The sequence below is a fragment of the Cupriavidus pauculus genome (assembly GCF_003854935.1).
Classification (GTDB): Bacteria; Pseudomonadota; Gammaproteobacteria; order Burkholderiales; family Burkholderiaceae; genus Cupriavidus; species Cupriavidus pauculus_C.
Genome location: NZ_CP033969.1, coordinates 1133569 through 1189839, shown reverse-complemented (window position 1 = coordinate 1189839; position 56271 = coordinate 1133569). Strand labels below are relative to the sequence as shown.

Annotated in this window: 57 protein-coding genes and 1 tRNA gene (2 of these 58 cut by a window edge); 6 read left to right on the top strand and 52 right to left on the bottom strand. The window is 63.2% G+C overall.

The features are described from left to right. The 4 genes from EHF44_RS07215 to EHF44_RS07200 all read right to left on the bottom strand — a co-directional run. On the bottom strand, window positions 1–973 hold the 5' portion of the coding sequence (locus EHF44_RS07215) for a PD-(D/E)XK motif protein (protein ID WP_124683109.1). 119 nt of this gene lie to the left of the window's left edge; 973 of the gene's 1092 nt are visible here — the first part of the coding sequence; its start codon is at window positions 971–973; the stop codon falls past the left edge of the window. Continuing rightward, entirely contained in the window at window positions 970–3831 is a 2862-nt protein-coding gene (locus tag EHF44_RS07210; RefSeq protein ID WP_124683108.1) for a Z1 domain-containing protein, read from the bottom strand. The genes EHF44_RS07215 and EHF44_RS07210 overlap by 4 nt, the downstream gene beginning before the upstream one ends. A 5-nt stretch (window positions 3832–3836) precedes the next feature. Beyond that, a complete protein-coding gene (locus EHF44_RS07205) occupies window positions 3837–5666 on the bottom strand; it encodes a DUF262 domain-containing protein (protein ID WP_124683107.1) in 1830 nt (609 codons plus the stop codon). Window positions 5667–5755: 89 nt separating this feature from the next. Next, entirely contained in the window at window positions 5756–7123 is a 1368-nt protein-coding gene (locus EHF44_RS07200; protein ID WP_124683106.1) for a DNA cytosine methyltransferase, read from the bottom strand. A 390-nt stretch (window positions 7124–7513) separates the two neighbouring features. Between EHF44_RS07200 and EHF44_RS07195 the strand changes: the two genes are divergently transcribed. Beyond that, window positions 7514–8140, top strand: coding sequence for a recombinase family protein (locus tag EHF44_RS07195; RefSeq protein WP_124683105.1), 627 nt, complete (start codon window positions 7514–7516; stop codon window positions 8138–8140). Between the two features lie 18 nt (window positions 8141–8158). On the opposite strand, the gene EHF44_RS07190 is transcribed toward EHF44_RS07195, so the two are convergent. Further along, window positions 8159–8530, bottom strand: coding sequence for a hypothetical protein (locus tag EHF44_RS07190; RefSeq protein ID WP_124683104.1), 372 nt, complete (start codon window positions 8528–8530; stop codon window positions 8159–8161). Between the two features lie 147 nt (window positions 8531–8677). On the opposite strand from EHF44_RS07190, the gene EHF44_RS07185 reads away from it, so the two are divergent. Then, on the top strand, window positions 8678–8965 hold the full coding sequence (locus EHF44_RS07185; protein ID WP_124683103.1) for a hypothetical protein: 288 nt from the start codon (window positions 8678–8680) through the stop codon (window positions 8963–8965). 11 nt (window positions 8966–8976) lie between these two features. On the opposite strand, the gene EHF44_RS07180 is transcribed toward EHF44_RS07185, so the two are convergent. From EHF44_RS07180 to petA, 10 genes are all read right to left on the bottom strand, one after another. Beyond that, the gene (locus EHF44_RS07180) at window positions 8977–9381 is read right to left on the bottom strand and encodes a hypothetical protein (protein WP_124683102.1); all 405 of its coding nucleotides are present in this window, start codon (window positions 9379–9381) and stop codon (window positions 8977–8979) included. A gap of 117 nt (window positions 9382–9498) precedes the next feature. Beyond that, the gene (locus tag EHF44_RS07175) at window positions 9499–10743 is read right to left on the bottom strand and encodes a hypothetical protein (RefSeq protein ID WP_124683101.1); all 1245 of its coding nucleotides are present in this window, start codon (window positions 10741–10743) and stop codon (window positions 9499–9501) included. Further along, entirely contained in the window at window positions 10740–10967 is a 228-nt protein-coding gene (locus EHF44_RS07170) for a helix-turn-helix transcriptional regulator (RefSeq protein ID WP_124683100.1), read from the bottom strand. Before EHF44_RS07170 ends, EHF44_RS07175 begins: the two co-directional genes overlap by 4 nt. A 166-nt stretch (window positions 10968–11133) precedes the next feature. Continuing rightward, window positions 11134–12363, bottom strand: coding sequence for a tyrosine-type recombinase/integrase (locus tag EHF44_RS07165; protein WP_124683099.1), 1230 nt, complete (start codon window positions 12361–12363; stop codon window positions 11134–11136). A 159-nt stretch (window positions 12364–12522) separates the two neighbouring features. Beyond that, window positions 12523–12598, bottom strand: a tRNA-Thr gene (locus EHF44_RS07160). A 52-nt stretch (window positions 12599–12650) separates the two neighbouring features. Beyond that, window positions 12651–13151 (bottom strand): ClpXP protease specificity-enhancing factor, encoded by a 501-nt coding sequence (locus EHF44_RS07155; protein WP_124683098.1) that lies wholly within the window; start codon window positions 13149–13151, stop codon window positions 12651–12653. Window positions 13152–13178: 27 nt separating this feature from the next. Then, window positions 13179–13790, bottom strand: a complete 612-nt coding sequence (locus EHF44_RS07150) for a glutathione S-transferase N-terminal domain-containing protein (protein ID WP_008643086.1) — start codon at window positions 13788–13790, stop codon at window positions 13179–13181. Between the two features lie 299 nt (window positions 13791–14089). Next, on the bottom strand, window positions 14090–14833 hold the full coding sequence (locus EHF44_RS07145) for a cytochrome c1 (protein ID WP_124683097.1): 744 nt from the start codon (window positions 14831–14833) through the stop codon (window positions 14090–14092). 37 nt (window positions 14834–14870) lie between these two features. Further along, window positions 14871–16274 carry a cytochrome b gene (locus tag EHF44_RS07140; RefSeq protein ID WP_124683096.1) on the bottom strand — a complete coding sequence of 468 codons (1404 nt, stop codon included), beginning with the start codon at window positions 16272–16274 and terminating at the stop codon, window positions 14871–14873. Between the two features lie 2 nt (window positions 16275–16276). Further along, window positions 16277–16894 (bottom strand): ubiquinol-cytochrome c reductase iron-sulfur subunit, encoded by a 618-nt coding sequence (gene petA / locus EHF44_RS07135; protein WP_124683095.1) that lies wholly within the window; start codon window positions 16892–16894, stop codon window positions 16277–16279. A 243-nt stretch (window positions 16895–17137) separates the two neighbouring features. Between petA and mscL the strand changes: the two genes are divergently transcribed. Continuing rightward, entirely contained in the window at window positions 17138–17578 is a 441-nt protein-coding gene (gene mscL / locus EHF44_RS07130; RefSeq protein ID WP_124685023.1) for a large conductance mechanosensitive channel protein MscL, read from the top strand. 25 nt (window positions 17579–17603) lie between these two features. Here the strand turns inward: mscL and EHF44_RS07125 are convergent, their stop codons facing one another. After that, entirely contained in the window at window positions 17604–18350 is a 747-nt protein-coding gene (locus tag EHF44_RS07125; protein WP_124683094.1) for a Nif3-like dinuclear metal center hexameric protein, read from the bottom strand. 19 nt (window positions 18351–18369) lie between these two features. Between EHF44_RS07125 and EHF44_RS07120 the strand changes: the two genes are divergently transcribed. Continuing rightward, window positions 18370–19563: a Do family serine endopeptidase gene (locus EHF44_RS07120; protein WP_124683093.1), complete on the top strand. Its 1194-nt coding sequence runs from the start codon at window positions 18370–18372 to the stop codon at window positions 19561–19563. Between the two features lie 512 nt (window positions 19564–20075). Here EHF44_RS07120 and EHF44_RS07115 read toward each other — a convergent pair. From EHF44_RS07115 to EHF44_RS06985, 27 genes are all read right to left on the bottom strand, one after another. Further along, window positions 20076–21215: a porin gene (locus EHF44_RS07115; protein ID WP_124683092.1), complete on the bottom strand. Its 1140-nt coding sequence runs from the start codon at window positions 21213–21215 to the stop codon at window positions 20076–20078. Between the two features lie 254 nt (window positions 21216–21469). Then, the gene (tatC, locus tag EHF44_RS07110) at window positions 21470–22258 is read right to left on the bottom strand and encodes a twin-arginine translocase subunit TatC (RefSeq protein WP_124683091.1); all 789 of its coding nucleotides are present in this window, start codon (window positions 22256–22258) and stop codon (window positions 21470–21472) included. A 2-nt stretch (window positions 22259–22260) separates the two neighbouring features. Continuing rightward, window positions 22261–22782 carry a Sec-independent protein translocase protein TatB gene (gene tatB / locus EHF44_RS07105; RefSeq protein WP_124683090.1) on the bottom strand — a complete coding sequence of 174 codons (522 nt, stop codon included), beginning with the start codon at window positions 22780–22782 and terminating at the stop codon, window positions 22261–22263. Between the two features lie 90 nt (window positions 22783–22872). Continuing rightward, the gene (gene tatA, locus EHF44_RS07100) at window positions 22873–23109 is read right to left on the bottom strand and encodes a Sec-independent protein translocase subunit TatA (RefSeq protein WP_124683089.1); all 237 of its coding nucleotides are present in this window, start codon (window positions 23107–23109) and stop codon (window positions 22873–22875) included. A gap of 156 nt (window positions 23110–23265) precedes the next feature. Further along, a complete protein-coding gene (locus EHF44_RS07095) occupies window positions 23266–23622 on the bottom strand; it encodes a histidine triad nucleotide-binding protein (RefSeq protein ID WP_124683088.1) in 357 nt (118 codons plus the stop codon). Window positions 23623–23685: 63 nt separating this feature from the next. After that, on the bottom strand, window positions 23686–24078 hold the full coding sequence (locus EHF44_RS07090; protein ID WP_124683087.1) for a DUF4870 family protein: 393 nt from the start codon (window positions 24076–24078) through the stop codon (window positions 23686–23688). A 68-nt stretch (window positions 24079–24146) separates the two neighbouring features. Then, complete coding sequence (locus EHF44_RS07085; RefSeq protein WP_124683086.1) at window positions 24147–24515, bottom strand: phosphoribosyl-ATP diphosphatase; 369 nt, start codon at window positions 24513–24515, stop codon at window positions 24147–24149. Next, complete coding sequence (gene hisI, locus EHF44_RS07080) at window positions 24512–24919, bottom strand: phosphoribosyl-AMP cyclohydrolase (protein WP_124683085.1); 408 nt, start codon at window positions 24917–24919, stop codon at window positions 24512–24514. The genes EHF44_RS07085 and hisI overlap by 4 nt, the downstream gene beginning before the upstream one ends. A gap of 2 nt (window positions 24920–24921) precedes the next feature. Further along, window positions 24922–25692, bottom strand: coding sequence for an imidazole glycerol phosphate synthase subunit HisF (gene hisF, locus EHF44_RS07075; RefSeq protein WP_124683084.1), 771 nt, complete (start codon window positions 25690–25692; stop codon window positions 24922–24924). Between the two features lie 68 nt (window positions 25693–25760). Further along, complete coding sequence (hisA, locus tag EHF44_RS07070) at window positions 25761–26504, bottom strand: 1-(5-phosphoribosyl)-5-[(5-phosphoribosylamino)methylideneamino]imidazole-4-carboxamide isomerase (protein ID WP_124683083.1); 744 nt, start codon at window positions 26502–26504, stop codon at window positions 25761–25763. Window positions 26505–26683: 179 nt separating this feature from the next. Then, complete coding sequence (gene hisH / locus EHF44_RS07065) at window positions 26684–27337, bottom strand: imidazole glycerol phosphate synthase subunit HisH (RefSeq protein WP_172966023.1); 654 nt, start codon at window positions 27335–27337, stop codon at window positions 26684–26686. Next, window positions 27334–27957, bottom strand: a complete 624-nt coding sequence (locus EHF44_RS07060; RefSeq protein WP_124683081.1) for a YchE family NAAT transporter — start codon at window positions 27955–27957, stop codon at window positions 27334–27336. Before EHF44_RS07060 ends, hisH begins: the two co-directional genes overlap by 4 nt. A 111-nt stretch (window positions 27958–28068) precedes the next feature. Further along, window positions 28069–28656: an imidazoleglycerol-phosphate dehydratase HisB gene (gene hisB / locus EHF44_RS07055; protein ID WP_124683080.1), complete on the bottom strand. Its 588-nt coding sequence runs from the start codon at window positions 28654–28656 to the stop codon at window positions 28069–28071. Window positions 28657–28663: 7 nt separating this feature from the next. Further along, a complete protein-coding gene (hisC, locus tag EHF44_RS07050; protein ID WP_124683079.1) occupies window positions 28664–29764 on the bottom strand; it encodes a histidinol-phosphate transaminase in 1101 nt (366 codons plus the stop codon). A gap of 33 nt (window positions 29765–29797) precedes the next feature. Further along, window positions 29798–31132, bottom strand: coding sequence for a histidinol dehydrogenase (gene hisD / locus EHF44_RS07045; protein WP_124683078.1), 1335 nt, complete (start codon window positions 31130–31132; stop codon window positions 29798–29800). A gap of 60 nt (window positions 31133–31192) precedes the next feature. After that, on the bottom strand, window positions 31193–31867 hold the full coding sequence (gene hisG, locus EHF44_RS07040) for an ATP phosphoribosyltransferase (RefSeq protein ID WP_124683077.1): 675 nt from the start codon (window positions 31865–31867) through the stop codon (window positions 31193–31195). Between the two features lie 48 nt (window positions 31868–31915). After that, a complete protein-coding gene (murA, locus tag EHF44_RS07035; RefSeq protein WP_124683076.1) occupies window positions 31916–33166 on the bottom strand; it encodes a UDP-N-acetylglucosamine 1-carboxyvinyltransferase in 1251 nt (416 codons plus the stop codon). A 62-nt stretch (window positions 33167–33228) separates the two neighbouring features. After that, window positions 33229–33477 (bottom strand): BolA family protein, encoded by a 249-nt coding sequence (locus tag EHF44_RS07030; protein ID WP_124683075.1) that lies wholly within the window; start codon window positions 33475–33477, stop codon window positions 33229–33231. A 34-nt stretch (window positions 33478–33511) separates the two neighbouring features. Continuing rightward, complete coding sequence (locus tag EHF44_RS07025; protein ID WP_409559075.1) at window positions 33512–34342, bottom strand: ABC transporter permease; 831 nt, start codon at window positions 34340–34342, stop codon at window positions 33512–33514. Next, entirely contained in the window at window positions 34339–35289 is a 951-nt protein-coding gene (locus tag EHF44_RS07020; protein ID WP_124683074.1) for an ABC transporter ATP-binding protein, read from the bottom strand. Before EHF44_RS07020 ends, EHF44_RS07025 begins: the two co-directional genes overlap by 4 nt. 252 nt (window positions 35290–35541) lie before the next feature. Then, on the bottom strand, window positions 35542–35841 hold the full coding sequence (locus EHF44_RS07015; protein WP_124683073.1) for an STAS domain-containing protein: 300 nt from the start codon (window positions 35839–35841) through the stop codon (window positions 35542–35544). 129 nt (window positions 35842–35970) lie between these two features. Further along, on the bottom strand, window positions 35971–36597 hold the full coding sequence (locus EHF44_RS07010) for an MlaC/ttg2D family ABC transporter substrate-binding protein (protein WP_124683072.1): 627 nt from the start codon (window positions 36595–36597) through the stop codon (window positions 35971–35973). Window positions 36598–36782: 185 nt separating this feature from the next. After that, the gene (locus tag EHF44_RS07005) at window positions 36783–37553 is read right to left on the bottom strand and encodes an MlaA family lipoprotein (protein ID WP_124683071.1); all 771 of its coding nucleotides are present in this window, start codon (window positions 37551–37553) and stop codon (window positions 36783–36785) included. After that, a complete protein-coding gene (gene mlaD / locus EHF44_RS07000; protein ID WP_124683070.1) occupies window positions 37550–38131 on the bottom strand; it encodes an outer membrane lipid asymmetry maintenance protein MlaD in 582 nt (193 codons plus the stop codon). Before mlaD ends, EHF44_RS07005 begins: the two co-directional genes overlap by 4 nt. Window positions 38132–38154: 23 nt before the next feature. Continuing rightward, a complete protein-coding gene (gene mlaE, locus EHF44_RS06995; protein WP_124683069.1) occupies window positions 38155–38931 on the bottom strand; it encodes a lipid asymmetry maintenance ABC transporter permease subunit MlaE in 777 nt (258 codons plus the stop codon). Further along, window positions 38928–39779 carry an ABC transporter ATP-binding protein gene (locus tag EHF44_RS06990; RefSeq protein ID WP_124683068.1) on the bottom strand — a complete coding sequence of 284 codons (852 nt, stop codon included), beginning with the start codon at window positions 39777–39779 and terminating at the stop codon, window positions 38928–38930. Before EHF44_RS06990 ends, mlaE begins: the two co-directional genes overlap by 4 nt. A gap of 149 nt (window positions 39780–39928) precedes the next feature. Beyond that, a complete protein-coding gene (locus EHF44_RS06985; RefSeq protein ID WP_124683067.1) occupies window positions 39929–41017 on the bottom strand; it encodes a Bug family tripartite tricarboxylate transporter substrate binding protein in 1089 nt (362 codons plus the stop codon). Window positions 41018–41190: 173 nt separating this feature from the next. Between EHF44_RS06985 and EHF44_RS06980 the strand changes: the two genes are divergently transcribed. Both EHF44_RS06980 and EHF44_RS06975 read left to right on the top strand, forming a co-directional pair. Then, window positions 41191–41703, top strand: coding sequence for a GNAT family N-acetyltransferase (locus EHF44_RS06980; protein ID WP_124683066.1), 513 nt, complete (start codon window positions 41191–41193; stop codon window positions 41701–41703). 131 nt (window positions 41704–41834) lie between these two features. Further along, window positions 41835–42371, top strand: coding sequence for a hypothetical protein (locus tag EHF44_RS06975; RefSeq protein WP_124683065.1), 537 nt, complete (start codon window positions 41835–41837; stop codon window positions 42369–42371). Window positions 42372–42639: 268 nt separating this feature from the next. On the opposite strand, the gene EHF44_RS06970 is transcribed toward EHF44_RS06975, so the two are convergent. The 9 genes from EHF44_RS06970 to EHF44_RS06930 all read right to left on the bottom strand — a co-directional run. Further along, a complete protein-coding gene (locus EHF44_RS06970; RefSeq protein ID WP_124683064.1) occupies window positions 42640–44106 on the bottom strand; it encodes a glutamate synthase subunit beta in 1467 nt (488 codons plus the stop codon). Between the two features lie 115 nt (window positions 44107–44221). Next, window positions 44222–48889, bottom strand: a complete 4668-nt coding sequence (locus EHF44_RS06965; RefSeq protein WP_253700057.1) for a glutamate synthase-related protein — start codon at window positions 48887–48889, stop codon at window positions 44222–44224. 289 nt (window positions 48890–49178) lie between these two features. After that, window positions 49179–50018, bottom strand: a complete 840-nt coding sequence (locus EHF44_RS06960) for a transposase (protein ID WP_253699993.1) — start codon at window positions 50016–50018, stop codon at window positions 49179–49181. A 58-nt stretch (window positions 50019–50076) separates the two neighbouring features. Beyond that, on the bottom strand, window positions 50077–51237 hold the full coding sequence (locus EHF44_RS06955) for a deoxyguanosinetriphosphate triphosphohydrolase (protein ID WP_124683062.1): 1161 nt from the start codon (window positions 51235–51237) through the stop codon (window positions 50077–50079). Between the two features lie 54 nt (window positions 51238–51291). Continuing rightward, window positions 51292–52398, bottom strand: coding sequence for a 3-dehydroquinate synthase (gene aroB, locus EHF44_RS06950; RefSeq protein ID WP_124683061.1), 1107 nt, complete (start codon window positions 52396–52398; stop codon window positions 51292–51294). Then, the gene (locus EHF44_RS06945; RefSeq protein ID WP_253700056.1) at window positions 52395–52955 is read right to left on the bottom strand and encodes a shikimate kinase; all 561 of its coding nucleotides are present in this window, start codon (window positions 52953–52955) and stop codon (window positions 52395–52397) included. Before EHF44_RS06945 ends, aroB begins: the two co-directional genes overlap by 4 nt. Window positions 52956–53256: 301 nt before the next feature. Then, window positions 53257–55389 (bottom strand): type IV pilus secretin PilQ, encoded by a 2133-nt coding sequence (gene pilQ, locus EHF44_RS06940; RefSeq protein WP_124683059.1) that lies wholly within the window; start codon window positions 55387–55389, stop codon window positions 53257–53259. Further along, on the bottom strand, window positions 55386–55859 hold the full coding sequence (locus EHF44_RS06935) for a pilus assembly protein PilP (protein WP_124685021.1): 474 nt from the start codon (window positions 55857–55859) through the stop codon (window positions 55386–55388). Before EHF44_RS06935 ends, pilQ begins: the two co-directional genes overlap by 4 nt. Before the next feature lie 62 nt (window positions 55860–55921). Beyond that, window positions 55922–56271 carry the 3' portion of a type 4a pilus biogenesis protein PilO gene (locus EHF44_RS06930; RefSeq protein ID WP_124683058.1) on the bottom strand. The gene runs 322 nt beyond the window's last position, so only the last 350 of its 672 coding nucleotides appear in the window; its start codon lies off the right edge, out of view — the gene reads right to left on this strand; it ends in the stop codon at window positions 55922–55924.

Sequence of the window (56271 nt, the reverse complement as noted above, 5' to 3'; positions counted from 1 at the left end):
CATGAGTTGACGTCAAGTCACGACGGCGAAGGATTCGGACGTCTTCGTCTAGAAGATCGTAGAGTCTAGGAGTGAACGTAGATCTGAAGCGCGCCGCATATACCTTCCATCCAGCCATGCTCTGGTGATCATATCCGGACGAATCGGTTGCTCCGTAGCTAGCCACGTCACGCACGAAACGTTGTTGAAGAGGTGTGAGAACGCATCCCGAACCTGGGGTTTCTCCAAGTCGCTCTAGCACGCGCCCCACTATCTCCGGCAATGTTTGACCTTCATGCTCATTCTCCGCCAGGCCCACGCTTAGGAGAAACAACTGCCTCACAGCCTCATCGGAAGCCGACCATAACTCGACTTGATGAAGTCCGGAAATCATGTGAGAGGAGTGTTCCTGATAGGTCGTTTTTATCTCGATTGCAGTATCGCCAATCACAAAATCCCTACCCCCGACACGATGCCCCTGCCACATATCGAGCACCGACATCCTTAACTCGGGACGGTCTACGATTGCGTCAAGCATTGTTTCGAGGCACAGCAACTCCCCAACCAAGCCGACTACGTGCTCCTCACTTAGCGCTCTCCTGCGCAAAGCGAGTTCAATGATTGGCTCAACATCATCCATCACTTGCTGTAACGGCCGATTCTCGTCAATACCTGCTCGGACGAGTTCAATGGCGATGAGCGCAGAGATCGATGCGAAATGAGTGCCCGGCGGTAACACGACACGATTTGCATCAAGTTGCTCTCCGCTCTCCGCGATTTCCCATCTGGCATGCTCAAGATGCCTTCGAACCGTGGAAGTCAGTGGGTGCAATCTTGGTCCCACAATGAATATCTCGAATGCCGAATCGGCCGTTTTGGCGATACCAAGCTTTCTCGGCAATACCCAATACGTGAAACGCTCCCCTCCTCGCAAAGGGGATTCGATGCGCTCCAATGTGTCTCGGAGTTGTTCGAAGGTGATATTAGCGCTCATGGACTATTACTGCGGATACGCAGCGCGGCTACGTGATCAGGCCCACCGTGTGGAAGCGCCAAGCCAAACGCAATCAACTCGCGACCAGATCCCGGCTCGGCTATTGGGTGGAGGAGCAATAGTCCAGGATGGCCCCGAGGTCGCCAAGCTCCCTCTTCTAGCAGGCGAGGAGAGCTTTGCGGATCATGAAAGTGATAGTCGAAAGCCTGATCCCCTTTCCAACGTTCCGTTGGATTTCTTGAGCCCCAGAGCGTTTCTAGGAGGTGCGATTTACTGGCAGACAGTCCTCGCCTCATCATCGGCAACGGTCGATTGTCATACTTTAGGCGCGAAGTCCCTTGTTCAGATCCAAAGCGCACACCAACATAGAAGCGTGGCTCCGCTCTCCTGTATGCAGAAAGATTCAACATGCTCCACGGCATCGTCGGGTTGTCGGTAGGCTGCATTCCCGGAAGATCATGCCGTTTAAGCGCCTCACTCCAAAGACGAAGATACGCAGCTATGGAGTAGGGGCATCCGGAGGGATCGACTGCCATAGGTCCCGGATTAACGCCGGGGGGACGGAACAGTGGCTCCGATAAGTTTAGTGTGCGTTGAAGGCTCACCCATCGCTGAGATAAATCTAGGCTGAGGTCCGGATCATGAATGGAATAGCGAAGACGCTCTAGTATAGAAGCGATTTCGAGCATGCTCATCGGGATAGTGCGAATCAAACCACGCTGCATGTCGGACGGGAAGTTGAGAGGTTGCCAACTCCCTTCTGCCAAAAGCTCTTCCACTAGGCAGAGATTGTCAGCATAGTGATTGCCGCAAGACGGCTCGACAAGGCGAATCGCTGGTGTGGCCCCTGGGTGCAAGGGCACCCGACGACTCTCGATCTTACCCGTCGCGCGGAATGACTGCCCCTGAAGCACCAAGACCCCATCGTTGAACGGGGCGGAGTGCCCATCCATGTGGTTCAGTATTTCAGTCTTTAGCGCAAGATCGTTACGATGATACTGACGGAACAGTTGTAGTTGATCGGCAAAAAGAAATACACGACAGAGTGCGGCATAGGAACCCCGATAGCCGAACCAGCGCTGCATCTGCATTTGGGTATCCGCAGCAGGCTCTCGTGCTCCACGCAAGAAAAGGCTCGTACATAGTCCCTCGACCGTGAGTCCCCTGGACAGAACGTTTCCGGCAACGAAGATCGTGTAAACATCGCGCGGAGCGTGCCACAATCCTCGCTCTTCGGCCTCCTTGGGTTCGAAACAAGGCCGCTCATCGGCACGCGGATCGCTGTTTAGAATTCGGATCTTAATGCGAGGAAACACCTCTTCAACCAGTAACTGTTTTACCTCAGGCCAAGTTACTGGGCCCAGAAGAGCATCCGCTCCACCCGGCAGCGGGGCAAGACCTGACGCGGTCGCCATAAAGCTACCGAGCCATGCTTTCCATAGGTCCTCTTCAAGCTCAAGCCGCCGAACAAGCCCTTCGGCATCGACGGACAACACCGCATCTCCACTTTGATCACGAAGCAACTGAGTCTCGGCCTCGTAGCCGGGAATTGCCTTTGTCCATCGCGCGATATCCTCGGCCCCGCCAAAGTGCTCCTCCTTAAGTGCGGACGGGTGGTACAGCATGCTGTGAGTAGCAGGCAATAACCGCCGCAGAACATCTAACGGGAGTGGCTCGGCTGGAACCGCAGAAAGCTGCTTCCGATCGATGTGTAGTCGTATTGCACCCGCCACCAGATACGATCGCATTGCATCGCCGATCATCTGCCAGCGAACTGAACCATACTGATCCGTCTCGGAAGAAAACGGGAAGCCAATGCACGGATCTCCCGGTAGACCTTGCAGGCGCTCATAATAGAGTTCCCCGCCTGTGTAATAGGACCTCAGGCCGTTTCGTTCCGTGTAGGTGACAGTTCGCGGTGTGTCTTGCCCTCGGTCGGACGGAACACGCAGGGCCGCATGAAAGTCTCGCGGCGTGAGTGGGTTGTGGGAGCGCTGTAGATAATTCGCTTGCGGCGTTGCTGTATAAGCAATATATGTTGCATAGAGCCTATCGTGCCTAGTAGCTGGCGCGCATGCGTCGGAAGACCAAAGGTGTTGAATGAACTGAGGGGTGATGCGAGTCCCGTCCTGAGCATCAAGGATACTGGCATCGTCAGCCTCATCATCGAGCACCACTAAGCTCAGCGGTCTATCCCGGCCGACACAGGAAGCAGGCCCAGTCTCATTTGTGAGAAACCGCGCCAGAGCCAGCAAATGGTCATCTTCTTTGGGGACGACGAAGATTACTGGCTTGCCGGTGCAAATTGCGTCTTGGAACTTTAGGCGTGCACCTCGGATATACCTCGACGGATCGACTCGCTCCTCGCTGGACAAAATGTCCTCTGGCTGCGGTATCAATACTCGCTGACGATTCCTCGTCCACGCGCTGCGGACGTCGGTTCCGTCAAGTTGGCTCAGAAGCCGCTCATACGTCTGTAACCAAAGTGCAACCCGTGTCCCCGCAAGGACAATCAAGATATCAACACGACTATCGAGCAACAAAGCCGCCACTGCGAGCATGCTCGCAGTCTTGCCAGATTGAACCGAGCCAACAACGATCCCTGTCCGTACTCTAGTCGCGCCGTATGCATCGAAGTCAATAGCCCCATTCGAACGCGGAACGGCGTGGTCGGCAATATAGCGGGCATCTACTTCAACTACGCGCTGCGTGTCCGCCGGTAGCCGGGCGATAGCCGATGCGTAGCGATCCCACCAAGAGCCAGACTCGCCATAGGGGGGGCGTTGCGGCTGGGCTGCGGAAACATTCGACACCACGGGCCGTAACGTCTCCACGAAAATTTGCGTCTCCTTGCTCATCTCGTTCAGGCATCCTTCAAGCCTGAAAGCGTTTCAAGAACGCCTATGCAACTATAGCCATAGCGCCGCTCCAATACCTGCGTAGCGCTTTCAGTGTCGATGCCTAGTGTTCGCAGTACGCCCAGAGAGACCTTTGCGACGTACTCCCATTGCGTCTTATTCTGCGTCTTGGTTGGGCCAGGGCTCGCTTCCGTAAGCGCTCGAACATCCGCAATGCCGTCCTCAAGACGTTGCGACTGACCGGTTGCAACCAAAATTAGAGAAGCAAGCATACTGGCGACCAGCGGCAACTCTTCCCATCGGGAAGCGTGTCCTTTCTTGCTTCGAAATCTTGGGGACCATGCGTCCTCGGCGACTGCATGAAGTGCTACCGCCGCTTTGACGTCGCGGGCAAGCGTAACCAGCGTTGTATGCTGAAACAGTGGATGATTCCCTTGTTCGCGACTAATGCTACTCAGCAGGGCGTCAATGTGGCTCGCTGTGGATGGCGTGACGAACGTACCATCTCTTGCGCTATTCGGCTGGTGTAGCATGATTGCGCATACCCAAGACAAAACCTTCGTCCGCTTGAACCGCATAGTGCCAAAACCGCGATCTCGAAGTGTCTCGCCAACATCCCCGATCCGATCCTTCACGTCCGACGGCAGATATGGCGCGAGATCCGGATCAGGCCGATCGCCGCTTAGTACAAGAAGAAGCTTAGTGAGAGCAAGGTGATGGAATGTTGCGTTCCTTAACTCCTCGGCATTCAGCTTCTTACCTTGTTTGTTGTAGATCGAAAAGACGTGATGAATATCTTGGAGACGCGTGTTCTCATAGACAATGACTGGAATCTTGTACCGAGTCAGCGCGTTCTCAAATATCGATTTTATCGTTACGTTACCCTGTCCGCTTTCTATGCGCTGATCCTTGACTTCACAGTAAAAGCGCCGCGAGACAGCATGCAGCGGGTCTCCCGGTGGATACGATCGAAGGCGAAAAGGTAGGTAGTGACTGGATATCTGCTGACTCTTGAGGTGATGCTTACGGATAAACTTCCTGTGATCGCGATCAAAATCGGCCTCTGCATCAAGGGACTTCGCAAAATCCAACGCAGCGGGATGTTGACCGATGAATCGAAGTATGGCAGTTAGCCGCTGCTTCCCGTCAACTATCTGAAGTTCTTCGCCACCATCAACCTGTGTGAGGATGATCGATGGGATTGGAATGCCTCGCAAAATCGAGTCGATGAGAGTCTGAGAATCACCAACCGACCAAACGCTGTCTCGCTGATACGAAGGATTGAGGGCAAGGGACCCTTGCCGAGCATAATCAGAGAACTGACGAATGGTCAGAGTTTGCACCTCCGCCTTTATCAGCGCCGGCTGCTGAGCTCGAGTAGTCGCCTCCTCCCAAAGTAGTGACCACTCCTCGCTCGCGTCCGAAATACTGCGATCTTCGTCAAGTGCCTCGAGAAATGCTTCTCGATGGGCGACGGCTCGTGACAACCAAGTGTCTAGATGCTGGGCGCCCAGATCCGTCAGTTTCACCGAATCATCACCGACGGAAATGCATGCCTCTACCGGATCGGACGAAATCTGCTCCAGCAACTGAATCGCCGCATCGGTCGCCGAAGCTTCCAGCGACACCGGCGCATCAAGACCAAGCCAGGCCTGGACAGCAAGAGTGCGCCTCAGCCATTCATTGTTTTCAAACGAAACGTCATCTGCTTGGAATGGGGCCACCTCGATTTTGGGGCCCACACCTTGTGGCAGCGGACCTTCCTGCGACAACTCCGCAAGGTATTGGGCGATGCCACCCAACTCAACATCATCAAAGTCTTCGATATTTTCCAATTGTGACCCCTATTTTATTAACTTCCTGCCGCGTTCGAACGCCGCAAATCCCCAAACCCTCACACTGGCCCTTGGACTGCTGACCTGCCCTACAAAGCCTTTGCCAACTCCGGAACAATACTTCTCCGACTCGCTTTCTCCGACAACAAGGAAGTCTTGCTCGGCCTAGTTCCTTGGCCTAGCAGAGCTCGCGCAACCGCTCTCACAACGTCTGCATTCACGGCATTTCCGAGCGCTTGGAACGCGCGCGAGTTGCTAGATGGCAGCGCTTTCAGTTCGCTCAAACTCTGCAGCCTCGCACACTCTCTCGGTGTCATATATCGCCGTTCCCAACCGATAATTGGCACTTGTGTGTCGGTCATAGCAATCAGACTGGGCGCAGTATTACGACGCTTTACTCTCACGCCAGATGCCCGGAACTGGAGAACGTAATCCCAAACCTCGCCCTTCTCGCCCTGAACATTCCATTCAAGTTTCTGCAGGCTGGACGGAAATCTTAGGATATCTTTCATCCATGGATCAATCCAACTACAGTTTTCCGCATAAAACCGCCGATTCTGACGGATAAAATCTTTCTTCCACTTAGGGAACTCAAGCTGTTCGCTACGAGCATGACTCGGTAGAGCTAGCCAACGCTCGTCACCGCTGAGTTCGCGCAATGGCCTACCGTGTGAGCCCCGAAACTTTGCGAGACCGCGCATCCCCTTGGCCGCATAAACAGCATAGGGAGTCTCATCTTCAAACGGGTAGTCAGCCCCCCACTCCATAGACCAAAGTGGGAATGAAGGGAGGTAGAGTTTTTTGGGGGCTGCCTTCACGAACTTGTTCCATTGGGTCAGGCAGTCTTCGACCTGCGGCGATAAGCTCTTTGCATCCGGCGGAAATGCATCAAGCACCGTTTCAATGCTCGTCTCACTATGCGTCGGCTCCGGCCACTCGAAATGGCTTAGCGAAGAGCGCGAGCCTACGATGTACACCCGCTCGCGAATTTGGGGAATGCCGAAGTGATGAGGGGAAAAGCGAGTTGCCCGAATGTCGTATCCCAGCCCCCCGACTCCCAGAAGGGCTTGAATTGTCTGCCAAGTCCTACCTCCGTCGTGGTTGAGGAGATTTGGAACGTTTTCCAGTATAAAAAACTGGGGTTTCTTCGCCTTGATGATGGCTTCAACGTTGAAGAACAGATCACCCTGCTCCGTACACTCGAAACCCTTTTGCTCCCCAGCCTTGGAGAAAGGCTGGCATGGAAAACCGGCCGTCAAGACATCGTGGTCTGGGACCATTTCTGGCAAGACGTCGGTAATATCTCCTGCGGGTCGCAGACCGAAATTGGTCTCGTATAGATCTTGTAGATGTGGTTTCCATTCAGCCGCGAAAACACATTGGCCGCCCAACGCATCGAGAGCCACATGAAAGCCGCCAAGCCCCGCGAAGAGGTCAACGAAACGAAATTTTTTCATTCTTAGTTGGCATCGCCCTATCTGCAAAAGCAGCAATGGTTCTGCTTTCCGGTTCGCTTACGGCCAAGCCAGGAAGACTCGGCGTGTGATGAAGCATCAAAAATTGAAGAGAGGTATGGCAAGTCGTGCCGCCTATTTTATCAGCTGAGCACCGTATCTCCGGGCGGAAATTTTAGCGTCAGAGTGGCGGGAGACTGGTCCTGGAGGCAAGCCTGACGAGGCCGACAAATACGGTTTCGGCGGGGCCTGTTGACCGCACCGGTTCTGCTGTGGTGTACATCAGGCGAACCATGCTGCAAGAGTGAAAAGGTAGTTCGATATATGCCCTTGCACGACCCAAATGGAACCGTTATATTGAGAACTATGCAAAGAGAACCATGAGGGCTTTGTATGTTCGTCCGTGCCTATCTACGTGCCTCGACTAAGGAACAAGACGCCAACCGCGCAAAGGGAGATTTAGAAGCGTTTGCGAAGGAGCGGGCTTTGCCGATTGCTGCCTTCTATGTCGAGAACGAGTCCGGGGCATCACTGAAGCGACCGGAGTTGTTCCGGCTGTTGGCTGACTGCCACCAGGGCGACATCCTGCTCATTGAACAAGTTGACCGCCTGTCGCGCCTCAATGCTGAGGATTGGGAAAAGCTGAAGGCTCAACTCCAGGCACGCCGGGTCCGTGTGGTCGCCCTTGACTTGCCAACGTCTTGGATGATGACCAATGCCACTGATGAGATGACGAGCCGAATGATGGAAGCCCTCAATGCCATGATGCTAGATATGCTGGCTGCCATCGCGAGAAAGGACTACACCGACCGCAGGCGGCGGCAGGCCCAAGGAATTGCAAAGCTCAAGGCCGAAGGGGGATACAAGGGGCGCAAGCCGGACATCCAGCGCAACGCCGCCATCATGCAGATGCTGTCGCGCGGGGATAGCTGGAACCACATCATTGCAGCCACTGGGTGCTCCCGTTCCACGCTTTCGCGTTTGGGGCAACAATTGAAGCGGGAGACCTTGGCTGCCTGAGACAAGGCTAACACCTGCTCATCGCTTCAGCATGATTGAAAGCTCTCGAACCAGAACCTCACAATAAACATGGCTCTCGTTGCCGGTCGGAAATCCCGACAGTGCAAGGGCCGGAATGCCCAAGGCTAGGCGCTTCGCGTTCACTTGCTGGAGGTACTCTTCACTCATTGGATTGATGCCGTTGTGCCGATCTGCGGCATCAGCATTGCTGTCGGCGATGTAGTCCTGCTCTTCGCTGAACAGCATTCCCTGCAGCCAGGCAATTGCCTTTGCGATCCGTGCTTCCGTCGCCTGGTGTTCGGCAGCCTGATCTACCGTCATACCCTGGTCGATTAACTCCTGCCGTACCTTGGCAGCCTTTTCGGCCTCGAAGCGCGCAACTCGGTTCATTCAGTCCCTTTTTTGGAAGGTGTCCTCAGGCTATTGATATCACACCCTTTCTTCGAACGATACTGGGAAAGTGCTGTATTGTAGGCGCGACATGGCAGATTAATCCTACCCGCTTGCCGCAATCGCTACCAACTGCCGGAGGGCCAGATGGACTACCCAGAATACTTGTCGCTGTTCGCGAATGAGGGCGACTATGACGTAACAGTATCGTTTCGCGACAAGTGCCAGGTTGTCGCCAAGCGACAGACAACTGCGTCGGAATTTTTGCAGATCGTCAGTGAGGCAAATGGGGGCTTTCGCGACCGCATGACCTTCGATGAATGGCCGTTTGAGATATACAAATACCAGATTGATCTGGCTAATCGACACATTACGCTATACGCACGACGTCTCGAAGGCGAAACTCCAACAGAACAATACCCTTTAACTGATTGACGGATTTCTCATCAAGAAGCCTTACCTGCCATACACCACTCGCGATAAAAGTGCTCCTGCTGCGAGACTGAGGCTGGAATAATGTCAGGACCTTGATCGAATATCTGCACGAGTTGGTCTTGCGACGATGGCACTCCCATTGTCAGGCGATATGCACGAAGACCCTCACCCATCTGTCTAGCCATTGCAGAGGGATAGACATTCAGACTTGCACCGTAGCAAAACGGAACGATATTTTCCTTTTCAAGCGCCTTACGGATTTCGCAGAACGCTTCGAAGTAGTCTCCCTCTAGAGCCTCAATCGTCCTTTCCCTGAATACACATTTCAGTCCGCACTCATCACCTGATTCGAACTGAGTGATAACAACTACCTCCTCCTCTTCACCACCAATCACAGGAATTTGATGTTGAATCATTTTTTCTTGAATTAGTAAAGGAGAGAGAGAGAGAGAGAGAGAGAGAGCAAGGAAACATACCATTATATGACACAAAATTCCGCAAACCCAATAGCCAAAAGGATTTGCGGAATTTCATCAACTGCGCCTCACCGGGATATCCACTGCACAGATAGCGAAAGATGCCTCCCGCATTATGCTCTCTACAGTATCCGCGTGCCTATTTTGGACTCGAATCGAGTCATGCAGGGAAACGGGAACAATATTGAGTTCACAAAGACGGCGCATGCATTCTGCCATGACACAGCTGTCTTGGTACTGCAACTTCAGACCAATATTCGGAATCTCCCAAATCTTGGCGATGGGCGCATGGGCCGTTCTAAAAGCCTCTACTGCCGCTTTGGAACGATATATGTAGGTGGCCAACTCCCGTGACCTAGACGCTGCCAAAGAAGCCGTATGCCAGTGCGAACGCACCGCACGAGCATCACCGCCGTTCAGACAGATCAAACTAGCGACCTTCATCTCTTCGCGCGTAAAGCCCTCCACTGCATACGCGTCTACGCCAGAGAACTTTTCCCCGACCATCGCATAGGCGAGATAGATATGCATTGAACTGAAATCCAACTCAGTAGTGCCCTCGCCATCGATCAACATCTTGGACCGTGAGGCTTTGGGTAGTTGGCTAAACTCACAATAGAAGCGCCCACCGTGCGACCAATCCCGATTGAACACTCGGCGATATTGAAGTCCCGTGTACTCGACTCCATCACAAGCAATTTTCGCCGCTCGGGTAAGCTTATTCAGCGTACCAAGCTCCGAATTCATCTCACCAGGCGGATTAGCCTTAATCACTTCGCCCGTTGCATCGCGCAACTGAATGCAACTCTTGCGCGGCGCTATCTTTCGAACGTTGGTTTGGCCGCCGAAAATCCCTTTCAGAAAACCTGTTGCCATGAACCGACTGGCAGTTGATCGGCTCTTGTCTGAGTTCCATTTTCCAATCTCCCGGTCAACATAGCCGTCATGCCAAAGCAGCTCAATGAAATTGTTCTCCGGCCTCGTCAGATCATTCTGCCGGTAGAGACACCATGAATCTGTTTCGTAGGCATGGATGGCGGCCCGAATGATCCTAGTCATCATACGCCTGACCTCCGCGAAGCCAAGCCGAGGGTTGAATTTCACCCTGAATCGTCTTACAAAATAATCTTCTAGGATCGGCCCTGCAAATTCGATATCGTCATACCAAAATGCTCTTCCGACGCGCGGCGCGCTGCCTGATAGATCACTTTGGTATGGATACCCCTGCTGGCCGCGTATGTTATCAATGTCACATCCGCAAGGAGTACGCGATGCCTCTATAGAAATGGTGCCGCAATTCATTGGACACCTCCATTTCCGTAGGTCGCCGGTTCACGTAGCCACTGATGTAGCTCACTATTGCGCCAGACAGTGCAACGATTGCCCAATCTAATCGCCTGCGGAGCTTTACCGGCATTCACCAGCTTGCGCCAAGTTTCGCGGGAAAATGGAAGGAAGGCTTGAAACTGCTTGAAACGTGAGACGCCATCGAACGGCAGCGTCGAGTTAGATGCATTTATGTGCATTGTTACCTCCAAAAATTCTAAGTGATTTTCTCCTTAAAGAGCTTGCGCAGGATGCGCAGAAGCAAACAATACATTAGATACAATACAAAGTCAACAGAATTATCCGGGCATCGCGAGATGCCGAGCTACTTTGAGTCGCCGACTACGCCGGCAACCAAATTACTAACTATCTCTCAACACCCTCCTCCACTGGAACCTCACCGGACTTCACGTTGAGCTTATCCAGATAGTCCGAATACCATTGCATCATCCGCCGCCGCTCGGCTAGGTACTCCGCATGGTTGTAAGCTGACCGCACACTATCGCGTTCAACGTGGGCCAATTGCCGTTCGATCCAGTCGCGGTTGAATCCGTTCTCGTTCAATATCGTAGAAGCAAGCCCTCTAAAGCCGTGCCCCGTCATTCTGGAGTGGTACCCCATGCGATAGAGTGCATAGAGAACGGTGTTCTCACTCATCGGTTTCTCTGGCTTGCTGGTGTTCGGGAAAAGCCATCGGCTGTTCCCCGTTAGGCCCTGCAAAGCCTTCAGTTGCACAAGAACTTGCGTAGACAGCGGGACAATGTGCAAGACATCCGACTTCATCTTTGCGGCAGGAATACGCCATTCGGCTTTCTGCAGATCGAATTCTGCCCACTCTGCGAAGCGTAGCTCCTTGGTCCGCACGAACGTCCTGGTCAGCAGTTGCAGCGCGAAGCGCGTTAGCGGATCACCCTGGTATGCGTCGATCTTCTCCAGCAACTCGGGGAGTCCTGCCTCAGGAATTCGCTTCAAGTTCGTCACAGGCCGTGCCTGCAACGCGCCACGAAGATCGGCGGCGACATCACGTTCTGCGCGGCCCGTGGCAATCGCATAACGAAACACCTGACCACAGGTCTGCAAGGTCTTGCTGGCCGTCTCCAAGGCTCCCCTGGCCTCGATCTTCCTAATTGCGGCCAGCAATTCTGGCGCAGTGATCTCAGCGATTGGACGGCTTCCAAAGGCCGGCCCGACCTCTCGATCTAGCTGCTTCCGAACACGCGCAGCGTGAGACTCACTCCAGCCTGCCTTTTTGGTCTCGTACCATTCGTTTGCCACCAACTCAAACACATTGCTGGATCGAACCTGAGCCTCGCGTCGCGCTGTATCACGACAAGTAGCTGGGTCTGCCCCCTCAGCCAGTTGCGCCTTCGCCTCTGACCTCCTCTCGCGAGCCACAGCAAGTGTGATTGCAGGGTAGTCGCCGAAAGTAAGCCGATTCTCCTTGCCCTGGTGCCGGAATTTGAGACGCCATTTCTTCGCCCCGCTGGCCATCAGTTCCAGATACAGGCCCCCTCCATCGGCAAGCTTGTTACCCGATCCCGTAGGGTTGTACTTGGCGTTTCTGCACGCGGTGTCGGTCAGCGGCTTCGATTTCATCCCTCATGCCCCCATTTCCAAAATCCTTGCCCCCTATCCTGCCCCCAAAAAATGTTGCTGGCAAGCGACATGGCTTGGCAACGTTGGCAAACAAAAACCCCGCGAAGCTAGGCTTGGCGGGGTTTTCTGGGCAACGTTCGGAAACGTTGGGAAGGAATATGGTGCCGGCTGCAGGACTCGAACCCGCCACCTGATGATTACAAATCAACTGCTCTACCTGATGAGCTAAGCCGGCATGTCTGGTGCAGACCGCGATTCTACTTTATGCGGTGTGTCTTGGCGATGGCTTATTTGACGACCTTCAGGGATGGCTTCTTGCCGCCGATGCGTGGGACGGGCGGCGGCGTGGGATCGTCGTCCGGGCCTTCGATGCCCGCTTCCGCGGGGACCGTTGCGGGCGTGTCCGCGTCGACCGAGGCCAGCTTGGGAGGCGGGTTGTTTTCGCGTTCCGTCGCGGCCTGGGTTTCGGGGATGCTGCGCTCCACCGGGAAGGCCATGCCCTGGCCGTTCTCGCGCGCGTAGATCGCCAGCACGTTTTCCACGGGCACGTCGATCTTGCGCGATACGCCACCGAAGCGTGCGCTGAAGCTGATCCACTCGTTGCCCATGTCCAGTCCGCTGGTTGCGTCAAAGCTCACGTTCAGCACGATTTCGTTGTTCTTGACGAATTCGCGCGGCACGTTCGTGTTGGCGTCGACGAACACTGCGATGTACGGCGTGAAGCCGTTATCGGTACACCATTCGTAGATGGCGCGGATCAGGTAGGGCTTGGTGGAGGTTTCTGGCATTACGCGTGGCGGTGGCGTCGGTACGTCTTAGCGACGCATGACCTTTTCGGACGGGGTCAGTGCTTCGATATAGGCCGGACGGCTGAAAATGCGCTCGGCGTACTTCAGCAGCGGTGCGGCGTTCTTCGACAGCTCGATACCGTAGTGGTCCAGGCGCCACAGCAGCGGAGCGATCGCGACGTCGAGCATCGAGAATTCCTCGCCCAGCATGTACTTGTTCTTGACGAAGATCGGCGCAAGCTGGGTCAGGCGGTCGCGGATGGCGGCGCGGGCGCGTTCGTGGTTCTTCTCGGCGGCCTTGCCCTTTTCGTTCTCCAGCACGTAGACGTGGGTGAACAGTTCTTTTTCGAAGTTAAACAGGAACAGGCGGGCCCGTGCGCGCTGCACCGGGTCGGCCGGCATCAGCTGCGGGTGCGGGAAGCGCTCGTCGATGTACTCGTTGATGATGTTCGATTCGTACAGGATCAGGTCACGTTCGACGAGGATCGGCACCTGGCCGTACGGGTTCATCACCGAAATATCTTCCGGCTTGTTGAACAGGTCCACGTCGCGGATTTCGAAGTCCATGCCCTTTTCGAACAGGACGAGGCGGCAACGTTGGGAAAACGGGCAGGTGGTACCCGAATACAACACCATCATGGTTTGGATTCCTTGGGTGTGAAGTGCGCCAAATCCATTGCGATTTGACACACTCGGCGGTGCTAGTTCAGACAGGGCAAACATTCTGTCAGAACGGCCCATCGAAAAGCAAATTAGTTACAAATAGCCGGACGCCGTTCTGACGAGGATTAGACGTCACCTGGTCATCCAAACCTACAAATACAAAGGGCCGGCGCGGTGCTGCACTGGTGCAACTTCCGCGCCGGCCCCTGGAGGCGACAGGGCCGACTGTTACATCCTGGCTTGCGGCCGACGGCGCCCTGTTGCGCCGCTGGGCATTACTTCACATCCTTCCAGTAGGCGGCGTTCAGGCGCCACACGAACACCATCAGCACGCCCAGGAACAGCAGCACCCAGACGCCCAGGCGCTTGCGGTGGCTCTGCGCCGGCTCGGCCATCCAGCTCAGGTAGTTGACCAGGTCGGCAACCGCCTGGTCGTACTCCTGCGTGCTCATCTTGCCCGGGGTCAGCTGCTCCCAGCCGGCTAGCTTGTGGACCTTGTGGCCATGTTCTTCCACTTCGGTGAACTTCGGCGCGCGCTGGCCTTGCAGTTCCCAGAGCACGTGCGGCATGCCCACGGCCGGGAAAACCAGGTTGTTCCAGCCCGTCGCGCGGGTGTCGTCACGGTAGAACGTGCGCAGGTAGGTATAGAGCCAGTCGTTGCCGCGGGCGCGGGCGATGACCGACAGGTCGGGCGGCGCGGCACCGAAGAACGTCTTGGCGTCCTTCGGCGGCAGCGCGATCGTCATGGTCTCGCCCACCTTGTCCGCCGTGAACAGCAGGTTCTGGCGGATCTGGTCGTCGGTCAGGTCCAGGTCCTTGAGCCGGTTGTAGCGCATCATCGACGCGCCATGGCAGTTCAGGCAGTAGTTGACGAACAGCTTGGCACCGCGCTGCAGCGACGACACATCGCTCGTATCCAGCGGCGCGGGCTCCAGCGGGTAGCCCCCTTCCGCGGCCATCGCCGGCATGGCGGCAAAGCATGCGCCGACCAGTGCGAAGATCGAAAGCAACTTTTTCATCTTGGGTCCTTGTCCTCTTGTAGGGTCGCGCGGCGTCTTAGTGCGGGTGGAACGTGACGCGATCCGGCACCGGCTTGAACGTGCCGGCGCGGCTCCACAGCGGCATGGTCAGGAAGAAGGCGAAGTACAGCAGCGTACCGAGCTGCGACACCTTCTCGCCTACCGGCGACGGCGGTTGCACCCCCAGGTAACCCAGGATCAGGAACACCACCACGAAGACGATCAGGATCGACTTGTGGAAGGCGGGACGGTAGCGGATGGACTTGACCGGCGAGCAGTCCAGCCACGGCAGGAAGAACAGCACGATCACCGAGCCGCCCATCACCAGCACGCCCCAGAACTTGGCGTCGATGAAGTAGAAGCCGACGGCCAGCACCACCAGCACGGCCACCGAGCCGATGCGGATGCGCGCGTCCTTCGTGCGCAGGAACACCATGCCCAGCACGAACGCGAAGAACAGCCACAGGATCGGCAGGAAGTTCGACGTCGTGGCGCGCAGCATCGAGTAGAACGGCGTGAAGTACCAGACCGGGGCGATGTGCGGCGGCGTCTTGAGCGGATCAGCCGGGAAGAAGTTGTTGGCTTCCAGGAAATAGCCGCCCACTTCCGGGAAGAAGAAGATCACGGCCGAGAAGATGATCAGGAAGCCGGCCACGCCCAGCATGTCGTGCACGGAGTAGTACGGGTGGAACGGGATGCCATCCAGCGGCACGCCATTCTCGTCCTTCTTCGCCTTGATCTCCACGCCGTCCGGGTTGTTCGAACCCACCTCGTGCAGCGCGATGATGTGCGCCACCACCAGGCCCAGCAGCACCAGCGGCACGGCGATCACGTGGAACGAGAAGAAGCGGTTCAGCGTGGCATCGCTGACGACGTAGTCGCCGCGGATGAACAGCGACAGGTCCTGGCCGATCACCGGAATCGCCGAGAACAGGTTCACGATCACCTGCGCGCCCCAGTACGACATCTGGCCCCAGGGCAGCAGGTAGCCCATGAACGCCTCGGCCATCAGGCACAGGAAGATCAGGCAGCCGAAGATCCAGACCAGCTCGCGCGGCTTGCGGTACGAGCCGTAGAGCAGGCCGCGGAACATGTGCAGGTACACGACGACGAAGAACGCCGAAGCGCCGGTGGAATGCATGTAGCGCACCAGCCAGCCCCACGGAACCTCGCGCATGATGAATTCCACGCTGGCGAACGCCACGGGAATGCCGGCGGCGTTCAGCGTGCCGTCGGGCTTGTAGTTCATCACCAGGAAGATGCCGGTGACGATCTGGATCACCAGCACCAGCAGCGCCAGCGAGCCGAAGAAATACCAGAAGTTGAAGTTCTTCGGTGCGTAGTACTTGGAGAGGTGGTCTTCCCAGAGCTGGGTGGCGGGGAATCGGGCGTCGATCCAGCCCAGCAGCCCGGTGGTCTTGACTTCTTTTTCGGCCGCCATGATCACGCTTCTCCTTTCTCGTCCTTGCCGATCACGATCTTGGTGTCGGTCAGGAACTGGTACGGGGGGACGTCAAGATTCTGCGGGGCAGGCTTGTTCTTGAACACGCGGCCCGCGAGGTCGAAGGTGGAACCGTGGCACGGACAGAGAAAGCCGGGGTCGGCGCCGAGCTGCGGATTGGCGCCCGAGGCGAACGGGCCCGACGGCGAGCAGCCAAGGTGGGAGCAGATGCCGACCACGACCAGCAGGTCCTTGTGTTCGGCACGCGAGCGGGTCTCATTCTTGCAATAGTCCGGCGTCTTCATCGTGAAAGGAACGTCGGAATTGGGATCCGCGACTTCAGCGTCGGTCTTCTTGAGCGAGGCCAGCATCTCGGGGGTGCGCCGCAGGATCCAGACGGGCTTGCCGCGCCATTCCACGGTCATCATCTCGCCGGGCTTGAGCGCGCCGATATCCGCCTCCACTGGTGCCCCGGCGGCCTTGGCCTTTTCGGATGGGGCAAAAGTACTGACAAATGGAACTGCTACCGCTACGCCTCCTACGCCGCCCGCGACAGAAGTCGCGATCAACCAATTGCGGCGACCTTTGTCCACGTTCTTCACGTCTTGCTGGTCACTCATTCCAAACCCCAGGGGATGTCATCAATTGAATCCTGCGTCAACAAAAAATTATACCTGAGGCACATCTGGCGACGATAGGCGAACTACTGATAGCCGTGGCGCCGATAATCGGTCATGGGATCGGCCGCGGGATCGCGGGGAAAGCGTTCGAACGCGGCATCCAGACTTGCACTCGAGGGTGCGATGATGCAGGCTTCGTCAAACACAAACGTTAATCTGGAACAACAAATTGGAGAAAAACCGATGGGAATGATGAGCGAGTTCCGAACTTTTGCGATGCGCGGCAATGTGATCGACCTCGCAGTCGGTGTGATCATCGGCGCCGCGTTTGGAAAGATCGTTGATTCGGTTGTCAATGACCTGATCATGCCGCTGGTGGGCCGCGTCGTCGGCAAACTCGACTTTTCCAACATGTTCGTCGCGCTGGCCGAGCCGCCGCCGGGCGTGCCCCACACGCTCGACGCGCTGAAGAAGGCTGGCGTGCCGGTGTTTGCCTACGGCAATTTCCTGACCATCGTGGTCAACTTTGTGATCCTCGCCTTCATCATCTTCATGATGGTCCGCGCCTTCAACAAAATGCGCGAGAAGCACGAGGAAGCGCCCAAGCCGGCCGAGACGCCCGAGGACATCAAGCTGCTGCGCGAGATCCGCGACAGCCTGCGGACGGTGCCCCCGCGCGCCTGACAGCGCCCTGCCCGGACCCGGCCGTTCAGACCGGGTTCGGAATATCGATGAAGGTGTGGCGCAGGTCGAACCGCTGCGCCAGATGTTCACCCACGGCGCGGATGCCGTAGCGCTCCGTGGCGTGATGGCCTGCCGCGATATACGCCACCCCGCTCTCGCGCGCCAGATGCGTGGTCGGCTCGGAAACTTCCCCACTGATATAGACGTCGACGCCGGCTGCCACGGCCGCCGCGAAGTAGCCCTGCGCGCCGCCGGTACACCAGCCCACGCTGCGCACCATCTGGTCGGGATCGCCGATGGTCAGCGGCTCGCGCTCCAGCACGCCGCCAACGTGCGCGGCAAAGGTGTGGAGCGGCATCGGCTGCAGCAGCGTGCCGGTCCATCCAAGCTGGTCATCGCTGAAGCGGCCGTTGGGCTGCAGACCCAGCTGCAGCCCGAGCTGGGCGTTGTTGCCGAGTTCGGGATGATTGTCGAGCGGCAGGTGGTAGGCCATCAGGTTGATGTCGGCACCCAGCAGTTTCTTCAATCTTGCGTGTTTCTGACCGATGACCCGTGCATCCTCGTTCTTCCAGAAATAGCCGTGATGGACCAGGATGGCGTCGGCGCCGGCTTCGATGGCCGCGTCCACCAGCGCCAGGCTCGCCGTGACGCCGGTGACGATGTGGGTGACGTCGGGCCGACCTTGCACTTGGAGTCCGTTCGGGCAATAGTCCTTGAAACGGGGAACCTCCAGCAGGTCGTTCAAGTACAATTCCAGCTCTTTGGTTTTCATTTCCGGGTCAAACTCCAATATGTTGCGCCGATTCTGGCTGTTCTTCGCTCAGGCCGTCACGGTCGTGCTGGCCGTGTGGTTCGTGATAGCCACGCTCAAACCCGAGTGGCTCCAGCGCGGGCGGGTGGCTGTGCAGTCGGGGTCGCCCATCGTGGCACTGAAGGAAGTGGTGCCGAGCGTGGCGGAGTCCGCCGCGCAGGGGTCCTACAGCGACGCCGCCAAGGAAGCCATGCCGGCGGTGGTCAATATCTTCACCAGCAAGAACGGCTCGAAGCGGTCGCCCAATCCGCAGGCGGAGGACCCATGGTTCCGGTTCTTCTTCGGCGACCGGCTGCCGGAGCGTCAGGAGCCGGTGTCCAGCCTGGGCTCGGGCGTGATCGTCAGCGCCGAGGGCTACATTCTAACCAACCACCATGTCGTCGACGGCGCCGACGAGATCGAAGTGGCGCTGACCGATGGCCGCAAGGCCAACGCCAAGGTCGTCGGGTCCGACCCGGAAACCGACCTGGCCGTGCTGAAGATCACGCTCAAGGACCTGCCGGCGATCACGTTGGGCCGGATCGAGAACGTGAAGGTCGGCGACGTGGTGCTGGCAATCGGCAACCCGTTCGGCGTGGGCCAGACCGTGACGATGGGTATCGTGTCGGCGCTGGGTCGCAGCCACCTGGGCATCAATACGTTCGAGAACTTCATCCAGACCGACGCGGCGATCAACCCGGGCAACTCGGGCGGCGCGCTGGTCGATGCGCAGGGCAACCTGCTGGGCATCAACACGGCCATCTATTCGCGCTCGGGCGGGTCGCTGGGTATCGGCTTTGCGATTCCGGTGTCGACGGCCAAGCAGGTGATGGAGTCGATCATCTCCACGGGTAGCGTGACGCGCGGCTGGATCGGCGTCGAACCGCAGGACCTGACGCCCGAGATTGCCGAGTCGTTCGGCCTGGACGCCAAGGAAGGCGCACTGATCGCGGCCGTGGTCCAGGGCGGCCCGGCGGACAAGGCTGGCGTGCGGCCCGGCGACGTACTGGTATCGGTGGACAACCAGGTCATCTCGGACACCACCGCGCTGCTGAACGCCATCGCTCAGCTCAAGCCCGGTGCCGACGTGAAGATGAAGGTAATCCGCCGCGGCAAGCCGGCCGATATCACGGTCACCATCGGCAAGCGCCCGCCGCCACCGCGCCGGGCCATGCCGCTGGAAGACGATGAGTGATCGCGGCTAGCGATTAGCGGCTAAGGGCTGCGGGCGGAGAAACTTCTTCGCCTGAGTCCTTCCAGCAAGATAAAAACCCCCGCCAGCCATGGCGGGGGTTTTTCTTTTTGGGCGGCTGGCGCCGCGTGTGGCGAAGGATGGCCAGGGGCAGGAATCGTCGCGGCATGCGTGCCGATGCCGGGGCAGTGTTCCATGTCGAAGGGGTGCACTGGCGCTGTGGCCCGAGTTGCCCTGCGCGGCAGCGCTTGCGGCAGAAATCCGAAGCACCACGGTCCTCCCGCTGTCGCGGCGCTCGATTGCGGCCAAGTCCTGACCGGTGGCTGTGGCGGGCGCGTCCCGCTGCACAGCACATCAGACGCTGCCAGTCTTTAGTAGGACTTCGAAAACACAGCCTGGGGACGTCGCCCGGCCAGTTCGTGTTAGCCAATCTCCCAAAGACAAAACGCCGGCATCCTTGCGGATGCCGGCGTTTGGATCAAGCCGAATCTGAGCGGGCTCACACCCGCATCAAATTAGAACTTGTGGCGAACACCAACCACGGCGCCGAACTGGTTAGCCGAGCCTTGGGTCGTGCCGAAGCCCGAACCAGCGATGGCGCCCGGACCACCCGACGACACGCCCAGGGTCGAACCGTCCTTGTTCTTCGCGTACGAAACGTTCAGGTATGCGTCGGTACGCTTCGAGAAAGCGTAGTCCGTCGACACCACGAAGCTCCACGGATCGGCGCCGGTGTTGTTGAAGTCTTGGTAGTAAGCAGCGCCCGTCAGCGACAGGGCCGGGGTCAGCTGGTAACCCATGCCCAGCCAGTACAGGTTCGAGCGCGACGAAGCGACCGTGCCGTCAGCCAGCGTACCACCGGCCAGGCGGGCACCGTCCGATGCCTTGGCCCAACGGTAACCAGCGAACACCTTGGCCGGGCCGAAAGCGTACGTACCGGCAACCGAAGCGCGGCGGATCTTGGCGTCGTCAGCCAGGGCGATACCCGGGTTGACTTCGTCATACACGGCACCGATCGAGAACGGGCCACCGTTGTAGATCAGGCTGGCAGCGTATTCGCGGCCCAGCTTGTAGTTGCCCGGAACTTCGCCGGCATTGCCTTGGTAGGCGTTGCCTGCAGTGGCGCCGGTGTTCGAGCCGGTGCTGTACAGCAGCGAGCCGGTCAGGCCGCCGAACGTACCCGTGTACTTGATCGAGTTGTCAGCACGGCTGGCGAAACCGCCGTCTTGCGTGGTGATCGAGTAGTTCGTCGAGATGGCCATCGGATCGAAGGCCAGACCGAAGTCATACAGCGGCGTTTGGTGACGACCCAGGCTCAGCGTACCGAACTGGCTCTGCACACCGACGAAAGCTTGACGGCCGAACAGACGGTTACCTTGACCCTGCGTACCGGTGTCAACGTTGAAACCGCTTTCCAGCACGAAGATGCCCTTCAGGCCACCGCCCAGATCTTCCACGCCACGCAGGCCCCAACGGCTGCCGGACATGTTGCCCGAGGTCAGGCGCACGACGTCGTGGCTACCAGCCACGCCCGGTTGGTGGTTAGCGTACTCGACACCGGCGTCAACCACACCGTACAGGGTCACGCTGGACTGGGCATAGGCGCCGCCGGCGGCCAGAGCGGCAACGGCAGCTGCAAACAGTTTCATCTTCATATCGACACTTTCCTTGTCAACTGATTGGGAAATCTTGGTTGCCCAAGTGCTTGGGCGACGCATTAACCTTCACGTCTGCGTCGTATTATGTGTCACCCCCCCGGCCCGTCAGAAGTCTTTTTCGCCGTAAACACGGTTTACTGGCGGTTCTTGTTGTGACGAAGCAACAGCAATCGGGGGCGATTTCCCCAATATGGTGCAAAACGCAGCATCCAGAGCTGCGTGATACAGGGGATTTACAAGGTCGTCGGAACTTAGTCGGGCTGCGTTTCGCCCTCGGCAGGCGCGCCCAGTGGCTGTTTCGACACAAAACGCGCCATCAACAGGCCCAGTTCGTACAGCAGCACGAGCGGCACGGCCAATAACAGTTGCGACATCACATCAGGCGGGGTAACCACGGCCGCGATAATGAAGGCCCCGACAATCACATACGGCCGGATCTGCTTCAGTTTCTCCAGTTCCACCACGCCAAACCGGACCAGCACGATTACCACCACCGGTACTTCAAATGTGATGCCGAACGCCAGGAACGTGGTCATCGCGAAACTCAGGTACTTATCGATGTCGGTCGACATGTCGGCCCCGAGCGGCGCGTTGTAATGCGCCATGAAATGGAACACGGTCGGGAACACCAGGAAATACGCGAAGGCCACGCCGCACAGGAACAGCACGTAGCTGCTGGTCACCAGCGGCATGATCAGCTTCTTCTCATGCTGGTACAGCCCCGGCGCCACGAAGCGCCAGACCTGGTAGAGCACCCACGGCAGCGCGATCAGGAACGACACGAGCATCGTCACCTTCATCGGCACGAAGAACGAGCCGGTGACGTCGGTGACGATCATGCGGCCGCCCTTGGGCAGCGCTTCGGTCAGCGGGGACGAGAAGATATTGAAGATTTCCGCGGCCCAGTACACCAGGCACAGGAACACGACGAGCACCCCGGCCACCGCCTTCACCAGCCGCTCGCGCAGTTCGATCAGGTGGGAAATGAAGGTCTCTTGCTGGGACTCGTCGTTGGGGTCGTTGGGATTCTGGCCCGCCATGCTTACTCGAAGAAGGAACGGTTACGGCCGCTGGCCGGGCGATGGCGCTTGACGCGCGCGGCGCCCGACTGCACCCACACGCGGACGTTCTGCTGGCGCTTGAACCAGATCGGCCGCGCACCCTGCTTGACGCGCCAGCTCTTGCGGCCGTTGCGGGTCTTGTGCGCGCTGTCCCAGCTCGGCACATAGCCGGCGCTGACGTCGGTAGCGCCGGTGTCGGAGCCGGCCACGTCCGTGGTCTCGCCGTTGAGCGCCTCGTTCAGCGCCTGCGTATGCTCGCTGACTTCCTTGTGGATGGTCTGCTCAACGTCGCGCGCGGCGTTCTCGAATTCCGTGCGCATCTTGCGCAGTTCCTCGAGTTCCACCTCGCGGCTGACCTCGGCCTTCACGTCGTTGATATAGCGCTGCGCGCGGCCGACCAGTGCGCCAACCGTACGGGCCACCTTCGGCAGACGCTCGGGGCCGATCACGATCAGCGCCACGGCGCCGATCAGTGCCAGCTTGGAAATGCCGAGATCAATCATGCGGACATCGGAACAGTGACACGGGACAGGCTGGCCGCGCCGGGCGCGGCCGCCGGATGAATGGCGAACAAGGAAGAATCCGGCTGCGGATTATTCCTGGCGCTGCTTTTCCTTGGCTTCCACGTCGATCGTGGTGGCGTCGCGCAGCTCCTTGGCAGGGGCCGGCTTGGCACCGGGTTCCTCGCCGTTGCTGTCCTTCATGCCGTCCTTGAACCCCTTCACCGCGCCGCCCAGATCCTGGCCGATATTGCGCAGCTTCTTGGTACCGAAGACGAGCATGACGATCACCAGCACGATCAGCCAGTGCCAAATGCTAAACGAACCCATTTCTTGCTCCTGATAAAGCCGCGGGCGGCGGATAAAGGTCGCCCGGCCCCGTAGTTCCGTCCCTCAAAGGCTGCGCCGGGCGACGGTGGCCGGCGCAGCATTCGGCCGGGCATCGCTGCCCGGGCCGCTCTCATACTCAGGCTTCTGATAATCCCCTCAGAACGCCGGTGACTGCCACTGGTCGCGCGGGCCGCCGAGTACGTGCAGGTGGAGGTGGAATACCTCCTGCCCGCCGTCCGTGCCGGTATTGATCACCGTCCGGAACCCGTTGCTGCAGCCGGCAAGGCGCGCCAGTTCAGGCACCTTGAGCATTATTCTAGCAAGCACCCCCGCATCGCCGGGTCCGCATTCGGCCAGCGAATCGACGTGCGATTTCGGAATAACCAGAAAGTGTACCGGCGCCTTGGGATGGATATCGTGAAATGCCAGCAGGTCGTCGTCCTCGTACACCTTGTTCGACGGGATCTGGCCGGCCACGATCTTGCAGAAAACGCAATTGTCCTGGGATTTCATGAAGTTCTTGTTGCAGCCTGTCGACCCGTTGGAGAAATGTGCCGATTACCGGATGGCGGCGCCTCAGAGCGCCTCGCCGGGGTACATCGGCTTGCGGTCGTTCAGGTAAAGCCAACCCTTGACGATACGATACAGTATCCACAGTGACAACACGCAGAATACGCCGATCGCCACCGGGAATAGCAGCACCGTCACAAACATGAACCCGCCCACCACATACCAGACGATCGACCACCAGAACGTCCGGATCTGCCAGGCGAAGTGCGAGGCATAGACGGTGCCGCGCGTGTCGTCGCGCTTCACGTAGTTGACGATGATCGCGATCAGCGCCGTGATGCCGCCCGTGAACCAGTGGATGGCGTACAGCGCATACAGGATGTGCGTGAGCTTGCGCAGCCCGTCCAGCTTGTCCGTGTCTGCCGTCGTCGTGACCTGCGTGGTGTAGTCCGTCGCCATCGTGCCCTCCAGCGTTGTGCCGCATTGAGCCATGTCCGGACGATGTCCGGGCGGCCATAGGCTCAATGCTACTCCTTGCGGCTGGCTTTCTCGACCAGACCGGAGAGCCCTTCGCGCCGCGCCAGTTCGTTCACGACGTCCGCCGGGGTGGCGCCGATGTGCGACAGCAGCACCATCGTGTGGAACCAGAGGTCGGCCACCTCGTAGACGACCTTGTCGACGGCCTCGGCGCCCAGGCCGGCCGCGCGGGCGTCCTTGGCGGCCATCACGGTCTCGGTGGCTTCCTCGCCGATCTTCTTCAGGATCGCGTCGTCGCCCTTCCGGTACAGCTTTGCCACGTACGACGTGTCCGGGTCGCCGCCGTTTTCCGGCTTGCGCGACTCCAGCGTGGCCGCCACGCGGGCCAGGATGTCGGCGGTATTCGGGTCCTGGCTCATGATTTGGCCGCGTAGATGGTCGACGGGTCCTTCAGCACCGGCTCCACGGTCTGCCAGTCGCCCGATTCCGCGTCGCCCGCGAACTTCTGGAAGAAGCACGAATGGCGGCCCGTGTGGCAGGCGATGCTGTCCACCTGGGTCACCTTCAGCAGCACCACGTCCTCGTCACAGTCCAGCCGGATCTCGTGCACCTTCTGCACGTGGCCCGATTCCTCGCCCTTGTGCCACAGCCGCTTGCGCGAGCGCGACCAGAACACGGCCTCGCCCAGTTCCACGGTGCGCTGCAGCGCCTCGCGGTTCATGAACGCGAACATCAGCACGTCGTTCGAGCCCACTTCCTGGACGATCACCGGCACCAGGCCGTTGTCGTCCCACTTCACCTTGTTCAGCCACTTCTTTGCCATGATCAGATCCGGACGGGGATGCCCTCGCGGGCCATGAATGCCTTTGCCTCGCCAACGGTGTGCTGGCCATAGTGGAAGATGCTGGCGGCCAGCACCGCGTCGGCGTGGCCGAGCCTGATGCCGTCGGCCAGGTCCTGCAGGCCGCCGACCCCGCCCGATGCGATGACCGGCACCGGCACCGCGTCGCTGACCGCGCGCGTCAGTTCCAGGTCGAATCCGCTCTTGGTGCCGTCGCGGTCCATGCTCGTGAGCAGGATCTCGCCCGCGCCGCGCCGGGCCATCTCGCTGGCCCACTCCACCGCGTCGAGCCCCGTCGCCTTGCGGCCGCCGTGGGTGAACACTTCCCAGCGCGCCGGTTCGCCCGGCGCCGAGCTGCGCTTGGCATCGATGGCCACCACGATGCACTGCGAGCCGTACTTGCCGGTGGCATCGGACACAAGCTGCGGATTGGCGATGGCCGACGAGTTGACGCTGATCTTGTCCGCGCCGGCGTTCAGCAGCCGCCGCACATCCTCCACCGTGCGCACGCCGCCACCCACCGTCAGCGGGATGAACACCTGCGACGCCACGCTCTCGATGATGTGCAGGATCAGGTCGCGGCCGTCGCTGGTGGCAGTAATGTCGAGAAATGTGATTTCATCGGCACCCTGGTCGTCATAGCGGCGCGCGATTTCCACCGGGTCGCCCGCATCGCGCAGTTCAACGAAGTTGACACCCTTGACCACCCGCCCGTTGGTCACGTCGAGGCAGGGGATGATACGTTTGGCTAGCATGAGGTTCCTTGCCTGCCGCGCGCGTGTTGCGCCACGCGCGGCTGGTTGTGGCGTCCCGCCGGATGGCGTTACTCGGACGCCAGCTTGTCGGCGTACGACTGGGCTTCGGTGAAGTTCAGGTCGCCCGAATAGATCGCACGGCCGCAGATCACGCCTTCCACGCCCTCGCGCTCCACCGCGCAGAGCTGGCTGATGTCCGCCAGGTTCGACAGCCCGCCGCTGGCGATCACCGGGATCGACATCGACTGCGCCAGCTTGACCGTGGCGTCGATATTGATGCCCTGCAGCATGCCGTCGCGGCCAATGTCGGTATAGATGATGGCCTCGACGCCGTAGTCCTCGTACTTGCGCGCCAGGTCGGCCACCTCGTGGCCGGTCAGCTTGCTCCAGCCGTCGGTGGCCACCTTGCCGTCCTTGGCATCGAGCCCGACGATGATGTGGCCGCCGAACGCCGAGCAGGCGTCCTTCAGGAAGCCCGGGTTCTTGACGGCAGCCGTGCCGATGATCACGTACGACAGGCCGTCGTCGAGCCAGCGCTCGATCGTGTTCAGGTCGCGGATGCCACCGCCGAGCTGCACCGGAATCTCGTCGCCCACTTCGGCGATGATGGCCTTGATGGCGGCCTCGTTGCGGGGCTTGCCCACGAAAGCGCCGTTCAGGTCGACCAGATGCAGGCGACGCGCGCCCTGGTCCACCCAGTGACGTGCCATGGCGGCGGGATCTTCGGAAAAGACGGTGGCCTGGTCCATGTCGCCTTGTTTGAGGCGTACACACTGACCGTCCTTCAGGTCGATGGCCGGAATGAGCAACATAGCGTAACGAGCGTGGTGGTTGTGTAAAAGGGAAAAGGTAGCGATGCCGGCGCGGCTGCGCCGGCGTTCAGGTCATGGCAGTTATGCAGTGGATGCAGTCTGGTCGGTGGCTCTGAACGACGGATATCGGTATCGCTGATGACGTTGTGGCGCTTCTGGTAACAGGTGCTTCTGACGCTTTACGGATTCCAGTGCACGAAATTCCGGTATAGCTGCAAACCCATCGCGGCGCTCTTCTCCGGGTGGAACTGCGTGGCGAAAATATTATCGCGTGCCACCGCACTGGTAAACACGACGCCATATTCGGTCTGGCCGGCGACGTGGGCCGGGTCCTGCGCGCGGACGAAATAGCTGTGCACGAAATAGAACCAGCTATCGTCCGGAATACCGTCCCACAGCGGATGCGGCTTCGCCTGGCGCACGCGGTTCCAGCCCATCTGCGGCACCTTGAAGCGCGAGCCGTCAGGCTGCGTCATGCCATCCAGTTCGAACCGGACCACCTCGCCGGGCATCAGCCCCAGCGCCGCCGTGCTGTCCGCTCCGGTGCGAGCTTCGCTGCTGCGTTCGAACAGCATCTGTTCGCCAACGCACACACCCAGCATCGGCTTCGATGCGGCGGCTTCCAGCACGGCCTGCTGCAGGCCCGATTCGCCCAGCGCGCCCATGCAGTCGGGCATCGCGCCCTGGCCGGGCAGCACCACGCGGTCCGCCGCGCGGATGCCTTCGGGCCGGTCCACGACCTGCACGTCCGCCTCGGGTGCCGCCGCTCGCAGGGCCTGCGCCACCGAGCGCAGGTTGCCCATGCCGTAATCCACAATTGCTATGGTAGTCATGATTTCAAAACAGGCAACAATGTCTTCAGCCCGTCCACGATGAATTCGACGGCCAGCGCAGACAGGATCAACCCCATCAGGCGCGTGCCGATATTGATCCCGGTCCTGCCAACCACCCGCGCGATGGGATCCGCCGCACGGAACGTGCCATACACCACCAGCCCCAGCACCGCGCCAATCGCCACCAGGATCAGCAGCTCGTACCAGTGGTGCGTCTTGCCGGCGTAGACGATGACCGTGCTGATCGACCCCGGCCCGGTCAGCAGCGGCAGCGCCAGCGGCACCACCGCGATGCTGGTCTTGGCCTCGGCCTCGTCCTCTTCCTCCGGCGTGGCCTTGGTGCGGCCGGTCTGGGCGTTCAGCATGTTCATGGCCATCATGATCATGATCAGCCCGCCGCCCACCTGCAGCGACGCCACCGAGATATTGAAGAACTCGATGATCTGCTGGCCCAGCAGCGCCGCCAGGCCCACCACGATGGCCACGGCAATCGACGCCGTCTTGATCGTCCGCAGCTTTTCCGCCTCGGTCTGCTGGCTGGTCAGGCTGATGAAGAACGGGATCGCCCCAATCGGGTTGATCAGCGCCAGCAGCGAGATGAAAGACTTGAGCGTATCCATCGGGTGCGGGATTGTCCGGGGCGGCCGGCGCCGCCGCAAGCCGCCGGCGCGCCTGCCATACAGGTGGCCAGGTCGGGGTTCAGGTCGCCGTCAGACCGGCTCGAGTATGGGTCAGAGCGATCCCTTGGTCGATGGAATCTGGTTGGCCGCGCGCGCATCCAGCTCCACCGCCATGCGCAGTGCCCGGCCAAAGGCCTTGAACACCGTTTCGCATTGATGGTGGGCATTGATGCCACGCAGGTTGTCGATATGGAGCGTCACGCCGGCGTGGTTGACGAAACCGCGGAAGAACTCGATCGTCAGGTCGACGTCGAAGGTGCCCACCCGGGCGCGCGTGAACGGCACGTGGAATTCCAGGCCCGGACGGCCCGAGAAATCGATCACCACGCGCGACAGGCATTCGTCCAGCGGCACGTAGCTGTGGCCGTAGCGGGTGATGCCCTTCTTGTCGCCGATGGCGCGCGCCACGGCCTGGCCGAGCGTGATGCCGACATCCTCCACCGTGTGGTGGTCGTCGATATGGGTGTCGCCCGTGGCCTCGACCTCGAGGTCGAACATGCCGTGGCGGGCGATCTGGTCCAGCATGTGGTCGAGGAACGGCACGCCGGAGGCCAGCTTCTGGCGGCCGGTGCCATCAAGGTTCAGCGAAACGCGGATCTGCGTTTCCGAGGTATTGCGGGTGACCTCTGCAACACGCATGGTGGGGTTAATCCTGCAATGAGGCGGCAAACGCCTCAAGAAACTGCGCGTTTTCTTCGGGCGTGCTGACCGTCACGCGCAGACAGTTGGCCAGCAATGCGTGCATTCTACTCACGTTCTTGATCAATACCTTCCGCGCCAGCACCCGATCGAACGTCTGTGCCGCATCCGGCACGCGCACCAGGAGGAAGTTGGCCGCGCTCGGGAACACCGTCACGCCGGGCAGTGCCGCCATGGCGTCGGCCAGCCGGGCGCGCTCGGCGCGCAGCTGCGCGGCCTGCTCGTCCAGCACCGCCACGTGTTCCAGCGCGAACAGCGCCGTGGCCTCGGTCAGCACGTTGACGTTGTACGGCGGCCGCACCTTGTCCAGCTGCGCCAGCCAGTCGGGCGACCCGGCCATGTAGCCCAGCCGGATGCCGGCCAGGCCAAGTTTGGACACCGTGCGCATGACCAGAAGGTTGCCGAACTCGGTCAGCCGCGCCATCCAGCTTTCCTGCGCGAACGGCTGGTAAGCCTCGTCGACGACCACCAGGCTCTGGCACACCGGGCCCTGCGCCGCCCGGACGATGGCCTCCATGTCCGCGGCATCGAACAGGTTGCCGGTCGGGTTGTTCGGGTAGGCCAGGTAGATGATGGCCGGCTTGTGCTCGGCCATCGCCGCCAGCATCGCCGCGCGGTCCAGCGTGAAATCGGCGCGCAGCGGCACGCCGACAAAGTCCAGGCCGGCAAACTGGGCCGACATCGCGTACATGACGAAACCCGGCACCGGGGCCATCACCTTGGCGCCGGGGCGCGACGCGGCCAGCGAAAGGATGCTGATCAGTTCGTCCGAACCATTGCCCAGCATGACGTCCATGCCGGCCGGCACCTGCATCACGCGCTTCAGTTGCGCGCGCAGCGCCTCGCTGCTCGGCACCGGGTAGCGGTTCAGCGCCACCTCGCCCAGCCGCGCGGCCAGTTCCGCGCGCAGCGCGGGCGGCAGCCGGTACGGGTTCTCCATCGCATCGAGCTTCACCAGTCCGTGCGAATCGGCCACGTGATAGGCGCCCATGGCGCGCACGTCGTCACGGATGATGTGTTCGATCAGGGATGGATCTACGGCTGCCATGATGGTCCTGTGGGTCTGGCTTGGAAAAGTGGCTTAACGCTTGAAACGGTACTCGGCGCTGCGGGCGTGGGCCTGCAGCCCTTCGCCGTAGGCCAGTTCGGCGGCAATCTGCCCCAGCATCTGGGCGCCGCCCTCGCTGACCTCGATCAGGCTCGAACGCTTCTGGAAGTCGTACACGCCCAGCGGCGACGAGAAGCGCGCGGTGCGCGAGGTAGGCAGCACGTGGTTGGGCCCCGCACAGTAGTCGCCCAGCGACTCGCTGGTGTAGCGGCCCAGGAAGATCGCGCCCGCGTGGCGGATCTTCTCGCTCCACTGGCGCGGATTCTCGGCCGAAATCTCCAGATGCTCGGGCGCGATCGCGTTGGCGATCTCGCACGCTTCCTCCATGTCGCGCACCTTGACCAGCGCGCCCCGCCCCGCCAGCGACGCGGCGATGACGTCGCGGCGCGGCATCGTCGGCAGCAGCCGCTGGATGCTTTCCTCCACGCGCCGCAGGTAGGCGTCGTCCGGGCACAGCAGGATCGACTGCGCCAGTTCGTCGTGCTCGGCCTGCGAGAACAGGTCCATGGCCACCCAGTCGGGTTCGGTCGTGCCGTCGCAGATCACCAGGATCTCGGACGGCCCGGCGATCATGTCGATGCCCACCGTGCCGAACACGCGGCGCTTGGCCGCCGCCACGTAGGCATTGCCCGGACCGACGATCTTGTCCACCTGCGGCAGCGTGGCCGTGCCGAAGGCCAGCGCGCCCACGGCCTGTGCCCCGCCGATCGTGAACACGCGGTCCACGCCGGCGATCTGCGCGGCGGCCAGCACCAGCTCGTTGCGCACGCCACCCGGCGTGGGCACGACCATGATGACTTCCTTGACGCCGGCCACGCGGGCCGGGATCGCGTTCATCAGCACCGACGACGGATAGGCCGCCTTGCCGCCGGGCACGTACAGGCCCACGCGGTCCAGCGGGGTCACCTTCTGGCCCAGCATCGTGCCGTCGGCTTCGGTGTATTCCCAGCTATGGCTGCCGCACTCGATCTTCTGCTTCTCGTGATAGGCGCGCACGCGGGCCGCGGCGGCCTCCAGCGCGGCGCGGCGCTTGGGCTCCAGGTCTTCCAGCGCGGCTTCCAGCTGCGACTGCGACAGTTCCAGCGCGCCCATCGACGCGGCTTCCACGCGGTCGAACCGGCGCGTGTACTCCAGCACGGCCTCGTCGCCACGGCGGCGCACGTCGGCCAGGATATCGGCCGCGGCGCGGTCGATGGCCTCGTCCTCGGCGGCCTCGAAGGCCAGCACCTGGCGCAGCGCCCCGGCAAAACCGGGCTCGGTCGAGTCGAGCCGACGGATCGACAGGTTTTCCATATCCGTTTCGTTCATGACTGCTTTTTCCTTGCGGACCCCCTTGCGGGCGTCCCGGTCATTCCGGTTGTCGCTGCCTCAGGCGAGCGCCGCCGAGGCCCGTTCGAATGCGTCCAGGATCGGCGCCAGCCGCTCCCGCTTGAGTTTCAGTGCGGCCTGGTTGACCACCAGCCGCGACGAGATCTGCACGATCTCCTCCACTTCCACGAGGTTGTTCGCGCGCAGCGTGCCGCCGGTGCTGACCAGGTCGACGATGGCGTCCGACAGCCCCACGAGCGGCCCCAGCTCCATCGATCCGTACAGCTTGATCAGGTCCACGTGCACGCCCTTCTTGGCAAAGTGCTCGCGCGCGGTCTGCACGTACTTGGTGGCCACGGCCAGCCGCGCGCCCTGGCGCACCGCGTTGGCGTAGTCAAAGCCGGCCGGCACCGCCACCGACATGCGGCAGCGCGCGATGTTCAGGTCGATCGGCGCGTACAGGCCGGTCATGCCGTGCTCCATCAGCACGTCTTTGCCGGCCACCCCGAAGTCGGCCGCGCCGTACTGCACGTACGTCGGCACGTCCGACGCGCGCACGATGATCACGCGCACCGCCGGGTCCGACGTGGGCAGGATCAGCTTGCGCGAGGTGTCCGGGTCTTCGGTCACCTCGATGCCGGCCGCCGCCAGCAGCGGCAGCGTTTCGGTAAAGATGCGGCCCTTGGACAGCGCCAGCGTGAGCTGGTTGGGCGAGGCATTGAAAGCGGGGCTCATAGATTCTTCAGGCGGTGTTCGGGGGCGGCGGGTCGTGCGTGAGCGGGCTCAGCCGATGCGGCGGATCCTGGCGCCGACGGCCGACAGCTTGTTTTCCATGCGGTCGTAGCCACGGTCCAGGTGGTAGATCCGGTCGATCGTGGTCTCGCCGTCCGCCACCAGTCCGGCAATCACCAGGCTGGCCGACGCGCGCAGGTCGGTGGCCATCACGCTGGCGCCCGACAGCCGCGGCACGCCGGTCACCACGGCGGTGTTGCCCTCGGCCGTGATGTTGGCGCCCAGCCGGTTCAGCTCCTGCACGTGCATGAAGCGGTTCTCGAAGATCGTCTCGGTGATGCGCGCGGTGCCCTCGGCCACGGCGTTCAGCGCCATGAACTGGGCCTGCATGTCGGTCGGGAAGGCGGGGTACTCGGACGTCCGGAAGCTCACGGCCTGCGGGCGCTGCTTCATCGCCAGGCGGATCCAGTCGTCGCCGGTCTCGATCGTGGCGCCGGTCTCGCGCAGCTTGAGCAGCACCGCGTCCAGGATCAGCGGCGGCACGTCGCGCACCACGATCTCGCCCAGCGTGGCGGCGGCCGCGCACAGGAACGTGCCGGCCTCGATGCGGTCGGCCACCACGCGGTGCTTGGCGCCGTGGAGCTTGTCCACGCCCTGCACGATCAGGCGGTCGGTGCCGATGCCGTCGATCCGGGCGCCCATCTTGACCAGCAGCTCGGCCAGGTCGGTCACCTCGGGCTCGCGCGCGGCGTTCTCCAGGATGGTCTCGCCGTCGGCCAGCGTGGCGGCCATCAGCAGGTTCTCGGTGCCGGTCACGGTGATCATGTCCGTCACCACGCGGGCGCCCTTGAGGCGGCTGGCGCGGGCGTGGATGAAGCCGTGCTCGATCGTGATCTCGGCGCCCATGGCCTGCAGGCCCTTGATGTGCTGGTCCACCGGCCGCGCGCCAATGCCGCAGCCGCCGGGCAGCGACACGCGCGCCTCGCCAAAGCGGGCCACCAGCGGCCCCAGCACGAGAATCGACGCCCGCATGGTCTTCACCAAGTCGTACGACGCCTCGGGCGAATTGATGTCGGCGCCGTTCAGCGTGGCCACGCCGTCCACCATGTCGGCCTGCATGCCCATCTGGCGCAGCAGCTTGAGCATCGTGCGCGTGTCCTGCAGGTCGGGCACGTTGGCCAGCTTCACGGTGTCGGCCGTCAGCAGGCCGGCGCACAGGATCGGCAGCGCGGCGTTCTTGGCGCCCGACACGCGGACCTCGCCCTTGAGCGGCCCGTTGCCCTGGATCTGGAATTTGTCCATTGTTCTGTCTGGTCGTCCGGCCGGGCACGCGCCCGGTCGGGGAATGTTTCGGATGGCGCGGCTTACTTGCCGGCCTCGGCCTGCCATTCGGCCGGCGTCAGCGTCTTCATCGACAGCGCATGGATCTCGGCGCGCATGCGGTCGCCCAGCGCCGCGTAGACGCGCTGGTGCCGCTGGATCAGGCGCTTGCCCTCGAATTCCCCGCTCACGATGGTGGCGAAGAAGTGCTGGCCGTCGCCTTCCACTTGCAGATGGTCGCAGGGCAACCCTTGGGCAATGTAATCCCTGACTTGTTCCGGAGTAGGCAGCATGTCTGTCTCTGTGAATACGGTGGTTTGCGGCCGGTCAGTGCCGCAGCTTGTAACCCTTGCGCAGCAGGCGCATCGCCAGCGTGGCCAGCACCGCGAACGCCACGACCACCACGGCCAGGCTCTGCAGCGGCGGCACGTCGGACACGCCGAAGAAGCCAAAGCGGAAACCGTCGATCATGTAGAAGAACGGGTTGGCATGCGACACGGCCTGCCAGAACGGCGGCAAGGAGTGGATCGAATAGAACACGCCGGACAGGAACGTCGCCGGCATGATCAGAAAATTCTGAAACGCTGCGAGCTGGTCGAACTTCTCGGCCCAGATGCCGGCGATCAGGCCCAGCGTCCCCAGGATGCCCGCGCCGGCCAGCCCGAAGACCAGGATCCAGAGCGGATGCGCGAAATGCAGGTGTGCAAACCACGCCGTCACCAGCAGCACGCCCAGGCCCACGCAGAGCCCGCGGATGATCGACGCCACCACGTAGGCGCCAAACATTTCCCAGTGCGACAGCGGCGGCAGCAGGATGAACACCAGGTTGCCGGTGATCTTGGACTGGATCAGCGACGACGAGCTGTTGGCGAACGCGTTCTGCAGCACGCTCATCATCACCAGCCCCGGCACCAGGAACGCGGTGTAGCTGATCTGGTCGTAGACGCGCACGCGGTCTTCCAGCACGTGCCCGAAGATCAGCAGGTACAGCACGGCGGTCAGCACCGGCGCCGCCACGGTCTGGAAGGCCACCTTCCAGAAGCGCAACACTTCCTTGTACAGCAGCGTGCGAAAGCCGACAAAGCCCCCCACGGCCATCGCCGCGATGCGCTGGGCGTCGTGCTGCTCGTTCACCTTGATATCGGCCGGATTCTTCATGCCGCGGCCTCCATGGCGGCGTTCGGCGTGCGGCCGGGCATTTCGCCCTCGCGGCGCATGATCTGCACGAAAACGTCCTCCAGGTCGGCCTTGCTGATTTCCATGTCCTCGATCTCGCAGCCGGCGGCGCGCAGCGCGGCCAGGATGGGCTCCACGGCCTCGTAGCCGGACAGCCGCAGCCGGTGGGCGCGTTCGCCCGGGTTGGCCGGCGTGCGCAGCGCTTCCAGCTCGGCCGGCAGCGTACCCTTCGACAATGTCAGCACCAGTTGCAGCCCCGCGAACTGGTTCAGCAGGCTGCTGGTGCGGTCCAGCGCCACCACCTCGCCAAACTTCAGCATGGCGATGCGGTCGCACAGCGCCTCGGCTTCTTCCAGGTAGTGGGTGGTCAGGATGATGGTGTGGCCCTCGCGGTTCAGCCGCGAGATGAACTTCCAGAGCGTCTGGCGCAGTTCCACGTCCACGCCGGCGGTGGGTTCGTCCAGCACGATCACCGGCGGGCGGTGCACCAGCGCCTGGGCCACCAGCACGCGGCGCTTCATGCCGCCCGAGAGCTGGCGCATGTTGCTGTCGGCTTTGTTGGTCAGGTCCAGGTTGGCCATGATCTCGTCGATCCAGTCGTCGTTGCGCGCCAGGCCGAAGTAGCCGGACTGCAGCCGCAGCGTCTCGCGCACCGTGAAGAACGGATCGAACACCAGCTCCTGCGGCACCACGCCCAGCATGCGGCGCGCCATCCGGTAGTCGTCCACCACGTCGTGGCCCAGCACGCTGACCTGGCCCGAATCGGCGCGGTTCAGCCCCGCCAGGATCGAGATCAGCGTGGTCTTGCCGGCGCCGTTGGGACCGAGCAGGCCGAAGAACTCGCCGCGCTCGACGCTGAAACTGACGCCCTTGAGCGCCTGCAGATTGCGGTAGCGCTTGCGGACATCGGTGATTTCGATGGCTTTCATGGCCGAATGTCTTGGATGCGGCCGGCGTCTGGCCAGCCACTCCTGGAGTTGGGGGGAGCGCCCCTGAGGTTAGCCGCGCAGCACCTGGGGAACGTGTCAGGGACTTGGGGGCGACTTGGGGGCGAACAACCCGGAATTATAGGGGATGCGGGGGTTTCCCCGCTCTGCCCGGCGCGACGCCAGGCCCGCGGCCCGACGCCGTGGCATCGCATGACCGTACGCAGCAACACGCGCACGGCAACGGATGCCGGTTCAATGTCGGTGGTGGTGGTGTTCCGGGTGGGCGGCCGGGGCGGCCAGGCCAAGCAGGCCGTCGACGCCGTACAGGCTGGCCAGCGACCGCAGTTGCGGCGAGGCGCCGCCGATCGCCAGGGACTGCCCGTGCTGGGCGGCGGCCCGCTGCCAGGCCAGCAGCACGGCAACGGCCGACGAGTCCAGCTGGATCAGCGCGCTGCAGTCGACCGCCACGTCCCCCTGATGCACGCGCGACAGCCCGTCACGCAGCACGGCGGCGGCGTTGCGGTTGGTCAGCGAGGTGCCAAGGGAAGGCATGGGGCGCGATGGAAGTGGAGAAAGCCGGTTGGAAACGGAAGCTCCCGCCCGGAGGCGGGAGCGAGCGGCCATTGTAGCCAGAATCGGCCGCGCCGTGTTGCGGCGCAGCGACCCGGCCGGCCGCGCCGGTCAGCTCTTGGCGTTGGCCAGCTGGCGGTTGCGGTCCTGCAGCGTCTTGATCACGCCATCCACGCCCTGCTGGTTGGCGATCGTGTTGAAGCTGCCCTTGTAGGCTTCGGTCAGCCAGGCGCCCAGCACGTTGATGTCGTACACCTTCCAGCCGTCGGCGGTCTTCTCCAGGCGGTAATCCATCTGGATCGGCTCGCCCTTGTTGATGACCTGCGTGCGGATCGTGGCGTCGGTATCGTCAGCCGCACCGCGGTACGGGCGGAACTGCACCTTCTGGTCGCGGATCTGGGCAATGGCGCCGGCGTACGTGCGGATCAGCAGCGTCTTGAACTCGTCGGTGATCGCCTTCTGCTGTTCCGGCGTGGCCTTGGACCAGTTGCGGCCCATGGCGATCTGCGTGGTGCGGGTGAAGTTGGCATGCGGCAGGATCTTCTGCTCGACGAGCTGGGTGATCTTGCCGATATTGCCGGCCTGCATGTCCTTGTCGCCCTGCACGGTCGACATCACGTCGGTCACGACGGACTTGACCAGGCCGTCGGGCGTGGCGGCATCGGTCTGGGCCTGGGCGGCGCCAGCGCCGGCAAAGGCCACGACAGTCAGGAACGGGAGCAGCAATCGCTTGATCATGTGAGTTTTTCCTTTCTAGACAGGGCGCTGGGGGTGCGCCGCCATCGGGGATCATTGAAACACAGCCCCCGGCCCAGCATGCGACATGCATATGGCGCGGACGCTACTTTCAAACACTTTGTTTCAGGGCTCACAGCGCGCTCACAGCCGCCGCAAACCCTTGCCCGGCCCGGGCTGGCCGGCGTTCAGCCGGTGGTCTTGCCGGCCGCCGCGTCGCCACCCTCGGGCGCGGGCGTGGCCGGCGCCGGCTGGTTCTCGTCATCCTGCGACGGCGGACTGCCGTCGTGGATCAGATACTGGCGGCGCTGCATGTACGCATCGCGCAGGAAGGCGTACTTGTCCAGCGCGGCGGCCTCGATCAGGCTCGTGGCGCCCAGCAACTGGGCCCGGCCGTCCACCACGCGCACCGTCGACACCGACAGGCGGGCGTACCACGGGGAAATATAGCTGGTCGGGTCCATGAAGCGGTCCACGACCATGCCCGACGCGTCGCGCACGCTGCTGGGCCCGAACAGCGGCAGCACCAGGTACGGGCCGGCGGGCACGCCCCAGACGCCCATGGTCTGGCCGAAGTCTTCCTTGTACTTGGGCAGGCCGGCCGGCGTGGCGATGTCGATCAGCCCGCCGATGCCCAGCACGCTGTTGATCGCCACGCGCATCGTGTCTTCCGCCGCCCGCGAGGGCTTGCCCTGCAGCAGGTTGTTGGCGGCCGAGTAGACGTCGCTGACATTCGAGAAGAAGTTGCCCACCGCCGTGCGCACCGGCGACGGGATGTAGTCCTGGTAGGTCTCCGCCACCGGCTTCAGCGCGTACTTGTCGACGTTGTCATTGAACGTCGACACGCCGCGGTTGAACGGCTCCAGCGGGTCAGCCGGATTGGCATTGGGGCCCGTGGCGCAGCCAGCCAGGGCCAGCGCGGCCGCCAGGGCCGCGGTCAGGCGTTGCACGGTACTCATTTGCTGCCGCCCATCCCCGGCGCGGCGGGCAGTGCTGCCGGGGCCGGGCCCGACGCGTCCGGAGCGGACGGCGCCGGTGCGGCGGCCGGGGCCGGCGCCGACGAGCCGCCGCCACCGGCGCCCGCGTCGGCAGCCTTGTTGTACAGGAACTGGCCGATCAGGTTTTCCAGCACCACGGCCGACTGCGTCATCGTGATCTTGCCGCCCTGCGCCAGCATCTTGTCGTCGCCACCGGCCTCCAAGCCGATGTACTGCTCGCCCAGCAGCCCCGAGGTCAGGATCTTGGCCGACGTGTCGCGCGGAAACTCGTAGCGCTTTTCCAGGTTCAGCGTCACCGTGGCCTGGTACTGCTTGTCGTCGAAGTTGATGGCCGCCACGCGGCCGACCACCACGCCGGCGCTCTTGACCGGCGCGCGCGGCTTGAGCCCGCCGATGTTGTCGAACTGCGCGGTCACCGTGTAGGTTTCCTGGAACGACAGGCTGCTCATGTTCCCGGCCTTCAGCGCCAGGAACAGCAGGGCCGCAAAGCCCAGCACCACGAACAGCCCCACCCAGTAGTCGAGCGAATTTTTCTTCATGCGAGTCTCTAGTCGAATGCTTGTCAGCTGAACATCAGCGCGGTCAGCAGGAAATCCAGCCCGAGCACGGCGAGCGACGCCATGACCACGGTCCGCGTGGTGGCGCGCGATACGCCTTCGGGCGTCGGGTTCGCCTCGAACCCCTGGTACAGCGCGATGAACGTCACCGCGATGCCAAAAATGAAGCTCTTGATCACGCCGTTGAGCACGTCGGCGCGCACGTCCACGCCGCCCTGCATCTGCGACCAGAACGCGCCGGCGTCCACGCCGATGAGCTGCACGCCCACCAGGTAGCCGCCCAGGATGCCCACGGCGCTGAAGATGGCCGCCAGGATCGGCATGGCGATGACGCCGGCCCAGAACCGCGGCGCGATGACGCGCTGCAGCGGGTTGACGGCCATCATCTCCATGGCGGTCAGCTGCTCGCCGGCCTTCATCAGCCCGATCTCGGCCGTCAGCGACGTCCCGGCGCGACCCGCGAACAGCAGCGCCGACACCACCGGCCCCAGCTCGCGCACCAGCGACAGCGCCACCAGCAGGCCCAGCGCCTGCTCGGACCCATAGCGGTTCAGCGTGTAATAGCCCTGCAGGCCCAGCACGAAGCCGACGAACAGGCCGGACACGGCGATGATCACCAGCGACAGGTTGCCGACGAAGAACACCTGGTCGGTCACCAGCCGCAGCCGCCGCAGCAGCGCCGGCGACCCGGCCAGCAGCGCCAGGAACATGCGCGTGGCGCGGCCGATGCCGCCCACGAACTGGCGCACCGCGGCGCCGATGGTAGTGAAGAAGCCGGTCAACGCGCGCCTCCGGCCAGGAAATCGTCGGCCAGCGAGGGGCCAGCGTAGTGGAAAGGCACCGGGCCGTCGGCCTTGGCGTGGACGAACTGGTGCACGAACGGATCGCTCGACGCCCGCAGCGCGTCGGGCGCGCCTTCGGCGGCAATCCGGCCGTTGGCAATGAAATAGACGTAGTCGGCGATCTGAAACGTCTCCTGCACGTCATGGGAGACGATGATCGTGCTGGCGCCCAGCGCGTCGTTCAGGTCGCGGATCAGGTTGGCGGTCAGGCCCAGCGAGATCGGGTCCAGCCCGGCGAACGGCTCGTCGTACATCAGCAGCGCCGGGTCCAGCGCAATGGCCCGCGCCAGCGCCACGCGCCGCGCCATGCCGCCCGAGATCTGCGCCGGCATCAGGTCGCGCGCGCCGCGCAGGCCCACGGCGTTGAGCTTCATCAACACCAGGTCGCGGATCATCGATTCGGGCAGGTCGGTGTGCTCGCGCAGCGGGAAGGCGACGTTGTCGAACACCGAGAGGTCGGTGAACAGCGCGCCGAACTGGAACAGCATGCCCATCTGGCGGCGCACCGCGTACAGGCCGGTCTGGTCCAGCGCGTCGATGTCGGTGCCATTGAACGTGATGCGGCCGCTTTGCGGGCGCACCATGCCGCCGATCAGGCGCATCACGGTGGTCTTGCCGCAGCCCGATCCGCCCATGACGGCCACCACCTTCCCGCGCGGAAACCGCATGGAAAGGCCGGACAGGATGGGCTTGTCGCCAGCCGCGTATGCAAAATCGACATCCGCGAGTTCGACGACGTTCGGGCCTGAAAAGCCCTGGCCAGACGGGTTCGGCACGGTAGCGGTCACGTTGTCACCGGATTTGGACAGGGCGCCATTATAAGGGCTACTACCTATCGGTCGCCGCGCGGTGTGGTGATCTCACCATTGCACTGGCGACAACAATCGGTGACAGGGCCGTGACGAGAGCCCGGGACGCCCGCGCGCCCCCAGCCGGCTCAGGGTTCGCCGCGCGGCGGGGCCTGGCGCAGGATGACCTGCCACTGCACGGATTCGGCACGGATGGCCGTGGCGAATGCCTCGGGCGAGTCGCGCACCGGCGTCAGGCCGGCCGCCAGCAGTTGCGCGCGGACTTCGCGCTCGTTGGTCACATTGTCCAGCTCGTTGGCCAATCGGGCGACGATGGCACGCGGCGTCTTGGCCGGCGCCATCACGCCATACCAGGACAGCGCGGCATACCCGTCGAGCCCGCCTTCCTGCAGCGTCGGCACCTGCGGGGTCAGCGGCGAGCGCACCGGGCCGGTCACGCCGAGGATCTTCAGTGCTCCCGAGCGCACATGCGACTGAACAGCCGACCACGAGCAGAAGCACGCGCTGATCCGCCCGGCCAGCATCTCCTGGACCACGGCGCTCTCGCCCTTGGCCATCACCAGCGGCACGCTGTTCGGCAGGCCGCGCACGGCGTATTCGGCGTAGAGATGGGCCGGGCTGCCCGGCTGGCCGTAGCCGTAGCTGTACGACGCCGGGTTCGACCGCACGGCCGTGACCCACTGCTGCGGCGTGGTCATCGGCAGATGACCGTCGATGACCAGGAACAATGGCGTGGCCGCAACGCGCACGACGGGCGTGAAATCGCGCATCACGTCGTAGGGCACGGGCTCCAGTCCGGGCTGGATCAGCATGTTGGCCTGGTGGAACAGCAGCGTGTGGCCGTCGGAACTGGCCTTGGCGACGAGGTCGCCCGCCATGGTGCCGGCCGCGCCGGGGCGATTGTCCACCTCGACGGAGACGCCGAGCCGGACGGCCAGCCGCTCGGCCAGCAGCCGCGCCACCGCATCGGCCACGCCACCGGCCGGGAATGGCACGATCAGGCGCAGCGGACGGGCGGGATAGGTCATCTGGCGGCTGGCCACGTCGGCGCGCGTGGGCGACGGAATGCTGGCGAGTTGGGCAAAAGCGGGAGGCTGAGCGAGGGCCGTCGCCGTGCAGAGCGCAACGGCGGCCGCAGGTGACAGCCATCTGGCAGCGAGTATTGGCAACTTCGCTATACCTCGCCAAAGCCGCAGGGATATGCGTACTTCGGACATCAATTTCCTCCGGGCCGCACCCACCGCTACGGCACCAAATCGGCTGAAAGGGATTTCGAGGCAGTCTCTTCTTATCTAGTTTGGAACGATTGTAAGGAGATCGCACCACCCGGCACAGACCGCGTAAACGCTCTCCGGGAGGACCCGGATGTGAGCGCCCGTATAATCGCCCGATGTCAGATTTCGACCTGCGGCCCATGCAGGCCGCCGACCTGCCCGCCATCCTCGCCATCCAGGCCCGGTGCTACGGCCCGGCACTCCAGGAATCGGCCGATGCACTGGCCAGCCGCCTGGCGCTGGAGCCCGACACGTGCTGGGTGGCCGCCCTGCCCGGCCAGGCACCGGCCGCCTACCTGTTCAGCCATGCCTGGCCCCAGGCCACGCTGCCACCGTGGAACGGCCACCTGGCGGCCGCCTGGCCCGCCACCGAACCCCTGACCTGGTTTATCCACGACATGGCCGTGGCCCCCGCCGGCCGCGGCGCCCGGCTGGCCGCCCGACTCTACGACGCCGCCCGTGACGTGGCGATGACCGCCGGCCTGCGCACCTCGCACCTGATCGCCGTGCAGTCAGCCGACGCCTACTGGCGCAGGCTCGGGTACGCCCCCGTCGACGCGGCCCGGCATGTGGAGAAGCTGGCGAGTTATGGGGAGGGGGCGGTGGTGATGGGGTGTCGGCTGGCGTAACACGCCCACCGTGCCCGACGCGTGCGGCAGGGAAATCCAGCGTCAACGCGCAAATATCGTAGATCGGTGATTGTCCCTGCTTAGTCAGCAAGTCGATACTGCGCCACATTCTCTTCGAGCGAGCGGCGGCAGTGACTGCGTGGCGTGCCTTTACCTTACATGGCGAGGTCTATGACCTGACGCACCTGCATCCGCGGCGGGTAAACGTCATGCAGCCGGGAAGAAACGCGCTGCCGCCGCGCCACTACGCCGTGCACGTCGTCTTCGGATTGCACTGCTTCACGCGGTCCAGCAAGCCAGGGGAAGTCGTCGAGCCCGACTGGCACTACGCTGACAGCCGCGAGACGCGGGTGTTCTGCCTGACCCGCTGGCATCATTCGAAACGTTTGCCCGCAATCATCGACAACCTGGCGCTGCGTCCCTGCTACCACACGGGCCGGGGCAACTTCTTCGTGGTGGAATTTGTCGACGAGACCGCGACGACCCGGCAATACGAAATCTACTTCGCCGCGTCGCGGGCGCCGGAACGTGGCGTGGTGAACCTCTACGTACAGAGCGCCTACATCCGGGACGATACGCACGCAAACCGGCCCAGGCGGAAGCCAATCCGGCTACACGTGATTCTGTTCAATACGCTGGCGGGAAAGCCCATCAGGATGCCCCCGTGAGCGATCGCCAAAAGGAAAAGGCTCCATTGCTGGAGCCTTTTGCCGAACCGCTAATCGGGCCTCTTTGATATCCGCACACTTGGGTGCGGACCCCTTGCGGGGCGGGGATAGCGCACAGCTTTCGCTGTTCCGTTCACACGCTAACGGGCCAAAGCTTACCACGATGCTTGGGCACGCGCTCCCCGCATGGCAGAGCCAGCGAGTTCGATCAAAAAACCCCCGCAGCCTTCCGGCACACGGGGGTTTTGCCCATCGGACCCTGCGGCGCTCAGCGCGGCAGTTCCGAGTGGCCCATCAGGAAGGTGTCGACCGAGCGGGCGGCCTGGCGGCCTTCGCGGATGGCCCAGACCACCAGCGACTGGCCGCGGCGGACGTCGCCCGCGGCGAAGACCTTCGGCACGTTGGTGTGATAGGCGCGGTCGCCTTCCGTGGCGGCCTTGGCGTTCTTGCGCGCGTCCGTGTCCACGCCGAATGCCTCCAGCATCGAGCCCACGGGGTTCGTGAAGCCCATGGCCAGCAGCACCAGGTCGGCCTTCAGCACGAACTCGCTGCCCGGCACTTCCTGCATGCGGCCGTCCTTCCACTCCACGCGGCACGCCTTGAGCGCCGTGACCTTGCCGTTTTCGCCGATCAGTTCCTTGGTGGCGACCGACCAGTCGCGCGAGCAGCCTTCGTCGTGCGACGACGACGTGCGCAGCTTGATCGGCCAGTACGGCCACACCAGCGGCTTGTTCTCTTCTTCCGGCGGCTGCGGCAGCAGTTCGAACTGGGTGACCGATTCAGCACCGTGGCGGTTCGACGTGCCCACGCAGTCCGAACCCGTATCGCCGCCGCCGATCACGATCACGTGCTTGCCTTCGGCGCGGATCTCGTTCACGCCGTCGCCGGCCACTTCCTTGTTCTGCGGGATCAGGAATTCCAGCGCGTAGTGCACGCCGGCCAGGTCGCGGCCCGGCACCGGCAGGTCGCGCGGCACTTCGGAGCCGCCCGCCAGCACCACGGCGTCGAACTGGTCCATCAGCGCCTGGGCGGAGATGGTCTCGCGGGCGTAGTTCTTGATGCCGGCCGGCAGCTTGTCGCCATCGGTCACCATCACGCCCGCGCGGAAGGTCACGCCCTCGGTCTGCATCTGCTCGATGCGACGGTCGATCAGCGTCTTCTCCATCTTGAAGTCGGGGATGCCGTAGCGCAGCAGGCCGCCGATGCGGTCGTTCTTCTCGAACACGGTCACGTCGTGGCCGGCGCGCGCCAGTTGCTGCGCGGCGGCCAGGCCGGCCGGGCCCGAGCCCACCACGGCCACGGTCTTGCCGGTCTTGTGCTTCGGCACCTGCGGCGCCACCCAGCCCTCTTCCCAGGCCTTGTCGATGATGGCGTGCTCGATCGACTTGATGCCCACCGGCAGCTCGCTGATGCCCAGCGTGCAGGCCGCCTCGCACGGTGCCGGGCAGATGCGGCCCGTGAACTCGGGGAAGTTGTTGGTCTGGTGCAGCACCTCGATCGCCTGCTTCCAGTCCTGGCGATACACGAGATCGTTGAAGTCCGGGATGATGTTGTTGACCGGGCAGCCGTTGTTGCAGAACGGGATGCCGCAGTCCATGCAGCGCGCACCCTGGATCTTCGCTTCGCTGTCGGACAGCGCGAACACGAATTCCTTGTAGTGCTTCACGCGCTTGACTACGGGTTCGTAGCCTTCATTCTGGCGCGGAAATTCGAGAAAGCCAGTCGCCTTACCCATGTTGCATCCTTGGTCTTGCTTGGCGCGAGGCGGCCGGGCCGGCCTCGCGTGGGGTCAGTATCTTGTCGGTGCCGCGGCGCTTGGCCGCGGGCACCTCTCGTCGTGGGGCTGCCGGTCAGGCGGCGACCGCTTCGCGATCGCTGTCGCGGGCCGCCTGTTCCTTCTCGTACATCTCGCCCAGCGCGCGCTTGTACTCGGTCGGGAAGACCTTGACGAACTTGCGGCGTGCCGTGGTCCAGTCGGCCAGCAGCGCCTTGGCGCGCTCCGAACCGGTGTAGCGGAAATGCTGCTCGATCAGGTTGCGCAGGATCACTTCGTCCAGCTGGCGCTTGCCGCCGGCCTTGTGCCACTGCGATTCCGGCTGGCCCTTCTGCTGGTCGGCAGAGGCGAGCACGGCTTCCAGCGCCACCATCGACGTGTTGCAGCGCTTGTCGAACAGGCCGTCCTCGTCATAGACGTAGGCCACGCCGCCCGACATGCCGGCCGCGAAGTTGCGGCCCGTGCCGCCCAGCACCACCACGGTGCCGCCGGTCATGTACTCGCAACCGTGGTCGCCGGTGCCTTCCACCACGGCCGTGGCGCCCGAGTTACGCACCGCAAAGCGCTCGCCGGCCACGCCGTTGAAGAACGCCTCGCCGGCCAGCGCGCCGTACAGCACCGTGTTGCCGACGATGATGTTGCGCGTGGGGTCGCCACGGAACTCGTGCGGGGCGCGCACGATCACGCGGCCGCCGGACAGGCCCTTGCCGACGTAGTCGTTGGCGTCGCCCACCAGGTCCAGCGTGATGCCGTGCGCCAGGAACGCGCCGAACGACTGCCCGGCCGTGCCCTGGAGCTGGATGTGGATCGTGTCGTCCGGCAGGCCTTCGTGGCCGTACTGCTTGGCCACCACGCCGGACAGCATCGCGCCCACCGTGCGGTTCACGTTCTTGACCGGCTGGATGAACGACACGCGCTCGCCCTTGTCGATGGCCGGACGGGCCTTGGCGATCAGCGTGTGGTCCAGCGCCTTGCCGGCTTCCACCGACAGGCCGTGGTCCTGCACGTCGGTGTGGTAGCGCGGCACGTCGGCCGGGATCGGGGCCTGGTAGAAGATGCGGCCGAAGTCCAGGCCGCGTGCCTTCCAGTGTTCGATGCCGGCGCGGATGTCGAGCAGGTCGGCGCGGCCGATCAGCTCGTCGAACGTGCGGATGCCCAGTTGCGCCATGATCTCGCGCGCTTCCTCGGCCACGAAGAAGAAGAAGTTCACCACGTGCTCGGGCTTGCCCTGGAACTTCTGGCGCAGCGCCGGATCCTGCGTGGCCACGCCCACCGGGCAGGTGTTCAGGTGGCACTTGCGCATCATGATGCAGCCCTCGGCCACCAGCGGCGCCGTGGCAAAGCCGAACTCGTCGGCGCCCAGCAGCGCGCCGATCACCACGTCGCGGCCGGTCTTCATCTGGCCGTCGGCCTGCACGCGGATGCGGTTGCGCAGGCCGTTCAGCATCAGCGTCTGCTGCGTCTCGGCCAGGCCCAGTTCCCACGGCGAACCCGCGTACTTGATCGACGACCACGGCGAGGCGCCGGTGCCGCCGTCGTGGCCGGCGATGACCACGTGGTCGGCCTTGGCCTTGGCCACGCCGGCCGCCACGGTGCCCACGCCCACTTCGGACACGAGCTTGACCGAGATGTCGGACGACGGGTTGACGTTCTTCAGGTCGTGGATCAGCTGCGCCAGATCCTCGATCGAGTAGATGTCATGGTGCGGCGGCGGCGAGATCAGGCCCACGCCCGGCACCGAGTAGCGCAGCTTGCCGATGTAGTCGGACACCTTGTGGCCCGGCAGCTGCCCGCCTTCGCCCGGCTTGGCACCCTGCGCCATCTTGATCTGGATCTGGTCGGCCGACGCCAGGTATTCGGCGGTCACGCCGAAACGGCCCGACGCCACCTGCTTGATCTTCGAGCGCAGCGAATCGCCGGGCTGCAGTGCCAGGTCCTTTTCCACCACGTGGTCGCCCAGCAGGCTCTTCAGCGAGTCGCCCTGCTTGATGGGGATGCCGCGCAGTTCGTTGCGGTAGCGCTTCTCGTCCTCGCCGCCTTCGCCCGTGTTCGACTTGCCGCCGATGCGGTTCATGGCCACGGCCAGCGTGGCATGGGCTTCGGTCGAGATCGAGCCCAGCGACATGGCGCCCGTGGCAAAGCGCTTGACGATTTCCTTGGCCGGTTCCACTTCCTCCAGCGGAATGGCGCGCGACGGGTCCACCTTGAACTCGAACAGCCCGCGCAGCGTCATGTGGCGGCGGCTCTGGTCGTTGATGATGTTCGCGTATTCCTTGTACGTCTGGTACTGGCCGCGGCCGTCCTCGGCGCGCACCGCGTGCTGGAGCTTGGCGATCGAATCCGGCGTCCACATGTGTTCTTCGCCACGGATCCGGAACGCGTACTCGCCGCCGGCGTCGAGCATGTTGCTCAGCACCGGGTTGCTGCCGAAGGCGTCGGTGTGCAGGCGCAGCGCTTCCTCGGCCACCTCGAAGATGCCGATGCCCTCGACGTTCGACGGCGTGCCGTGGAAGTACTTCTGCACCAGTTCGCGCGACAGGCCGATGGCCTCGAAGATCTGGGCGCCCGTGTACGACATGTACGTGGAGATGCCCATCTTCGACATCACCTTGAACAGGCCCTTGCCGATCGCCTTGACGAAGTTCTTGACCGCCTTCTCGGGCGACAGGTCGCCCGACAGGCCCGCGGCCATGTCGGCCAGCGTTTCCATGGCCAGGTACGGATGCACGGCCTCGGCGCCGTAGCCGGCCAGCAGCGCGAAGTGGTGCACCTCGCGGGCCGAGCCGGTTTCCACGACCAGGCCGGTGGACGTGCGCAGGCCCTTTTCCACCAGGTGGTGGTGCACGGCCGACGTGGCCAGCAGCGCGGGGATGGCCACCTGCGTGTCGTCGACGCGGCGGTCGGACACGATCAGGATGTTGTAGCCCGAGCGCACGGCGTCCACCGCTTCGGCGCACAGCGACGCCAGGCGGGCCTCGATGCCCTCCTTGCCCCATGCCACCGGGTAGCAGATGTTCAGCTCGTACGACCGGAACTTGCCGCCCGTGTAGTGCTCGATGTTGCGAATCTTGGCGATGTCCTTGAAGTCCAGCACCGGCTGGGACACTTCAAGCCGCATCGGCGGGTTGATGTTGTTCAGCTCCAGCAGGTTCGGCTTCGGACCGATGAACGACACCAGCGACATGACCATGTTCTCGCGGATCGGGTCGATCGGCGGGTTGGTCACCTGGGCGAACAGCTGGCGGAAGTAGTGGTACAGCGTCTTGTTCTTCGACGACAGCACGGCCAGCGGCGAGTCGTTGCCCATCGAGCCCGTGGCTTCCTCGCCGGCCAGCGCCATCGGCGCCATCAGGAACTTGACGTCTTCCTGCGTGTAGCCAAACGCCTGCTGGCGGTCCAGCAGCGGCGACACCGGCTTCTTCTCGGCGGCCACGTCCTCGGGCTTGGCGTCGATCTCGTCGAGCTTGATGCGCACGGCGTCGATCCAGCTCTTGTACGGCTTGGCGTTGGCCAGGTTGTCCTTGAGCTCCTTGTCGTCGATGATGCGGCCCTGCTCCATGTCGATCAGGAACATCTTGCCCGGCTGCAGGCGCCATTTCTGGACGATCCGCGACTCGGGGAACGGCAGCACGCCGGCTTCCGACGCCAGCACGACGAAATCGTCCTCGGTCACGTAGAAGCGGGCCGGACGCAGGCCGTTACGGTCCAGCGTGGCGCCGATCTGGCGGCCGTCGGTGAAGCAGATGGCGGCGGGGCCGTCCCACGGCTCCATCATCGCGGCGTGGTACTCGTAGAACGCGCGGCGGTTGTCGTCCATCAGCGTGTGCTGTTCCCAGGCTTCCGGGATCATCATCATCATCGCGTGGACGAGCGGGTAGCCGGCCATCGTCAGCAGTTCGAGGCAGTTGTCGAACGATGCCGTGTCCGACTGGCCCGGGTAGATCAGCGGCCAGAGCTTGGGCAGGTCGTCGCCGAGCACCGGCGACGAGATGGCGCCGGTCCGGGCGTTCACCCAGTTCACGTTGCCCTTGACCGTGTTGATTTCGCCGTTGTGGGCGACCATCCGGTACGGGTGGGCCAGTTCCCAGGCCGGGAACGTGTTGGTCGAGAAGCGCTGGTGCACCAGGGCCAGGGCCGACACGGCGCGCGAATCCTGCAGGTCCAGGTAGTACTCGCCCACCTGGTTGGCCAGCAGCAGGCCCTTGTACACGACGGTACGGGCCGACATCGACGGCACGAAGTATTCCTTGCCGTGCTTGAGCTTGAGCGCCTGGATGGCGTGGCTGGCCGTCTTGCGGATCACGTAGAGCTTACGTTCCAGCGCGTCCGTGGTCATGATGTCGCGGCCACGGCCAATGAAGATCTGGCGGATCACCGGCTCGGTCTTGCGCACGGTCGGGGACATCGGCATGTTGCAGTCCACCGGCACGTCGCGCCAGCCCAGCACGACCTGGCCTTCCAGGCGTACGGTGCGCTCCAGTTCCTGCTCGCAGGCCAGGCGCGAGGCGTGTTCCTTCGGCAGGAAGATCATGCCCACGCCGTACTCGCCATTGGGCGGCAGCGTCACGCCCTGCCTGGCCATTTCCTCGCGGTAGAACTGGTCCGGGATCTGGATCAGGATGCCCGCGCCATCGCCCATCAGCGCGTCGGCGCCCACGGCGCCCCGGTGGTCCAGGTTCTCCAGGATCTTCAGGCCCTGCGAGATGATCTCGTGGGACTTCTTGCCCTTGATGTGCGCGACCATGCCGACGCCGCAGGCGTCGTGCTCGTTGGTCGGGTCGTAGAGGCCCTGGGCCTGCGGGCGGGCGGCGAGATCGGAAGGTTGTTGCGAGTGGTCCACGGGCTGAATTCCGGTGAAGGCTGCGCAGCCAGCAAGGCAGACCGAACGGGATGGCTGTCGCGGGGGCGCCTCTGTCTCTTCGGACGGGCTTGGACGGACAACGGGACCGCAGCGGCGTACACGAGCGTGACGCGCCGCACAATGACTGTGGGTGGAGCAACTATAAGAGAAAGCCCTACTGCTCGCAAAATTATTAAATGGGGTCGGAATACATTTTTCTTCGCACGATTTCCGTGTCGATTTTTAATGGGGACATATTAAATTGCTGCCGCATTTGCACTGATTTGGTGCGATTCCTTTGGATTTCCGGAAGTAAGTCGGTCGTCGCGATGTCTTCGTCAGGAATAGTCGACTTCCGTGGTCGGCCTTTCGGCAGCGGCTGCACGCGGCGTGTGGCATGCCGCTCCAGTTGCGCCAGGAATGCTTCGCCGCCGAGCGGCCAGCCGCTGTGCGCGTGCTTCTGCAAGGTGGCGAGCGTCCGGCCGGACAGGCCCTCGGCCATGAGCGCGCGGTAATTCGATTGCCGCTCGAATGGCGTGTTGCCAAGGTCCCAATAGCTGGAGTGATCGCTCACAATCGCGCTGGCCTCGATGCCGGCGTGATGGCGATAGCTGCTCCAGCGATCGGTCTCGGGCGACAAGACGTCGCCGGCGCGCACGGCGTTGCCTTCGGCGTAGAGCATGGCCGGCAGCAGCCACGTTTCCGGCTCGATCACCGCCGAGCGGAAGCGCCCCTCCCACAGCGTGCCGGTGCGCTCCGCCACGCGGTTGAAATGCCGCGCATAGCGCCGGCCCACCGCCTGCATCGTCAGACTCAGCGAATCCGGACCCTTCGGCGTCGCCACGAGGTGGATGTGGTTGGGCCGCAGCGCATAGGCATGGATGGCGAGCTCATGCTCGCGCGCCGCCATGCGCAGGCAGTCGAGGTAGTGCAGGTAATCTTCGTTCCCCAGGAACACTGGCTGGCGGTTGTTGCCACGTTGCAACACCAGGGCCGGCAGGCCGGCGGGGGAAAAGCGGGGAAGGCGGGCCATCGGGGCATCCCTCGTTGAGCGATGCCCGGATGATACCGTGATCTGTCCCCGTTTTCAGTCAGCCGATCGAATGGCTGTCGGTAACGGCAAAGATGCGGCGATGCTCGCGGATCGCATAGCGGTCGGTCATGCCGGCGATGTAGTGCGCGATCAGCCGGGGCTGGTCGGCGCCGTGGGCCGCCTGGTACTGGGGCGGCAGCAGCCGCGAATCCTGCATGAACGCGTTGAACAGGTCGACGATGATCCGCTGCGCCTTGGCGGACATGCGCATCACCAGGTAGTGCCGGTACAGGTGGCGGAACAGGAAGCGCTTCAGCGCGGCCGCCTCCTCGTGGATCTTCGGGCTGAACGACACCAGCGGGCCGGCCGCCCGCACATCGTCGATCGACTTCGGCTTGGCGGCGGCGATATTCCGCCCCGTCGTCTCGATCAGGTCGACGATCAGCGTGTTGATCATGCGCCGGACCGTCTCGTTGATCGCGCGCCGCCCGTTGATGCCCGGGAACGCGGCCGACACCTCGGCCCGGTGCCGCGCCCACATGGGCACTTCGTCCAGCTGGTCCAGCGTCAGCAGGCCCGAGCGCAGGCCATCGTCGATATCGTGGTTGTTGTAGGCGATCTCGTCGGCCAGGTTGGCCAGTTGGGCCTCCAGCGACGGCTGGCTGCCCTCCAGGAACCGCCGGCCCAGCTCGCCCAGCGCCGCCGCGTTGACGCGCGAGCAATGCTTGAGAATGCCTTCGCGCGTCTCGAACGTCAGGTTCAGCCCGTTGAAGCCGCCGTAGCGCTCTTCCAGCTCGTCCACGACCAGCAGGCTCTGCAGGTTGTGCTCGAAGCCGCCATGGTTCTTCATGCACCCGTTCAGCGCGTCCTGGCCGGCATGGCCGAACGGCGTGTGGCCCAGGTCATGCGCCAGCGAGATCGCCTCGACCAGATCCTCGTTGAGCCGCAGGTTGCGGGCGATCGACCGCGCGATCTGCGCCACCTCCAGGCTATGCGTCAGGCGCGTCCGGAACAGGTCGCCCTCGTGGTTGACGAACACCTGCGTCTTGTATTCCAGCCGGCGGAAGGCCGTGCTGTGGATGACGCGGTCCCGGTCGCGCTGGAATTCGCTGCGCGACGACGACGCCGGCTCGGCATGCACCCGTCCGCGCGTGTTGGCGGAACGCGCGGCAAAGGGGGCGAGATGGGCGTCGAGGTCGGTCACTGGCGTGTGGGTCATGCGGCAATCCGTGGTTCCGTGGCTGGTTCGGGGTTGCAAGGCATAACCAGGCGCTCAGGCGACCGGTGCCTCGGTGGGAGGTTTCAGGACGGCGTGGCGCAGCGTGTCGCGCAGGTCCGGGTCGGGCACGGTGGTGATGAACGCCTCGCCCAGCTTGCGCAGCAGGATGAACTTGATGCTGCCGGCTTCCGCCTTCTTGTCCACCTTCATCAGTTCGATGTAGCGGTCGATGCCCAGGTCCGGCGCCACCACGGGCAGCATCGCCGCCTGCGTCAACTCGCGGATACGGGCGCGCGTCTCGGTGTCGATGAACCCGAGCCGGTGCGACAGGTCCGCCGCCATCACCATGCCGCAGCCCACGGCCTCGCCGTGCAGCCATTCGCCGTAGCCCATGCCGGCCTCGATCGCATGGCCGAAGGTGTGGCCGAAGTTCAGGATGGCGCGCAGGCCGCCCTCGCGCTCGTCCTGCGCCACCACGGCCGCCTTGATCTCGCACGAGCGGCGCACCGCTTCGGCCATCAGCACCGTGTCGCAGGCGTTGAGCGCCGCGATATTGGCCTCGATCCAGCCAAAGTAGCCGGCGTCGGCAATCGCGCCGTGCTTGATGACCTCGGCCAGACCGGCCGCCAGCTCGCGCAGCGGCAGCGTGCGCAGCGTGTCAATGTCGGCGATCACCGCGTTGGGCTGGTGGAACGCGCCGATCATGTTCTTGCCGAGCGGATGGTTGATGCCGGTCTTGCCGCCCACCGACGAATCCACCTGGGACAGCAGCGTCGTCGGCATCTGCACGAACGGCACGCCGCGCATGTAGCAGGCCGCCGCGAAGCCGGTCATGTCGCCCACCACGCCGCCGCCCAGCGCGATCAGCGTGGTCTTGCGGTCGGCGCCCGCCCGCAGCAGCGCATCGAAGATCAGGTTCAGCGTTTCCCACTGCTTGAACCGCTCGCCATCGGGCAGCACCACGGTGCGGACGGTCTTGCCGAGCCCGGCCAGCACCGCCTCCACGCGCGCCGCGTACAGCGGACCGACCGTCTCGTTGGTCACGATGACGGCGTGCTGGCCGCGCACGTGCGGCTGCAGCAGGTCGGCGCGGTCCAGCAGGCCGCCGCCGATATGGATGGGGTAGCTACGCGCCCCGAGATCGACTTCCAGCGTGATCATGAATGGGTGTCCTGCGCCGGCTGCCCGGCCACCGGTTCGGTGTCGGGCACGGTTTCCTCGGGCGGAAACGTGAAGCCGGCCATTTCAAGTTGCATGAGAACCATATTAGCAAGCTGCGCCACGGTCGGCTTGCCGGTTTCGATGATGAAGTCCGCCACTTCGCGGTAGAGCGGGTCACGCTGGGCGTAGAGCGCCTCCAGCCGGCCCTTCGGGTCCTCGGTCTGCAGCAGCGGACGGTTGCGGTCATGGCGCGTGCGCAGCCAGAGGTCGTGCGGGCTGGCCCGCAGGTAGACCACGGTGCCGTTCGCCTTCAGCGCTTCCCGATTGGCCGGGCGCAGCACCGCGCCGCCGCCCGTGGCCAGGACGATGCCGGTCCGGCCGGTCAGCTCGGCGATCATCTGCGCCTCGCGGTCCCGGAAACCGTCCTCGCCCTCGTGCTCGAAGATCACGGGAATCTTGACGCCGCAACGCGCTTCCAGCTCGTGGTCCGAGTCGAAGAACGGGTAGTTCAGGCGTCGGGCCACCGAACGGCCGACGGTGGTCTTGCCGGCGCCCATCAGGCCAACAAAGAAAAGATTCGGGCGATTGGCTGTCACTGGACTGTCTTGCACGATAAGGCTCGGGGCCCGGCCACCCGGCCGGTCCGCCGCGCCGGCGTGCTGCATACGCCATTGCGCCGTGTCGTGACCGGCTCCGGCTGGCCGCCGGTTTCCCGCGTTGCCGCCAAAAAGAAAAAGGCCGCGTCAGATGCGACGCGGCCTGCCAGTCTACTGCATCCGGGGCCCCAACTGCACCCGGGCGCCCGTTTTCAGAATCGTCTCAAGCCGGCGGGCGGCGCCCTCCGGCCTGCTTGCGGACTTACTTCAGCGAGACGCTGTCGTTCAGGATCCGCGGCGTCAGGAACACCAGCAACTCGGTGCGGTTGTTGACCTTGGCGTTGTTCCGGAACAGGTAGCCCAGCACCGGGATCTCGGCCAGGAACGGCACCTTGCTGTAGTTGTTGCTCTCGTCCTGGCTGTAGATGCCGCCGATCACCACCGTGCCGCCGTTTTCCACCAGCACCTGCGTCTGCACGTGCTTGGTGTCGATGGCGAACCCGTTGACAGTCTGGATACCCACGCTGTCCTTGTTCACGTCGACGTCGAGCAGCACGTTGCCTTCCGGCGTGATCTGCGGCGTGACCTCCAGCTTCAGGTTGGCCTTGCGGAACTGCACCGACGTGGCGCCGCTCGACGTGGCCGACTGGTACGGCAGTTCCGTACCCTGCTCGATCAGCGCCTTGATGTTGTTGGCCGTCACCACGCGCGGGCTGGAGATGATCTTGCCCTTGCCGTCGGCTTCCAGCGCGGACAGTTCCAGGTCCAGGAAGCGGCCGGCCGCCGTGTTGAAGATGCTGAACGCCACCGACGCCGGATTCGTGCCGTTGATTGCCGCCGCCGGCAGGCTGACCGCCGGGCTCGTGGTCCACTGCGCGTCCTGGGTGAACGGCGACGCCACGTTCTCGTACGTGTTGCCGTAGCCGGCGCCCGACCGGCGCGACGCAAACCCGAGCTTGACGCCGAGGTTGCGGCTGAACGTGTCGCTGGCCTCGACGATGCGTGCCTCGATCACCACCTGGCGCACCGGGATGTCGATCTTCTGCAGGAAGCCCTGCACCTCTTCCAGCTTGGAGCCGATGTCGGACACGAACAACTGGTTCGTCCGCGGATCGGCCGTCAGCGAGCCGCGCTTGGACAGCATCCGCGTGGCGCCACCGCTGGCGCCCGCGCCGCCGACTGCCGCGGCCGACACGCCGCCGCCCCCGGCAGAGAGGCCCAGCAGCATCCGCCGCACGTCCTCGGCGCGCTGGTAGTTCAACTGGAACACCTGGCTGCGGATCGGCTCCAGCTCGTTGATCTGCTGCTGCGCTTCCAGCTCCAGCTTTTCCTTGGTTGCCAGTTCGGCCTTCGGGGCCACCCACAGCACGTTGCCGTTGCGGCGCGATGCCAGGCCCTTCGAATCCAGCACGATCTGCAGCGCCTGGTCCCACGGCACATCCTTGAGGCGCAGCGTCAGGTTGCCCTGCACCGTGTCGCTCGTGATGATGTTCAGGTTCGTGAAATCGGCAAAGACCTGCAGCAGCGACCGGATGTCGATGTTCTGGAAGTTCAGCGACAGCCGCTCGCCGCGATACCCCTGGCCGGCAATCAGCTTGTTCGGATCTTCCTTGACCTGGCGCACCTCCACCACGAACTGGTTGTCCGTCTGGTACGAGCTGTATTCCCAGTTGCCGCGCGGCTCGATCGTCAGGCGCGCGGCGCCGTTGGCGTCGGTGGCGCGCATGGCCTGGACCGGCGTGCCGAAGTCGGTCACGTCGAAGCGGCGGCGCAGGTCCGCCGGCAGCCCGGTGCCGATGAAGTCGACCACCAGGTTCTGGCCCTGCTGCTGGATGTTGATCCCCGAGTCGCGCGACGACAGGTCCACCACCACGCGCCCCGCCCCGTCGGTGCCGCGGCGGAAGTCGATGTTGCGGATCAGCGTGCGGTTGACCGCCACGGGCTGCATGACCGGGGCCGCCGGCGCGAACGTCGGCGCGGCCGCCGTGGCGGACTGCGCCACGTTGTCCATCAGCACCACGAACTGGGTGCCGCGCATTTCCGTGCGGTACGTGGCCGTGCGGGCCAGGTTCAGCACCACGCGGGTGCGGTCCCCGATCTGCATCACGTTGGCGCTCTTCAGCAGCTTGCCGGCGTACTCGTACTGCGCGCGGCCCGCCGCGAAGCCGGTGTCGAAGAAGTCGATCGCGATCTTCGCCGGGTTCTGCGTCGTGAAATCCACCGGCTTCTGCGCCAGCGGGCTCTTCAGGTCGACCGTGAACACGGTCTGCTCGCCAACGACGTTGGCCTCCACCTGTTTGAGCTGGTTGTTCTGTGCCAGTGCGGCCGGAGAGGCCAGCACCAGCGCCATCGCTGAAGCGCCCGCAAGCGCCCGGACCCAACGTGCCGTGATCATGCGGATGCCTCCAGCTTCAGGCTGGTCATTTTCTCTTTCCAATCTGAGACCCCTTCCCGAACCAATTCGCGCAACACGATCTCCTGATCGCTGATGCGGACCACCCGGCCATAACTCTGGCCGAGATACTGACCCACCTTGACGTGGTGGATCTTGTTATCTACGCGTACGACACCGTAGGTCTCGCCGTTTTTCTTCAGCATGCCGAGCATCTTGAAGTTCTCCAGCGGATAGTCTTCAAGTGGCTCGTGTCGCCGGCCGGCCTCCGGCGACTCGGACATCGTCTTGTTCAGCTCGCCGATCTTGGTCTGCGCGAACGGCTCCGGCGACGTGCGCCCGCCGTACTCGCGCGGCGTGTACGGCTTGACCTCGGGCAACGGCTCGGGCGGCGGGGCCTTGGCGGCGCGGGTCTGCGCCATCCACTGCTGCAGGCCGGCGTCGTCGCTCTGGCCGCAGCCGGCCAGGGCCATCACGGCCAGGGCCGCGGCGGCGAACGTGTGCAGGGCGACCGGCGGGCGTCGGGTCAGGCGGCTCACTTGGCGCCTCCCTTCTTCTTGGCGGCGGCATCGGCGGCAGCCTTGCGCTGCGCGGCCTGCTCGTCCGGATCCAGTGCCCGGTAGGCCATTGCCACGGCTTCCATCGACAGCGTGCCGTCCTTGCCCGTCGTCATGTTCAGGTTACGCATCGACACAATCCGCGACAGCGCCGCCACGTCGGCGTTGAACAGCGCCACGTCGTGGTAGCGGCCCGTGACCTTGAGGTTGACCGGGATTTCGGCGAAGTACGGCTTCACGACGGCGGCCTGGGGCTTGAACAGCTCGAACTGGAGCCCACGGGCCACGCCGGCGTGGTTGACGTCGGCCAGCAGCGCGTCCATTTCCG

Bases quoted from the DNA above. Each gene is read 5' to 3' on its own strand.
- EHF44_RS07210 (WP_124683108.1), bottom strand. From the start codon at position 3,831: ATGAGCAAGGAGACGCAAATTTTCGTGGAGACGTTACGGCCCGTGGTG.
- EHF44_RS07200 (WP_124683106.1), bottom strand. From the start codon at position 7,123: ATGAAAAAATTTCGTTTCGTTGACCTCTTCGCGGGGCTTGGCGGCTTT.
- EHF44_RS07195 (WP_124683105.1), top strand. From the start codon at position 7,514: ATGTTCGTCCGTGCCTATCTACGTGCCTCGACTAAGGAACAAGACGCC.
- EHF44_RS07190 (WP_124683104.1), bottom strand. From the start codon at position 8,530: ATGAACCGAGTTGCGCGCTTCGAGGCCGAAAAGGCTGCCAAGGTACGG.
- EHF44_RS07185 (WP_124683103.1), top strand. From the start codon at position 8,678: ATGGACTACCCAGAATACTTGTCGCTGTTCGCGAATGAGGGCGACTAT.
- EHF44_RS07180 (WP_124683102.1), bottom strand. From the start codon at position 9,381: ATGATTCAACATCAAATTCCTGTGATTGGTGGTGAAGAGGAGGAGGTA.
- EHF44_RS07175 (WP_124683101.1), bottom strand. From the start codon at position 10,743: ATGAATTGCGGCACCATTTCTATAGAGGCATCGCGTACTCCTTGCGGA.
- EHF44_RS07170 (WP_124683100.1), bottom strand. From the start codon at position 10,967: ATGCACATAAATGCATCTAACTCGACGCTGCCGTTCGATGGCGTCTCA.
- EHF44_RS07165 (WP_124683099.1), bottom strand. From the start codon at position 12,363: ATGAAATCGAAGCCGCTGACCGACACCGCGTGCAGAAACGCCAAGTAC.
- EHF44_RS07155 (WP_124683098.1), bottom strand. From the start codon at position 13,151: ATGCCAGAAACCTCCACCAAGCCCTACCTGATCCGCGCCATCTACGAA.
- EHF44_RS07150 (WP_008643086.1), bottom strand. From the start codon at position 13,790: ATGATGGTGTTGTATTCGGGTACCACCTGCCCGTTTTCCCAACGTTGC.
- EHF44_RS07145 (WP_124683097.1), bottom strand. From the start codon at position 14,833: ATGAAAAAGTTGCTTTCGATCTTCGCACTGGTCGGCGCATGCTTTGCC.
- EHF44_RS07140 (WP_124683096.1), bottom strand. From the start codon at position 16,274: ATGGCGGCCGAAAAAGAAGTCAAGACCACCGGGCTGCTGGGCTGGATC.
- petA (WP_124683095.1), bottom strand. From the start codon at position 16,894: ATGAGTGACCAGCAAGACGTGAAGAACGTGGACAAAGGTCGCCGCAAT.
- mscL (WP_124685023.1), top strand. From the start codon at position 17,138: ATGGGAATGATGAGCGAGTTCCGAACTTTTGCGATGCGCGGCAATGTG.
- EHF44_RS07125 (WP_124683094.1), bottom strand. From the start codon at position 18,350: ATGAAAACCAAAGAGCTGGAATTGTACTTGAACGACCTGCTGGAGGTT.
- EHF44_RS07120 (WP_124683093.1), top strand. From the start codon at position 18,370: ATGTTGCGCCGATTCTGGCTGTTCTTCGCTCAGGCCGTCACGGTCGTG.
- EHF44_RS07115 (WP_124683092.1), bottom strand. From the start codon at position 21,215: ATGAAGATGAAACTGTTTGCAGCTGCCGTTGCCGCTCTGGCCGCCGGC.
- tatC (WP_124683091.1), bottom strand. From the start codon at position 22,258: ATGGCGGGCCAGAATCCCAACGACCCCAACGACGAGTCCCAGCAAGAG.
- tatB (WP_124683090.1), bottom strand. From the start codon at position 22,782: ATGATTGATCTCGGCATTTCCAAGCTGGCACTGATCGGCGCCGTGGCG.
- tatA (WP_124683089.1), bottom strand. From the start codon at position 23,109: ATGGGTTCGTTTAGCATTTGGCACTGGCTGATCGTGCTGGTGATCGTC.
- EHF44_RS07095 (WP_124683088.1), bottom strand. From the start codon at position 23,622: ATGAAATCCCAGGACAATTGCGTTTTCTGCAAGATCGTGGCCGGCCAG.
- EHF44_RS07090 (WP_124683087.1), bottom strand. From the start codon at position 24,078: ATGGCGACGGACTACACCACGCAGGTCACGACGACGGCAGACACGGAC.
- EHF44_RS07085 (WP_124683086.1), bottom strand. From the start codon at position 24,515: ATGAGCCAGGACCCGAATACCGCCGACATCCTGGCCCGCGTGGCGGCC.
- hisI (WP_124683085.1), bottom strand. From the start codon at position 24,919: ATGGCAAAGAAGTGGCTGAACAAGGTGAAGTGGGACGACAACGGCCTG.
- hisF (WP_124683084.1), bottom strand. From the start codon at position 25,692: ATGCTAGCCAAACGTATCATCCCCTGCCTCGACGTGACCAACGGGCGG.
- hisA (WP_124683083.1), bottom strand. From the start codon at position 26,504: ATGTTGCTCATTCCGGCCATCGACCTGAAGGACGGTCAGTGTGTACGC.
- hisH (WP_172966023.1), bottom strand. From the start codon at position 27,337: ATGACTACCATAGCAATTGTGGATTACGGCATGGGCAACCTGCGCTCG.
- EHF44_RS07060 (WP_124683081.1), bottom strand. From the start codon at position 27,957: ATGGATACGCTCAAGTCTTTCATCTCGCTGCTGGCGCTGATCAACCCG.
- hisB (WP_124683080.1), bottom strand. From the start codon at position 28,656: ATGCGTGTTGCAGAGGTCACCCGCAATACCTCGGAAACGCAGATCCGC.
- hisC (WP_124683079.1), bottom strand. From the start codon at position 29,764: ATGGCAGCCGTAGATCCATCCCTGATCGAACACATCATCCGTGACGAC.
- hisD (WP_124683078.1), bottom strand. From the start codon at position 31,132: ATGAACGAAACGGATATGGAAAACCTGTCGATCCGTCGGCTCGACTCG.
- hisG (WP_124683077.1), bottom strand. From the start codon at position 31,867: ATGAGCCCCGCTTTCAATGCCTCGCCCAACCAGCTCACGCTGGCGCTG.
- murA (WP_124683076.1), bottom strand. From the start codon at position 33,166: ATGGACAAATTCCAGATCCAGGGCAACGGGCCGCTCAAGGGCGAGGTC.
- EHF44_RS07030 (WP_124683075.1), bottom strand. From the start codon at position 33,477: ATGCTGCCTACTCCGGAACAAGTCAGGGATTACATTGCCCAAGGGTTG.
- EHF44_RS07025 (WP_409559075.1), bottom strand. From the start codon at position 34,342: ATGAAGAATCCGGCCGATATCAAGGTGAACGAGCAGCACGACGCCCAG.
- EHF44_RS07020 (WP_124683074.1), bottom strand. From the start codon at position 35,289: ATGAAAGCCATCGAAATCACCGATGTCCGCAAGCGCTACCGCAATCTG.
- EHF44_RS07015 (WP_124683073.1), bottom strand. From the start codon at position 35,841: ATGCCTTCCCTTGGCACCTCGCTGACCAACCGCAACGCCGCCGCCGTG.
- EHF44_RS07010 (WP_124683072.1), bottom strand. From the start codon at position 36,597: ATGATCAAGCGATTGCTGCTCCCGTTCCTGACTGTCGTGGCCTTTGCC.
- EHF44_RS07005 (WP_124683071.1), bottom strand. From the start codon at position 37,553: ATGAGTACCGTGCAACGCCTGACCGCGGCCCTGGCGGCCGCGCTGGCC.
- mlaD (WP_124683070.1), bottom strand. From the start codon at position 38,131: ATGAAGAAAAATTCGCTCGACTACTGGGTGGGGCTGTTCGTGGTGCTG.
- EHF44_RS06985 (WP_124683067.1), bottom strand. From the start codon at position 41,017: ATGTCCGAAGTACGCATATCCCTGCGGCTTTGGCGAGGTATAGCGAAG.
- EHF44_RS06980 (WP_124683066.1), top strand. From the start codon at position 41,191: ATGTCAGATTTCGACCTGCGGCCCATGCAGGCCGCCGACCTGCCCGCC.
- EHF44_RS06970 (WP_124683064.1), bottom strand. From the start codon at position 44,106: ATGGGTAAGGCGACTGGCTTTCTCGAATTTCCGCGCCAGAATGAAGGC.
- EHF44_RS06965 (WP_253700057.1), bottom strand. From the start codon at position 48,889: ATGGTCGCGCACATCAAGGGCAAGAAGTCCCACGAGATCATCTCGCAG.
- EHF44_RS06960 (WP_253699993.1), bottom strand. From the start codon at position 50,018: ATGGCCCGCCTTCCCCGCTTTTCCCCCGCCGGCCTGCCGGCCCTGGTG.
- EHF44_RS06955 (WP_124683062.1), bottom strand. From the start codon at position 51,237: ATGACCCACACGCCAGTGACCGACCTCGACGCCCATCTCGCCCCCTTT.
- aroB (WP_124683061.1), bottom strand. From the start codon at position 52,398: ATGATCACGCTGGAAGTCGATCTCGGGGCGCGTAGCTACCCCATCCAT.
- EHF44_RS06945 (WP_253700056.1), bottom strand. From the start codon at position 52,955: ATGGGCGCCGGCAAGACCACCGTCGGCCGTTCGGTGGCCCGACGCCTG.
- pilQ (WP_124683059.1), bottom strand. From the start codon at position 55,389: ATGATCACGGCACGTTGGGTCCGGGCGCTTGCGGGCGCTTCAGCGATG.
- EHF44_RS06935 (WP_124685021.1), bottom strand. From the start codon at position 55,859: ATGGCCCTGGCCGGCTGCGGCCAGAGCGACGACGCCGGCCTGCAGCAG.